This is a genomic window from Pseudomonas sp. Q1-7 (genome assembly GCF_028010285.1).
Taxonomy (GTDB): Bacteria; Pseudomonadota; Gammaproteobacteria; order Pseudomonadales; family Pseudomonadaceae; genus Metapseudomonas.
In genome coordinates, this window is record NZ_CP116304.1 from 2,747,419 (window position 1) to 2,805,089 (window position 57,671).

Annotated in this window: 42 protein-coding genes and 2 pseudogenes (1 of these 44 running past the window's edge); 36 read left to right on the forward strand and 8 right to left on the reverse strand. The window is 66.1% G+C overall.

Translation table 11 applies throughout. The features are described from left to right. Positions 1 to 190: 190 nt before the first annotated feature. On the forward strand, positions 191 to 1,564 hold the full coding sequence (locus PJW05_RS12630) for a glutamine synthetase family protein (protein ID WP_271412036.1): 1,374 nt from the start codon (positions 191 to 193) through the stop codon (positions 1,562 to 1,564). A gap of 126 nt (positions 1,565 to 1,690) precedes the next feature. Here PJW05_RS12630 and PJW05_RS12635 read toward each other — a convergent pair whose 3' ends face one another. Then, positions 1,691 to 3,184 (reverse strand): aldehyde dehydrogenase family protein, encoded by a 1,494-nt coding sequence (locus PJW05_RS12635; RefSeq protein WP_271412037.1) that lies wholly within the window; start codon positions 3,182 to 3,184, stop codon positions 1,691 to 1,693. 454 nt (positions 3,185 to 3,638) lie between these two features. Between PJW05_RS12635 and peaA the strand changes: the two genes are divergently transcribed. The 13 genes and pseudogenes from peaA (at position 3,639) to PJW05_RS12695 (ending at position 19,564) form a co-directional block, all read left to right on the forward strand. Beyond that, positions 3,639 to 5,156 (forward strand): quinohemoprotein amine dehydrogenase subunit alpha, encoded by a 1,518-nt coding sequence (peaA, locus tag PJW05_RS12640; protein WP_271412215.1) that lies wholly within the window; start codon positions 3,639 to 3,641, stop codon positions 5,154 to 5,156. A 73-nt stretch (positions 5,157 to 5,229) separates the two neighbouring features. Beyond that, positions 5,230 to 6,660: a quinohemoprotein amine dehydrogenase maturation protein gene (gene peaB / locus PJW05_RS12645; RefSeq protein WP_271412038.1), complete on the forward strand. Its 1,431-nt coding sequence runs from the start codon at positions 5,230 to 5,232 to the stop codon at positions 6,658 to 6,660. A 1-nt stretch (position 6,661) separates the two neighbouring features. Then, positions 6,662 to 6,985 (forward strand): quinohemoprotein amine dehydrogenase subunit gamma, encoded by a 324-nt coding sequence (gene qhpC, locus PJW05_RS12650; RefSeq protein WP_271412039.1) that lies wholly within the window; start codon positions 6,662 to 6,664, stop codon positions 6,983 to 6,985. Between the two features lie 29 nt (positions 6,986 to 7,014). Next, the gene (peaD, locus tag PJW05_RS12655) at positions 7,015 to 8,139 is read left to right on the forward strand and encodes a quinohemoprotein amine dehydrogenase subunit beta (RefSeq protein WP_271412040.1); all 1,125 of its coding nucleotides are present in this window, start codon (positions 7,015 to 7,017) and stop codon (positions 8,137 to 8,139) included. Between the two features lie 285 nt (positions 8,140 to 8,424). Next, on the forward strand, positions 8,425 to 10,125 hold the full coding sequence (locus PJW05_RS12660) for an AMP-binding protein (RefSeq protein ID WP_271412041.1): 1,701 nt from the start codon (positions 8,425 to 8,427) through the stop codon (positions 10,123 to 10,125). Positions 10,126 to 10,290: 165 nt separating this feature from the next. Further along, positions 10,291 to 11,319, forward strand: a complete 1,029-nt coding sequence (locus tag PJW05_RS12665) for an AraC family transcriptional regulator (RefSeq protein WP_271412042.1) — start codon at positions 10,291 to 10,293, stop codon at positions 11,317 to 11,319. Positions 11,320 to 11,692: 373 nt separating this feature from the next. Continuing rightward, positions 11,693 to 12,634 (forward strand): annotated as a pseudogene (locus tag PJW05_RS26755) (PDC sensor domain-containing protein); the annotation flags it as partial. Between the two features lie 387 nt (positions 12,635 to 13,021). Beyond that, a pseudogene (locus tag PJW05_RS26760) lies at positions 13,022 to 13,540 on the forward strand (methyl-accepting chemotaxis protein); the annotation flags it as partial. A 382-nt stretch (positions 13,541 to 13,922) separates the two neighbouring features. Continuing rightward, complete coding sequence (locus PJW05_RS12675) at positions 13,923 to 15,542, forward strand: acyl-CoA synthetase (RefSeq protein ID WP_271412044.1); 1,620 nt, start codon at positions 13,923 to 13,925, stop codon at positions 15,540 to 15,542. 18 nt (positions 15,543 to 15,560) lie between these two features. Further along, a complete protein-coding gene (locus PJW05_RS12680) occupies positions 15,561 to 16,328 on the forward strand; it encodes a 3-hydroxyacyl-CoA dehydrogenase (protein WP_271412045.1) in 768 nt (255 codons plus the stop codon). A gap of 10 nt (positions 16,329 to 16,338) precedes the next feature. After that, positions 16,339 to 17,523, forward strand: a complete 1,185-nt coding sequence (locus PJW05_RS12685; protein WP_271412046.1) for an acetyl-CoA C-acyltransferase — start codon at positions 16,339 to 16,341, stop codon at positions 17,521 to 17,523. Between the two features lie 10 nt (positions 17,524 to 17,533). Further along, positions 17,534 to 18,661, forward strand: coding sequence for an acyl-CoA dehydrogenase family protein (locus PJW05_RS12690; RefSeq protein WP_271412047.1), 1,128 nt, complete (start codon positions 17,534 to 17,536; stop codon positions 18,659 to 18,661). 132 nt (positions 18,662 to 18,793) lie between these two features. Further along, positions 18,794 to 19,564 (forward strand): enoyl-CoA hydratase-related protein, encoded by a 771-nt coding sequence (locus tag PJW05_RS12695; protein WP_271412048.1) that lies wholly within the window; start codon positions 18,794 to 18,796, stop codon positions 19,562 to 19,564. 139 nt (positions 19,565 to 19,703) lie between these two features. Here PJW05_RS12695 and PJW05_RS12700 read toward each other — a convergent pair whose 3' ends face one another. After that, complete coding sequence (locus tag PJW05_RS12700; RefSeq protein WP_271412049.1) at positions 19,704 to 20,627, reverse strand: LysR family transcriptional regulator; 924 nt, start codon at positions 20,625 to 20,627, stop codon at positions 19,704 to 19,706. Positions 20,628 to 20,779: 152 nt separating this feature from the next. On the opposite strand from PJW05_RS12700, the gene PJW05_RS12705 reads away from it, so the two are divergent. Continuing rightward, the gene (locus tag PJW05_RS12705) at positions 20,780 to 22,009 is read left to right on the forward strand and encodes an acyl-CoA dehydrogenase (protein ID WP_271412050.1); all 1,230 of its coding nucleotides are present in this window, start codon (positions 20,780 to 20,782) and stop codon (positions 22,007 to 22,009) included. A gap of 106 nt (positions 22,010 to 22,115) precedes the next feature. Here PJW05_RS12705 and PJW05_RS12710 read toward each other — a convergent pair whose 3' ends face one another. From PJW05_RS12710 to PJW05_RS12720, 3 genes are all read right to left on the reverse strand, one after another. Then, a complete protein-coding gene (locus PJW05_RS12710; RefSeq protein ID WP_271412051.1) occupies positions 22,116 to 22,292 on the reverse strand; it encodes a hypothetical protein in 177 nt (58 codons plus the stop codon). Continuing rightward, positions 22,285 to 23,295: a TerC family protein gene (locus PJW05_RS12715; RefSeq protein WP_271412052.1), complete on the reverse strand. Its 1,011-nt coding sequence runs from the start codon at positions 23,293 to 23,295 to the stop codon at positions 22,285 to 22,287. Before PJW05_RS12715 ends, PJW05_RS12710 begins: the two co-directional genes overlap by 8 nt. A 402-nt stretch (positions 23,296 to 23,697) precedes the next feature. Continuing rightward, positions 23,698 to 25,065, reverse strand: a complete 1,368-nt coding sequence (locus tag PJW05_RS12720) for a phosphate ABC transporter substrate-binding/OmpA family protein (protein WP_271412053.1) — start codon at positions 25,063 to 25,065, stop codon at positions 23,698 to 23,700. A 275-nt stretch (positions 25,066 to 25,340) separates the two neighbouring features. On the opposite strand from PJW05_RS12720, the gene PJW05_RS12725 reads away from it, so the two are divergent. Beyond that, positions 25,341 to 25,670, forward strand: a complete 330-nt coding sequence (locus tag PJW05_RS12725; protein WP_271412054.1) for a YegP family protein — start codon at positions 25,341 to 25,343, stop codon at positions 25,668 to 25,670. Positions 25,671 to 26,106: 436 nt separating this feature from the next. Continuing rightward, a complete protein-coding gene (locus PJW05_RS12730; RefSeq protein WP_271412055.1) occupies positions 26,107 to 26,976 on the forward strand; it encodes an alpha/beta hydrolase in 870 nt (289 codons plus the stop codon). 81 nt (positions 26,977 to 27,057) lie between these two features. Here the strand turns inward: PJW05_RS12730 and xthA are convergent, their stop codons facing one another. After that, positions 27,058 to 27,870: an exodeoxyribonuclease III gene (xthA, locus tag PJW05_RS12735; RefSeq protein WP_271412056.1), complete on the reverse strand. Its 813-nt coding sequence runs from the start codon at positions 27,868 to 27,870 to the stop codon at positions 27,058 to 27,060. 132 nt (positions 27,871 to 28,002) lie between these two features. Between xthA and PJW05_RS12740 the strand changes: the two genes are divergently transcribed. The 5 genes from PJW05_RS12740 (at position 28,003) to tpx (ending at position 36,258) form a co-directional block, all read left to right on the forward strand. Next, complete coding sequence (locus PJW05_RS12740) at positions 28,003 to 28,656, forward strand: GNAT family N-acetyltransferase (RefSeq protein ID WP_271412057.1); 654 nt, start codon at positions 28,003 to 28,005, stop codon at positions 28,654 to 28,656. A gap of 48 nt (positions 28,657 to 28,704) precedes the next feature. After that, complete coding sequence (locus tag PJW05_RS12745) at positions 28,705 to 30,441, forward strand: autotransporter assembly complex protein TamA (RefSeq protein WP_271412058.1); 1,737 nt, start codon at positions 28,705 to 28,707, stop codon at positions 30,439 to 30,441. Then, complete coding sequence (locus PJW05_RS12750; RefSeq protein ID WP_271412059.1) at positions 30,441 to 34,082, forward strand: translocation/assembly module TamB domain-containing protein; 3,642 nt, start codon at positions 30,441 to 30,443, stop codon at positions 34,080 to 34,082. The genes PJW05_RS12745 and PJW05_RS12750 overlap by 1 nt, the downstream gene beginning before the upstream one ends. 232 nt (positions 34,083 to 34,314) lie before the next feature. After that, the gene (locus PJW05_RS12755) at positions 34,315 to 35,679 is read left to right on the forward strand and encodes an alanine/glycine:cation symporter family protein (protein WP_271412060.1); all 1,365 of its coding nucleotides are present in this window, start codon (positions 34,315 to 34,317) and stop codon (positions 35,677 to 35,679) included. Between the two features lie 81 nt (positions 35,680 to 35,760). Further along, positions 35,761 to 36,258 carry a thiol peroxidase gene (tpx, locus tag PJW05_RS12760; protein WP_271412061.1) on the forward strand — a complete coding sequence of 166 codons (498 nt, stop codon included), beginning with the start codon at positions 35,761 to 35,763 and terminating at the stop codon, positions 36,256 to 36,258. 221 nt (positions 36,259 to 36,479) lie between these two features. Here the strand turns inward: tpx and PJW05_RS12765 are convergent, their stop codons facing one another. Continuing rightward, entirely contained in the window at positions 36,480 to 37,808 is a 1,329-nt protein-coding gene (locus tag PJW05_RS12765; RefSeq protein ID WP_271412062.1) for a TldD/PmbA family protein, read from the reverse strand. Then, positions 37,808 to 39,241: a TldD/PmbA family protein gene (locus PJW05_RS12770; protein ID WP_271412063.1), complete on the reverse strand. Its 1,434-nt coding sequence runs from the start codon at positions 39,239 to 39,241 to the stop codon at positions 37,808 to 37,810. Before PJW05_RS12770 ends, PJW05_RS12765 begins: the two co-directional genes overlap by 1 nt. 168 nt (positions 39,242 to 39,409) lie before the next feature. Here PJW05_RS12770 and PJW05_RS12775 point away from each other — a divergent pair, with 168 nt between their 5' ends. The 14 genes from PJW05_RS12775 to PJW05_RS12840 all read left to right on the forward strand — a co-directional run. Beyond that, a complete protein-coding gene (locus PJW05_RS12775) occupies positions 39,410 to 40,678 on the forward strand; it encodes an MdtA/MuxA family multidrug efflux RND transporter periplasmic adaptor subunit (protein ID WP_271412064.1) in 1,269 nt (422 codons plus the stop codon). Continuing rightward, positions 40,675 to 43,767 carry an MdtB/MuxB family multidrug efflux RND transporter permease subunit gene (locus PJW05_RS12780; protein WP_271412065.1) on the forward strand — a complete coding sequence of 1,031 codons (3,093 nt, stop codon included), beginning with the start codon at positions 40,675 to 40,677 and terminating at the stop codon, positions 43,765 to 43,767. The genes PJW05_RS12775 and PJW05_RS12780 overlap by 4 nt, the downstream gene beginning before the upstream one ends. A gap of 97 nt (positions 43,768 to 43,864) precedes the next feature. Then, on the forward strand, positions 43,865 to 46,972 hold the full coding sequence (locus PJW05_RS12785; protein WP_271412066.1) for a multidrug efflux RND transporter permease subunit: 3,108 nt from the start codon (positions 43,865 to 43,867) through the stop codon (positions 46,970 to 46,972). Between the two features lie 38 nt (positions 46,973 to 47,010). Continuing rightward, positions 47,011 to 48,468 carry an efflux transporter outer membrane subunit gene (locus tag PJW05_RS12790; protein WP_271412216.1) on the forward strand — a complete coding sequence of 486 codons (1,458 nt, stop codon included), beginning with the start codon at positions 47,011 to 47,013 and terminating at the stop codon, positions 48,466 to 48,468. 239 nt (positions 48,469 to 48,707) lie between these two features. Further along, positions 48,708 to 49,451: an SDR family oxidoreductase gene (locus PJW05_RS12795; protein ID WP_271412067.1), complete on the forward strand. Its 744-nt coding sequence runs from the start codon at positions 48,708 to 48,710 to the stop codon at positions 49,449 to 49,451. Positions 49,452 to 49,470: 19 nt separating this feature from the next. Beyond that, the gene (locus tag PJW05_RS12800; RefSeq protein WP_271412068.1) at positions 49,471 to 49,797 is read left to right on the forward strand and encodes a DUF190 domain-containing protein; all 327 of its coding nucleotides are present in this window, start codon (positions 49,471 to 49,473) and stop codon (positions 49,795 to 49,797) included. 48 nt (positions 49,798 to 49,845) lie between these two features. Next, positions 49,846 to 50,061, forward strand: coding sequence for a DUF3820 family protein (locus tag PJW05_RS12805; RefSeq protein ID WP_271412069.1), 216 nt, complete (start codon positions 49,846 to 49,848; stop codon positions 50,059 to 50,061). Positions 50,062 to 50,870: 809 nt separating this feature from the next. Next, complete coding sequence (locus tag PJW05_RS12810; RefSeq protein WP_271412070.1) at positions 50,871 to 52,220, forward strand: outer membrane beta-barrel protein; 1,350 nt, start codon at positions 50,871 to 50,873, stop codon at positions 52,218 to 52,220. A 78-nt stretch (positions 52,221 to 52,298) separates the two neighbouring features. Further along, positions 52,299 to 53,609: an ABC transporter substrate-binding protein gene (locus PJW05_RS12815; protein WP_271412071.1), complete on the forward strand. Its 1,311-nt coding sequence runs from the start codon at positions 52,299 to 52,301 to the stop codon at positions 53,607 to 53,609. A 154-nt stretch (positions 53,610 to 53,763) separates the two neighbouring features. After that, positions 53,764 to 54,486 carry an ABC transporter ATP-binding protein gene (locus PJW05_RS12820; protein WP_271412072.1) on the forward strand — a complete coding sequence of 241 codons (723 nt, stop codon included), beginning with the start codon at positions 53,764 to 53,766 and terminating at the stop codon, positions 54,484 to 54,486. A gap of 4 nt (positions 54,487 to 54,490) precedes the next feature. Further along, entirely contained in the window at positions 54,491 to 55,192 is a 702-nt protein-coding gene (locus PJW05_RS12825; protein WP_271412073.1) for an ABC transporter ATP-binding protein, read from the forward strand. Positions 55,193 to 55,194: 2 nt separating this feature from the next. Next, complete coding sequence (locus tag PJW05_RS12830; protein WP_271412074.1) at positions 55,195 to 56,058, forward strand: branched-chain amino acid ABC transporter permease; 864 nt, start codon at positions 55,195 to 55,197, stop codon at positions 56,056 to 56,058. Next, positions 56,058 to 57,074, forward strand: a complete 1,017-nt coding sequence (locus tag PJW05_RS12835; RefSeq protein WP_271412075.1) for a branched-chain amino acid ABC transporter permease — start codon at positions 56,058 to 56,060, stop codon at positions 57,072 to 57,074. Before PJW05_RS12830 ends, PJW05_RS12835 begins: the two co-directional genes overlap by 1 nt. A 144-nt stretch (positions 57,075 to 57,218) precedes the next feature. Beyond that, positions 57,219 to 57,671, forward strand: partial view of a LysR family transcriptional regulator gene (locus PJW05_RS12840; protein WP_271412076.1) — the beginning only. It continues 477 nt past the right edge of the window; the window shows 453 of its 930 coding nt (coding positions 1-453); it begins with the start codon at positions 57,219 to 57,221; its stop codon lies beyond the right edge, outside the window.

Consider the following 57,671-nt stretch of genomic DNA (forward strand, 5'->3'; position numbering starts at 1 on the left):
AAATCAAGAATATGGGCGGCTGGTGTCGTTGTTCTGCGGGCAGACGCCCGACGTGCGCCACTGCAGGCGAAGCGATTCGGCGCAGGAAGACGTCAAAAATTCTGCGATCTGCACCGTCCCAGTGCTGAAAGTCTTGCGGATTCCAGCGCTGGACTAAGCTTTCGGCAGTCCCCGACCGAAGGTCCGTCCCATGAGCGAACCCCTCCTCAGCTTCGACGAACTCAAGAAGGCCGTTGCCAGCGGCGAGATCGATACGGTGCTGGCCTGCATGGTGGACATGCAGGGGCGATTGGTGGGCAAGCGGTTCCAGGCCGAGTTCTTCGTCGACAGCGCCTTCGAGGAAACCCACTGCTGCAACTACCTGCTGGCCGACGACATCGACATGGAGCCGGTGCCGGGCTACGCCGCCGCCAGCTGGAGCAAGGGTTACGGCGACTTCGTGCTGAAACCGGACATGGGCACCCTGCGTCGGGTGCCCTGGCTGGAATGCACGGCCCTGGTGCTCTGCGATGTGCTCGACCATCACCACCGCGAAGACCTGCCCCACAGCCCGCGGGCCATTCTCCGCAAGCAGGTGGCGCGGCTGGCCGAACGCGGCTATGTCGGCATGTTCGCCTCGGAGCTGGAGTTCTACCTCTTCGACGAGAGCTACGAGGCCATCCACCGGCGCAACTACAGCCATCCGAAGACCGCGTCGCACTACATCGAGGACTACAGCATCCTCCAGACCACCCGCGAGGAGCCGGTGCTGCGCGCCATCCGCAAGCACCTGCAGGCCTGCGGCGTGCCGGTGGAGAATTCGAAAGGGGAGTGGGGACCGGGGCAGGAGGAGATCAACGTCCGCTACGCCGACGCGCTGACCATGGCCGACCGCCATGTACTGATCAAGCACGCCTGCAAGGAGATTGCCCACCAGCAGGGCAAGTCCATCACCTTCATGGCCAAGTGGCGCTACGACCTGGCCGGCTCCAGCTGCCATGTGCACAGCTCGCTGTGGGACAAGCGCGGTAAAAAGCCGCTGTTCTTCGACGGCCGGAACGAGTTCGGCATGTCGAAGCTGATGCGCGGCTGGGTCGCCGGCCAGCTCAGCTACGCCAGCGAGATCACCTATTTCCTCGCGCCCTACATCAACTCCTACAAGCGCTTCCAGGCCGGCACCTTCGCCCCGACGCGAGCGGTATGGAGCCGCGACAACCGCACCGCCGGCTTCCGCCTCTGCGCCGAGGGCAGCAAGTCGGTACGCATCGAGTGCCGCATCGGTGGCGCTGACCTGAATCCCTACCTGGCTTTCGCCGCGTTGATCGCCGCAGGGTTGGCCGGCATCGATGAGCAGCTCGAACTGGGCAAGCCGTTCGAAGGCGATGCCTACATCGACGATCAGTTGCCAGAGGTGGACAAGACCCTGCGCGACGCCACCGCCGCCCTCAAGGGCTCAGTCATGTTGCGCAAGGCCTTCGGCGACGAGGTGGTCGATCACTACGTGCACACCGCCGAGTGGGAGCAGAAGGAATACGACCGGCGCATCACCGACTGGGAGTTGCAGCGCGGTTTCGAGCGCTATTGAGACGGACGGTGCTGTCGCGCCTGACGGCGCTCCGCAGGGTGGACCGGTGTCGCCTGGTCCACCCGAACGCTCCAGCCTCGGCGTGGATGACTTTTTTCATTCACCCAAGACGCCGAGGGGGGCTCCTCAGAGCTTGATCAGCACCGACTTCAGCTCGGTGTAATGTTCGATGGCTGCCGCGCCCATCTCGCGACCGACGCCGGAGAGCTTGTAGCCGCCGAAGGGCAGGGCCGGGTCGAGGGCGCTGTGGCAGTTGACCCACACCGAGCCGGACTTGATGCGCGGCACCATGCGGTGCACCGCCGAGAGGTCGTTGGACCAGATGCTGGCGCCCAGGCCGTAGGGGTTGTCGTTGGCCAGGCGCACCGCCTCGTCGAGGTCGTCGAAGGGCATGGCCACCAGCACCGGGCCGAAGATTTCTTCCTGCACCAGGCGGTGTCTTTGGTCGACGTCGACGATCACCGTCGGCTTGACGAAGTAGCCGGGACCGAAGCCTTCGCCGCCGCAGGCGATGGTGGCGCCCAGTTCGCGGCCCAGTTCGATGTAGCCGGTGACGCGGTCCTGCTGCTTGGCGGAGATCAGCGGGCCCATCTGTACGCTGGGGTCCAGGCCGTTGCCCAGTTTCATGCCGTTGGCGATGCCGGCGATGTCGGCAACCACGTTGTCGAAATGCTTGCGGTGCACGTAGAGACGCGAGCCGGCGCAGCAGACCTGGCCCTGGTTGAAGAAGATCGCGGTGGCGGCGCCGGCGGCGGCTTCCTGCAGGTTGGCGTCGGGCATGACGATGGTCGGCGACTTGCCACCCAGTTCCAGGGTCACGCGGGTCATGTTGTCCATGGCCGCCTTGCCGATCTGTTTGCCGACCTCGGTGGAGCCGGTGAAGGTCAGCTTGTCCACGCCGGGGTGGCGGGTGAGGGCGACGCCGGCATTGAGGCCGGTGCCGGTGACCACGTTGAACACCCCAGCCGGGTAGCCTGCCTCCAGCACCAACTCGGCCAGCTTGAGGGCGGTCAGCGGGGTTTCGTCGGCGGGCTTCAGCACCAGGGTGCAGCCGGTGGCCAGGGCCGGGCCGAGCTTCCAGCAGGCCAGCAACAGGGGGAAGTTCCAGGCGACGATGGCGCCGACCACGCCCACCGCCTCGCGGCGGATGTAGCCGTGGAACTGGTCATTGGGCATCAGCGGCAGGGACGGATCGACCGTGGTCCCTTCGATTTTGGTGGCCCAGCCGGCCATGTAGCGAAGGAAGTCGATGGCCAGTTGCACGTCCATCACCTGGGCCACGGCGGCGCTCTTGCCGTTGTTCAGGCATTCCAGCTCGGCCAGTTCCTGGGCGTCGCGCTCCATCAGGTCGGCCAGGCGCCACAGCAGGTTCTGCCGTTCGCGCGGACGCATGCGGCTCCAGGCCGAGTCGTCGAAGGCCTGGCGGGCCGCCTGCACGGCACGGTCCACGTCATCGGCCGTGGCGGAGGGCACCTCGCCGAGGACTTCACCGGTGGCCGGGTTGCGGAATCTCATGGTGGCGCCGCTGGCGGCGTCCTGCCATTCGGAGCCGACCAGCATCTTCAGCGGGCGATTGAGGAAGGCGCGGGTCTGGGGAAGGACGGGCAGATCGAGGAGCATGGGAAGTGCCTCTGTTCGTTGGAGTTGTTCCCCACTTTCGCAACCGCCATGCCAAGGCCGTTTTTACCTTGTAACCAATTGATTGATAAACATTTTGTGGGGCATTCCGCGGGGTTCTCCCACGCTGCGCTGTTGCAGTTTGAGACGGCCTGAGACGCGTCTGGAACAGTGGCGCCGTCTACCTTTGTCAGGGAACTCCGGCCCAGTCTCAGCCTGGAACAGTCTGTCGCGAAATTAGACGGCGGGGCCCTTGGCCAACATCCCCCTCAGGTCGGAGTTTTTAGAATAAGCCGTTGTAATAAAAGGACTTTCATCGGCATGGCACACATTATGTATTTGCCGTGACAGCTGCACCCGCTCCGCCGTGGGGTGCAAACCATAAGAACAACACCGTGGAGGTCTGACCTTGAAGACGACTCGACTCCGGCAGCACGCGGGCACCCTGGCACTGGCCATGGCGTCCCTGGTGTTCGCCCAGGCCCAGGCAGCGGAGGAGGGGCCGGCCCTCCTCAAGTCCAAGTGCATGGGTTGCCACATCCCCGAGGGCAACGATTCCTACAGCCGCATCAGCCACCAGCGCAAGACGCCCGAAGGCTGGCTGATGAGCATCGCGCGCATGCAGGTGATGCATGGCCTCTCGATCAGCGATGACGATCGCCGCACCCTGGTCAAGTACCTCGCCGACACGCAGGGCCTGGCGCCCAGCGAGACGGACGGCGTGCGCTACGCCATGGAGCGCCGGCTGAACACCGTCGAGCAGTTCGACGATCAACTGAGCCAGATGTGCGGCCGCTGCCACTCCGGTGCCCGTGTCGCCCTGCAGCGCCGTCCCGCCAAGGAGTGGGAGCACCTGGTGAACTTCCACCTCGGCCAGTGGCCGTCCCTCGAATACCAGGCCCAGTCCCGCGACCGCGACTGGCTGGAGATCGCCCTCAAGGACACCGTGCCGGACCTGGCCAAGCGCTTCCCCCTGGAAAACCAGGCCTGGGCCGATTGGCAGAAGGCCAAGCCGAAGGCAGGCAGCTTGCCGGGGCAGTGGAGCTTCAGCGGCCATATGCTCGCCAAGGGGGATGTGCGCGGCGTGATGACGGTGACGGCCGGCGCTGGCGATACCTTCACGGTCGAGGTGAAGGGCCAGTACGCCGACGGCACGCCGTTCAACGGCAGCGGCTCGGCGATCCTCTACAACGGCTATGAGTGGCGCGGCAACCTGAAGGTCGGCGACACCAGCATGCGCCAGGTCTTCGCCGCCCTGAACGGTGAGATGAAGGGGCGCATGTTCGAGGCCGAGCACGACGAGCGTGGCCTGGACTTCAGTGCCGCGAAGGACGGCAACGCCAAGCTGCTGGCGGTGCAGCCGGGCCACCTCAAGGCCGGCAGCGAGGCCGAGCTGACCCTGGTGGGCAGCGGCCTGTCCGGCACGCCGGACTTCGGCTCGGGTGTGGACGTGGTGAAGGTGCTGGAAGTGTCCCCCAAGCAGATCCGCGTCAAGGTCAAAGCCGCTGCCGATGCGGCGCCGGGCATGCGCCACGTGGCCCTGGGTGAACTCAAGGGCGTTGACCTGGCCGTCTACAAGGACATCAGCGAGGTGAAGGTGGTGCCGGAGTTCTCCATCGCCCGCGTCGGCGAGAACGGTGGCTCCACGCCCAAGGTACAGGGCCGCTTCGAGGCCGAGGCCTGGGGCAAGGGCGCCGACGGTCAGCCCTACCGCATCGGTTACCTGCCGGCGAAGTGGTCGGTCGAGCCTTTCGACGAGCGCGCCAGGGAAGACGAGGACGTGAAGTACGCCGGCGTGATGCAGAAGGACGGCGTGTTCGTGCCCGGCGGCGCCGGTCCGAACCCGGAACGCAAGATGATGACCAACAACGCCGGTAACCTGAAGGTGATCGCCGAGTTGGAGGAGGGCGGCCACAAAGGCGAAGGCCACCTGATCGTCACCGTACAGCGCTGGAACAACCCGCCGCTGCCATGACGCCACGGCTCGGGCGGGGCGTCGCTCCGCCCGGCTTCGCAACGACGATTGGGATGAATTCCGGGAGGTCGCCATGGGCGCAATCTTGAATCTGGTCGAACGCAACCTGCACGAAGTGCGGGTGGATGCCGACCGCATGCTGTTCCATATCCCGAGCAGCTCGCTGTTCGCCGCCGACGAAGTCACCGGCGGCATCATCGACGCCCTGCGCCAGCAGAGCTGCTCGTCCGAGGACCTGGTGCAACGCCTGGCCGGGCGTTTCGCCGGTCAGGACATCAATGAAACGCTGCGCGAGCTGATCGCGCTGGAAGTGGTCAGCGACGGTTCGCCGCTGACGCCGGAAATCGGCCTGAAGAAGGTCGAGCGCACGGCGCTGAATACCGTGGTGCTGAACGTCAATACCGGCTGCAACCTGAGTTGTACCTACTGCTACAAGGAAGACCTGGACAAACCCGCCGCCGGCAAGAAGATGGGCGCGGAAACCGCCGAGGCCTCGGTGGAAATGCTGCTCAAGGAATCGCCTGACGAAGAGCGCTACAGCGTGGTGTTCTTCGGCGGCGAACCGCTGTCCAACCGGCCGCTGATCGAGCACATGGTGGACTACTGCGAGCGGCGCTTCGCCGAAGCCGGCAAGCAGGTGGAGTTCATCATGACCACCAATGCCACGCTGCTCACCGAAGAGATCATCGACTACCTCAACGCGCATCGTTTCGGGCTGTCGGTGAGCATCGACGGGCCGAAGACGGTGCATGACCGCAACCGCATCACCGTGGGCGGGCAGGGCACCTACGACGTGGTGCGGCGCAAGGTGGACCTGCTGCTGTCGCGCTACCGCAGCCGCCCGGTGGGCGCACGGGTGACCCTGACCCGCGGCATCACCGATGTCGAGACCATCTGGAACCACCTGTTCAACGAGCTGGGATTCGCCGAGGTCGGCTTCGCCCCGGTCACTTCCGGGGACATGGCCGACTTCAACCTGACCGGCGAGGAGCTGGTGGAGGTTTTCGCCAATATGAAGGCCCTCGGCCGGCGCTACCTGGACGCCGCCCTGGAGCACCGCAACATCGGTTTCTCCAACCTGCACCAGTTGATCACCGACATCCACGAAGGCCACAAGAAGGCGCTGCCCTGCGGCGCTGGCCTGAAGATGCTGGCGGTGGACCACAAGGGTGAGCTGAACCTCTGCCACCGTTTCACCGGTTCCAGCCTGCCGACCTTCGGCAACGTGCACAGCGGGGTGAAGCAGGCCGAGCTGAACGACTTCCTCTCCCAGCGCCTGGACCGCAGCGGCACCGGCTGCGACAGCTGCCGCATCCGCAACCTGTGTTCCGGCGGCTGCTACCACGAGAGTTACGCCCGCTACGGCGACCCCACTCACCCGACCTATCACTACTGCGAGCTGATGCGCGACTGGGTGGACTTCGGCATCGAGGTCTACAGCCGCATCATGGCCGTCAATCCGGCCTTCATCAGCAGCTACATCTCTCCGCGGAAGGCGCACTGACATGAAACATCTGAAGCCGCTCAACAACAAAGCGCAACTGCTCGAAAAAGCCGCAGCCGAAGATCGCATCGAGGACGTCATGGCCATGAGCGCGGTGGCCGGCTGCACCGCCACCACTGACCCGGGCTGGGAAGTGGACGCCTTCGGCGGGGTGGCCTCCCTCTGCCAGCCGATGGAAGCCGACCTTTACGGCTGCTCCGACCCGTGCTGGTGGCCGGCCCAGGTGCCCGACATGATGAGCACCTACCCGGACTGGAACGCCCAGGCGACCAATTCCCAGGAGGATTGGCGCAACCTCGGCACCGTATTCCCCAAAGACAAATGACCGGCGACAAGAACAAGAGGGATAAGCGCATGAAACTGAACACCATCGCCAGCCTGGCGACCGCCGTCGCCGGACTCGCACTGGGTGCCCAGGCCTGGGCCGCCAGCGAAGCCGGCCCGGCGCTGAAGGCCGGTCATGAATACATGATCGCCACCAACTACCCGAACAACCTCCACGTGGTCGACCTGGCCACCGACCGCCTGTACAAGACCTGCCGCCTGCCCGACGCCTTCGGCCCCGGCACGGCGATGATGGCGCCGGACAACAAGACCGCGTTCATCCTCAACAACCACTTCGGCGATCTCTACGGCGTCGACCTGGACGACTGCAAGACGGTGTTCCACGCCAAGCTGTCGCAGAAGCCGGGGGAGAAGGCGCGCTCGATGTTCTCCTTTGCCTTGAGCCCGGACGGCAAGGAGCTCTACACCACGGTCAACCCCACCGAGATGCTCAATGATCACTACGTGGTCAAGCAGCCGCGCCTGGAGGTCTACGATACCAGCGCGGGCCTGGACGCCAAGCCGGTGCGCAGCTTCCCCATGCCGCGCCAGGTCTACCTGATGCGCGCGGCGGACGACGGCACCCTCTACGTGGCCGGGCCGGACATCTACAAGATGGATGTGAAGACCGGCAAGTACGAGGTGGCGGTACCGGGCCGCAACTGGCAGCGGCCGCTCTACAGCGCACCGGATGTGCTCTACTTCTGGCCGCACCAGACCAGCTACCACGAGTTCTCGATGCTCTACACCACGGCCAAGTTCAAGGATGACAAGCAGGACCTGGCCACTGCTGACTTCGTCTATGGCTACGTCAGCATCGACCTGAAGACCGGCAAAAGCACCGTGCAGGACTTCGCGCCGTTGACCGAGCTGTACTTCACCGGCCTGCGTTCGCCGAAGGACCCGAACCTGATGTTCGGCGTGCTCAATCGCCTGGCCAAGTACGACATCAAGGAGCAGAAGCTGATCAAGGCGGCCAACCTGGATCATTCCTACTACTGCGTCGCCTTCAATACCCAGGGCAGCAAGCTGTACCTGGCCGGCACCTTCAACGACATCGCGGTGTTCGACCCGGACAGCCTGGAGAAGATCGGCAACATCAAGCTGCCGGGCGGCGACATGGCGATCACCACGACTCAGGTGTTCGTGAGGTAAGGGCAGGGCCTTTGCAGGTTCTTCTTGCGGGGGCGACTTCAGTCGCCAAGGGCAGCGCAGCTGCCCCCTTCCACCTGAATGGCAGGACTGCGTCCTGCATGGCGAATGAATTCGCCCCCACAGGAAAAGCGGCCCCAGCATCAGGAAGCGCTGAACCCGACTTCGACCAATGGGTCACTAGACAGGAAAACAGGCTTTATTTACCTTTACGTTTACGTAAAGGTAAATAAAGCCGATTACGTCATTCACAGCTGTATCCCAGTACAACGACAAGAAGGGAAAGCCATGACTCAGCAGAGCTACACCCGGGGGCGGCAGGACAAGGACCTGCTCGCCATGACCATCGGCGCGGCATTCGATGCCACGGTTGCCCAGTTCCCCGAGCGCGAAGCGCTGGTGGTGAAGCACCAGAACCTGCGCTACAGCTGGAAGAGTCTGGCCGAGGCGGTGGACCGCCACGCCCGCGCCTTGCTTGCCCTGGGGCTGAACAGCGGCGACCGTCTCGGCATCTGGGCGCCCAACTGCGCCGAGTGGTGCATCACCCAGTTCGCCAGCGCCAAGATCGGCGCCATCCTGGTCAACATCAACCCGGCCTACCGCAGCAGTGAACTGGAGTACGCGCTCAAGCAGTCCGGCTGCCGCTGGGTAATCTGCGCCGACGCCTTCAAGACCTCCGACTACCACGCCATGCTGCTGGGCCTGGTTCCCGAACTGGCCAGCGCCGAGCCGGGCCAGCTCGCCAGCGAGACGCTGCCGGAACTGCGCGGGGTGGTCAGCCTGGCTTCGAACCCGCCGGCCGGCTTCCTGCCCTGGGCCCGCTTGCAGGAGAAGGCGGGGGAGGTGAGTGAAGAGGCCCTCGCCGAACGCCAGGCCAGCCTGCAGTTCGACGACCCCATCAACATCCAGTACACCTCCGGCACCACCGGCTTCCCCAAGGGGGCCACCCTCAGCCACTACAACATCCTCAACAACGGCTACATGGTCGCCGAGAGCCTGGGCCTCACCGAACAGGACCGCCTGGTGATCCCGGTGCCGCTGTACCACTGCTTCGGCATGGTAATGGGCAACCTGGGCTGCATGACCCACGGTTCCACCATGATCTACCCGGGCGATGCCTTCGACCCGCTGACCACCCTGCGTGCGGTGTCCGAGGAGAAGGCCACCGCCCTCTACGGCGTGCCCACCATGTTCATCGCCGAGCTGGATCACCCGCAGCGCGCCGAGTTCGACCTCTCCAGCCTGCGCACCGGCATCATGGCCGGCGCCACCTGCCCGATCGAAGTGATGCGCCGGGTGATCAACGAGATGCACATGAGCGAAGTGCAGATCGCCTACGGCATGACCGAGACCAGCCCGGTGTCCCTGCAGACCGGCCCGGAAGACGAGCTGGAACTGCGTGTGACCACCGTCGGCCGCACCCAGCCGCACCTGGAAAGCAAAATCGTCGACGCCGAGGGCCGCATCGTCCCGCGCGGCACCATCGGCGAACTCTGCACCCGTGGCTACAGCGTGATGCTGGGCTACTGGAACAACCCCCAGGCCACTGCGGACTCCATCGACCCGGGGCGCTGGATGCACACCGGCGACCTCGCCTCCATGGACGACAACGGCTACGTGTGCATCGTCGGCCGCAGCAAGGACATGATCATCCGTGGCGGCGAGAACATTTACCCGCGCGAGCTGGAGGAGTTCTTCTTCACCCACCCGGCGGTGGCCGACGTGCAGGTGATCGGCATCCCCTGCAGCAAGTACGGCGAGGAAATCGTCGCCTGGATCAAGTTCCACCCCGGCCACACCGCGACCGAGGACGAACTGCGCGCCTGGGCCAAGGAGCGCATCGCCCACTTCAAGGTGCCGCGCCATTTCCGCTTCGTGGATGCCTTCCCCATGACCGTGACCGGCAAGATCCAGAAGTTCCGTATGCGCGAAATCAGCATCGAGGAACTGACCCCGCCCAAGGACGACAAGGTGAAGGCGATCCGCTGAGGCACCAGGGTAGGGCTCTTCGCTCTTCTGTGGGGGCGAATTCATTCGCCAAGGGCAGCGCAGCTGCCCCATGGGAAGCAAAAGGGCAGGGCTGCGCCCTGCTTGGCGAATGAGTTCGCCCCTACAATGGCCGTTTCATCCGACGTCGCTACCCCAAGGGAGCCCATGACAGGCCCGTCCACCGAGAAAGGCACCATCTCCGTCCACCTGGTCCACGAAGCCCTGCTGGAACTGCGCCAGCGGGGCTTCGACGATTCAGGGCTGCTGCGTCAGGCCGGCATTTCCGCCGAACTGCTGGCCAAGCCCTATGGGCGGGTGTCGTCGCAGGCCTATGGCCAACTCTGGCTGCTGGTCGCCCAGGCGATGGACGATGAGTTCTTCGGCATGAATCCGCGGCGGATGAAGTCCGGCAGCTTCGCCTACCTGACCCGCCAGGCGGTCAAGGAGCCCACGCTGGGGGCTGCCCTTGACGTGACCCTGGGCTTTCTCGACCTGGTGTTCGACGGTTTCTCGCCTCGCCTGGCGCGACACGGCGGGCTTGCGGAAATCACCCTGGACGAGGCCGACGGCCAGCACGCTCGGGCCTTCGGTTACTTCACCCTGTGGCTCATGGTCCACGGCCTGATGTGCTGGCTGGCCGGACGGCGCATCCCCATTCTCGGGGTCGACCTGCGCTGTGCGGCGCCGGACTACATCGAAGACTACCGGGTGATGTTCAGCACCAACCTGCGGTTCTCCCGCCCGCAGAGCCGCCTGCTGTTCAACCCCGAGTGCCTGGAGCTGCCGGTGCGCCGCAGCTCCCGCGACCTCAAACGTTTCCTCGGCGGCCTGCCGGCGAACATCCTGGTGCGCTACCGCGATCCGCAGAGCCTGGCGGCACGCGTCCGCGCCTACCTGCGCAGCCTCAAGCCCGAGCGCTGGCCCGACCTGGATGCGCTGTCCGGGCATTTCTACATGGCGCCTTCCACCCTGCGCCGCAAACTGTCCCAGGAAGGGCAGACCTACCAGGGCCTGAAGGACCAGGTGCGGCGCGACTTGGCCATCGCCCGTCTGGACAGCGGCGAGGGCAACTTCACCGAGCTGGCTTTCGAGCTGGGCTTTGCCGACACCAGCGCCTTCTACAAGGCCTTCAAGAAGTGGACCGGCTCCACGCCCGGCCAATACCGCACGCTGATCCATCCCGACTCAAGTTGAGACGGGTTTGCGCCGTTTTATAGAAGGGCGCGCGACGTACGCGCCCGAACACCGACTGAAGCACACAGGACCCAGACCCATGTCCCTCAACCGACTCTCCATCCAGTGGAAGATCACCCTGCTGGCCGGCCTCTGCCTGCTGGCCATCGTCGCCGTGCTGATTGGCGTCTCGCTCTACCGAATGGGGGCCTCCACCGAGCTGGTCAAGGCCAACAGCGCGCAGATGCTCGAAGCCTCCGCCCGCGAGCGCATGGAGGGAGAGGGCAAAGTGCAGGCGCTGACGATCCAGCGCTACTTCCTGTCGGCGTACCAGGATGGCCTCAACTTCACCCGCCAAGTGGTGCAGCAGCGCAGTCAGGCACAGTCGCTGGGCATGGACAACCAGGCCCTGCGCGCCAGCCTGCACCAGCAGGTCAAGGAAGCGCTGCAGGCCAACCCGCAGCTGCTCAGCCTCTACCTGGTGTTCGAGGCCAACGCCCTGGACGGCAATGACGCCCTGTTCGTCAATCGCGCGGAGCTGGGCAGCAATGAGATGGGTCGCTTCTCCACCTACTGGGCCCAGCGCGGCGGCGAGCTGACCAGCCTGGCGCCCACCGAGGCGATGATCAGCGACGCCACCCCGATGCTCGACGGCAGCCCCTTCAACACCTGGTTCAACTGCCCGAAGCAGACCCGCAAGCCGTGCCTGCTGAACCCCTACTTCGACGATGCCTCGGGGCAGAAGACCCTGATCACCACGCTCACCTACCCGGTGTTCGAGAACGGCCAGGTGATCGGCGTGGCGGGCATGGACATCAGCCTGAGCAACCTCCAGGAGCTCGCCAGCGGTGGCAGCGCCGGCCTCTACGACGGCCAGGGCGCCATCAGCATCCTCAGCCCGGCGGGCCTGCTCGCCGGCCACAGCAAGGACGCCGGTCAGCTCGGCCAGGGCCTGGCCAAGGTACAGCCGGCGGCGGCCAGCGAGCTGCTCCAGCTGCAGCGTCAGGGTCGGGCCCATGAGCGCCAGGCCGATGGCAACCTGCAGGTGCTGGCTCCGCTGCAGCCGATTCCGGATTCCAAGCCCTGGGCGGTGCTGCTGGACGTGCCAATGCAGGTCCTGCTCAAGCCTGCCCGCGAACTGCAACAGGACCTGGACGCGCGCAACGCCCAGGGCACCTGGCTGGAGCTGTTGTTCGGCCTCGCCGCTGCCGTGGTCGGCCTGCTGCTGGTGTGGCTGACCGCCCGTGGCGTGACCCGGCCGATCCTCGGCGTGGCGGGCATGCTCAAGGACATCGCCAGCGGCGAAGGCGACCTGACCCGCCGCCTGGACTATGCCCGCCAGGACGAACTGGGCGAGCTCGCCGGCTGGTTCAACCGTTTCCTCGACAAGCTGCAGCCGGTGATCGCCGACGTGAAGCGCTCCGTGCAGGACGCCCGTGGCACCGCTGACCAATCCGCCGCCATTGCCAGCCAGACCAGCGCCGGCATGCAGCAGCAGTACCGCGAAGTGGACCAGGTGGCCACCGCCTCCAACGAGATGAGCGCCACCGCCCAGGACGTGGCCCGCAGCGCCGCCCAGGCTGCCGAAGCCGCGCGCGGTGCCGACCACGCCACCCGCGAGGGCCTCGGTGTGATCGGCCGCACCACCAGCGCCATCGAACAACTGGCCAGCGAGATGAGCGCGGCGATGGATGAGGTCCAGGCCCTCGCCAGCAGCAGCGAGCAGATCGGTTCAGTGCTGGAAGTGATCCGCGCCATCGCCGAGCAGACCAACCTGCTGGCGCTCAATGCCGCCATCGAAGCGGCCCGCGCCGGCGAGGCCGGACGCGGCTTCGCCGTGGTGGCGGACGAGGTGCGCAACCTGGCCAAACGCACCCAGGATTCAGTGGAAGAAATCCGCCAGGTGATCGAAGGCCTGCAGCACGGCACCCGCGAGGTGGTCGGCTCGATGCACAGCAGCCACCGCCAGGCCCAGGGCAGCGTGGAACAGGTGGAACAGGCGGTCGCGGCGCTGCAGCGCATCGGCGACGCGGTGACGGTGATCACCGACATGAACCTGCAGATCGCCTCGGCCGCCGAGGAACAGAGCGCGGTGGCCGAGGAAATCAATCGCAACGTGGCGGCGATTCGCGACGTCACCGAATCCCTCTCCGGCCAGGCCGAGGAATCGGCCCAGGTCAGCCAGGCCCTGAACCGCCTGGCCAACCACCAGCAGGGGTTGATGGACCAGTTCCGCGCCTGAGGCGCGGAACCTCCGACACGAACCCTGTAGGGGCGAATTCATTCGCCAAGCAGCCCGCAGGGCTGCCCCGGGCGACCGACTGCGCAGGGTGGATGACGCTGTTTTCATCCTCCGGCGGCGTCATGCCGGCCTGCCGACGGCAAGCCGTCCGTAGCCGCGATCTCATTCGCGATTGCCAGCCCCCAGCGTCCCTCACCCCAGCCCTCTCCCATAGGGAGAGGGCGCTATCTGTGCCACCGCCATTGCGCACGGCGCACCGTACGGCCAACTCCCTCCCTGTCAAAACCGCTCACCCAGGTTGATGCCTTTCGACATTGCCGCCTTGCCCGGTCGGCGCGACCATCCCGGTACTCCAACAAAAACAACCTGGGAGGCCCACCCGATGCGCGATTACTTCAGCGCCGCCCGCGCGTTCGATTACGCCAGCGCCGCGTCCACCACCCTGGCCGGGGAACTCGATGCGCTCAATGCCTGTATCGAATGCTGCGACCGCCATGCCGGCAGTGGGCGCGTCGCCCTGGTCTGGGAGGGGCGCAACGGCGAGCGTGCCACCTGGACCTTCGATCAGCTCAAGGAAGCCTCCGCGCGCTTCGCCAACCATCTGGCCAGCCGTGGCATCGGCGCCGGCGACTGCGTCTCGGGCCTGCTGCCGCGCACCCCGGAACTGCTCATCATCGTCCTCGGCACCTGGCGCGTCGGCGCCGTGTACCAGCCGCTGTTCACCGCCTTCGGCCCGAAGGCCATCGAGCACAGGGTGCAGGGCGCCGGTTCGAAGCTGGTGGTCACCGATCTCGCCAACCGGCCCAAGCTGGACGAGGTGGACGGCGCGCCGCCGGTGCTGACCCTGGGCGACGATTTCTGGACTGAACTCGAACGCCAGCCGGCCGACTTCGAGCCCGTGCTGCGCAAGGCCTCCGACCCCTTCCTGCTGATGTTCACCTCCGGCACCACCGGCCTGGCCAAACCGCTGGCGGTGCCGCTCAAGGCCATCGTTGCCTTCGTCAGCTACCTGCGTGATGCGGTGGACCTGCGTCCCGACGACAAATTCTGGAACCTGGCCGATCCGGGCTGGGCCTACGGCCTCTACTACGCGGTCACCGGCCCGCTGGCCATGGGGCATGCCACCACCTTCTTCGAGGGCGGTTTCACGGTGGAGAGTACCTGCCGGATCATCCGCGAATACGGCATCACCAACCTCGCCGGCTCGCCCACCGCCTACCGCCTGCTGCTGGCCGCCCGCGACGAAGTGGAGGCCGCCATCAAGGGTCGGCTGCGCGCCGTCAGCAGCGCCGGCGAACCCCTGACGCCGGAAGTCATCCGCTGGTTCGGCGAAGGCCTCGGCTGCACCATCCACGACCATTACGGCCAGACCGAACTGGGCATGGTGCTGTGCAACCACCACGCCCTGGAACACCCGGTGCGCCTCGGCGCCGCCGGTTTCGCCATGCCCGGCCACCGCGTGGTGGTGCTGGACGAGCAGCAGCGCGAGCTGCCCGCCGGCCAGCCCGGCATCCTCGCCCTGGACATGCCGCGCTCGCCGCTGTTCTGGTTCCCCGGCTATCAGGGCCTGGAAACCCGCGCCTTCGTCGGCGACTACTATCTGAGTGGCGATACCGTTGAATTGAACGAGGACGGCAGCATCAGCTTCGTCGGCCGCGCCGATGACGTGATCACCACCTCCGGCTACCGGGTCGGTCCCTTCGATGTGGAGAGCGCGCTGATCGAGCACCCGGCGGTGATCGAGGCGGCGGTGATCGGCAAGCCCGACCCGGAGCGTACCGAACTGGTCAAGGCCTTCGTCGTGCTGCAGGCCGGCCACGAGGCCGACGATGTCCTGGCCGAGGCGCTGCAGCAATACGTGCGCAAGCGCCTGTCCGCCCATGCCTATCCGCGCGAGATCGAGTTCGTCGCGGAACTGCCCAAGACCCCGAGCGGCAAGATCCAGCGTTTCCTCCTGCGCAACCAGGAAATCGCCAAGGCCCAGGCGGCCGCCGCTCACTGATCCCGAGGAGTCAACAACGTGCGTATCGAGAATTCCGTTTTCCTGGTCACCGGCGGCAGTTCCGGCCTCGGCCTGGCCACCGCCCGCGAGCTGGTGGGGCAGGGCGGCAAGGTGGTGCTGGTGGACATCAACGCCGAAGCCGGCGCAGCCAGTGCCGGGGAACTGGGCGCCAACGCCCGCTTCGTCAAGGCCGACATCACCCGTGAAGAGGATGGCCGCGCGGCGGTGGCCGCCGCCCTGGACGCCTTCGGCGGCCTGCACGGGCTGGTCAATTGCGCCGGCGTGGCACCGGCCGAGAAGGTCGTCGGCCGCAATGGCGCCCACGGCCTGGAAAGCTTCGCCCGGACGATCAACATCAATCTGGTGGGCAGCTTCAACATGCTGCGTCTGGCCGCCGAAGCCATGGCCCAGGGGCAGCCCAACGACGAGGGCGAGCGCGGCGTGATCATCAACACCGCCTCGGTGGCGGCTTTCGATGGACAGATCGGCCAGGCCGCCTATTCCGCCTCCAAGAGCGGCGTGGTCGGCATGACCTTGCCCATCGCCCGTGAACTGGCGCGCTCCGGCATCCGCGTGATGTGCATCGCCCCCGGCATTTTCGAGACGCCGATGATGGCTGGCATGCCCCAGGAAGTCCGCGACTCCCTCGGCGCCGCCGTGCCCTTCCCGCCGCGCCTCGGCCGTCCCACCGAATACGCCGCGCTGGTGCGCCATATCGTCGAGAACACCATGCTCAATGGTGAAGTGATCCGCCTCGACGGCGCCATCCGCATGGCCGCCAAGTAAGGAGAACGCCATGAACAATGATCCCATCGTAATCGTCAGCGCCGCCCGCACGCCCATGGGCGGCTTCCTCGGCGACTTCAAGGACCTGAGCGCCGCCCAGCTCGGTGCCGCCGTCAACCGGGCCGCGCTGGAGCGCGCCGGGCTCGCCGCCGACGCGGTGGACGAAGTCCTCATGGGCTGCGTGCTGCAGGCGGGCCAGGGCCAGGCCCCGGCGCGCCAGTCCGCCCTTGGCGCCGGGCTGCCCCAGGGCGTGGTCTGCTCCACGGTGAACAAGATGTGCGGCTCCGGCATGAAGACCGTGATGCTCGGCCATGACCTGCTGCTGGCCAGTAGCGCCGATGTGGTGCTGGCCGGCGGCATGGAAAGCATGTCCAACGCGCCCTACCTGCTGGAGCGTGCTCGTTCCGGCTACCGCATGGGCCACGGCAAGGTGCTCGACCACATGTTCCTCGACGGCCTGGAAGACGCCTACGACAAAGGCCGCCTGATGGGCACCTTCGCCGAGGACTGCGCCCAGGCCTACGGCTTCACTCGCGAACAGCAGGACGCCTTCGCCATCGCCTCCCTGACCCGTGCGCAGAAGGCCATGACCGAGGGCCGATTCACTGCCGAGATCGTGCCGGTGGAGGCGAAATCCGGCCGCGACCTGGTGACGGTGAGCCAGGACGAACAACCGCCCAAGGCGCGCCTGGACAAGATTCCGACCCTGAAACCGGCCTTCCGCGAAGGTGGCACCGTCACCGCCGCCAACTCCAGTTCCATCTCCGACGGCGCCGCATCGCTGCTGCTGATGCGCCTGTCCGAGGCCGAGAAACGCGGCCTGACGCCGCTGGCGCGCATCGCTGGCCACGCCTCCTTCGCCGGGGCGCCGAACCTCTTCACCACCGCGCCGGTGGGGTCCATCCAGCGCCTGTTGGCGCGTACCGGCTGGAGCCTGGGCGAGGTGGACCTGTTCGAGATCAACGAAGCCTTCGCGGTGGTGCCGATGGTGGCCATGCGCGACCTGGACATTTCCCACGACACGCTCAACGTCCACGGCGGCGCCTGCGCCCTGGGCCACCCCATCGGCGCTTCCGGCGCGCGGGTGCTGGTGACCCTGCTCAATGCGCTGACTCAGTACGACCTCAAGCGCGGCGTGGCGTCGGTGTGCATCGGCGGCGGCGAGGCGACCGCGGTCGCCATCGAGCGCCTGTAAGGAGAGCCTGATGATCCCCAACGAAGACGAAATCCAGATCCGCGACATGGCGCGGCAGTTCGCCCAGGAACGGCTGAAACCCTTTGCCGAGTCCTGGGACCGCGAGCACCGTTTCCCCGCCGAGGCCATCCGCGAGATGGCCCAGCTGGGCTTTCTCGGCATGCTGGTGCCGGAAGCGTGGGGCGGTGCGGCCACCGGTCACCTGGCCTACGCCATGGCGCTGGAGGAGATCGCCGCTGGCGATGGCGCCTGCTCCACCATCATGAGCGTGCACAACTCGGTGGGCTGCATGCCCATCCTCAAATACGGCAGCGAGGAGCAGAAGCAGCGCTTCCTGCGCTCGCTGGCCGAAGGCAGCATGATCGGCGCCTTCGCCCTCACCGAGCCCCAGGCCGGCTCCGACGCCAGCGACCTGCGCACCCGCGCCCGCCGCGACGGCGACCATTACGTGCTGAACGGTGCCAAGCAGTTCATCACCTCCGGCAGCCACGCGGGCATGGTGATCGTCTTCGCCGTCACCGATCCGCAAGCCGGCAAGAAGGGCATCAGCGCCTTCATCGTCCCCACCGACACCCCCGGCTATCAGGTGGTGCGGGTGGAGGACAAGCTCGGCCAGCATGCGTCGGACACCTGCCAGATCCAGTTGGACGAGGTGCGCATCCCGGCGTCCCTGCGCCTGGGTGAGGAGGGCGAGGGCTATCGCATTGCCCTGTCCAACCTCGAAGGCGGGCGCATCGGCATTGCCGCACAGTCGGTCGGCATGGCCCGCGCGGCCTTCGAGGCGGCGCGGGACTACGCCCACGAGCGCAAGACCTTCGGCAAACCGATCATCGAGCACCAGGCGGTGGCCTTCCGCCTGGCCGACATGGCCACCCAGATCGCCGTGGCGCGGCAGATGGTCCACCACGCCGCCAGCCTGCGGGAAGCCGGCATGCCCTGCCTGACCGAAGCCTCCATGGCCAAGCTGTTCGCCTCGGAAATGGCCGAGAAGGTCTGTTCGGCGGCCATCCAGACCCTGGGCGGCTACGGCTACCTCAAGGACTTCCCGGTGGAGCGCATCTACCGCGACGTGCGTGTGTGCCAGATCTATGAGGGCACCAGTGACGTGCAGCGCATGGTGATCGCGCGCAGCCTTTGAGCCCTGGGGCCGCTGCGCGGCCCTTTCGCGAATGAATTCGCCCCCACAAGGGAAGTGCCGTTCCTCTGTGGGGGCGATTTCAATCGCTATGCAGGTCGTAGACCTGCCCCATCCCTCGCAAAGGAACCTCCCATGACCTACCAGACCCTGCTGGTGGAGCAGGCCGGCGCCGTCGGCCTGGTCACCCTCAATCGCCCCGACGCGCTGAATGCCATCAACAGCCAGCTGATCGACGAGCTGAACCAGGCGCTCGACACCTTCGAGCGCGACGCCGCCATCGGCTGCGTGCTGATCACCGGTTCCACCAAGGCCTTCGCTGCCGGCGCCGATGTGAAGGAAATGGCGCCGCTGTGTTTCCCCGGCACCTACCTGGACGACTTCCTCGGCCGCTGGGATCGGGTCGCCCAGCGGCGCAAGCCGATCATCGCCGCCGTCGCCGGCCACGCCCTGGGCGGTGGCTTCGAGCTGGCGCTGATGTGCGACTTCATCATCGCCGCCGACAATGCACGGTTCGGCCTGCCGGAAGTGAAGCTGGGGGTGATCCCCGGTGCCGGCGGCGTGCAGCGCCTGACCCGTCTGGTGGGGCGCGCCAAGGCCATGGAGATGCTGCTCAGCGGCCGCAGCATGGACGCCGCCGAGGCCGAGCGCAGCGGCGTGGTGGCGCGGGTGGTGCCGGTGGGTGAATTGCTGGAGCAGGCCCTGGACAGCGCCAAGCGCATCGCCGCGCAATCGCGCACGGCGGTGATGATGCTCAAGGAGTGCGTCAACCGGGTGGACGAAGGCTCACTCGGGGAGGGCCTGCGCTTCGAGCGGCGGATGTTCCAGGCCGTGTTCGCCACCCCGGACCAGAAGGAAGGCATGGGTGCCTTCATCGACAAGCGCAAGCCGGCGTTCGGGCGCTGAAGTTGCCGCTGTGGCTTTTCACTGTGGGAGCGAATTCATTCGCGAAAGGGCTGCGCAGCAGCCCCGGTTAAAGAACGGCAACCCTTCGGGCTGCAATCGCGATTGAAATCGCTCCCACAATGCCAATTGCCGATGGCAATCACGCCCTTTCCTTCTGCTCCTGCGCCGTCACCTGCTGGCAGATCTCGATGATCTGCTCGCGCATCCAGCGGTTGGCCGGGTCCTGGTCGGTGCTCTCGTGCCAGTAGAGGTGGGTTTCCAGGGAGGGCACATCGTTCACCGGCAGGTCCACGTAGTGCAGGTCCTGGCGGCGGGCGAAGCGTTCGGGAACGGTGATGGCCAGATCGGTGCCATGCAGCACCGTGGAAGCCATCAGGTAGTGCTGCGAGCGCAGGGTGACCTTGCGCTGGATGCCCATCTTGCCCAGTGACAGGTCCACGTAGCCGAGGCCGCTGCGGCGGCTGGAGATGTGGATGTGGGACAGCGACAGGTATTCGTCCAGGCTGATCTTGTCCTTGGCCAGCGGGTGGCCGCGGCGCATGGCACAGACGTAGCGGTCCTCCATCAGCTTCACGTGGCGCACCTGGGGGTCGGTGTTGAGTGGTGCGTCCACGGCGAAGTCCAGGCGGCCGGCGGCCAGTTCCTTGGTGGTTTCCCGGCGCTTGGCCAGGAAGCTCTCGATCTGCACGGTCGGCGCCAGGCGGCGCAGGCGCTGGAACAGCGGCGGCAGGATCACCGTCTCGGTGAGGTCGGTCATGCTGATGCGGTAGGTCTTGTTCGCCTGGGCCGGGTTGAAGGTGCGGCTTTCCTGCACCGAAACGCGCAGCAGCTGCAGGGCATTGCGAACCGGACCAATGATGTTCTGCGCCATGGGCGTGGGCACCATGCCCTGGGCCGTGCGCACGAACAGCGGGTCGTTGAAGGTTTCGCGCAGTCGGGCGAGGGCGTTGGAAACGGCGGGCTGGGTGATGCCGACGATCTGGCCGGCGCGGGTCAGGTTGGCCTCGGTGTAGATGGCGTCGAAGACGATGAAGAGGTTGAGGTCTACCTTGTTCAGATTCATGCCGGACGTGCTCCTCGGAGTTGTTCTTATCAACGGGCCATATATCGGTGATGAATGTTCATAGATGCCGAAAATAGACTAGGGAAATCTTACGCCCTGTTCTAGCATCCTTACCAGACCTCACTCACAGACCCCGCAAAAGGTAGCCCCGCATGGATTTCGCCTATTCCCCGAAGGTCCAGGAACTGCGTGAACGCGTCACCGCATTCATGGACGCCCATGTCTATCCGGCCGAGCCGGTATTCGAGCAGCAGGTTGCCGAGGGCGACCGCTGGCAGCCCACTGCGATCATGGAAGAACTCAAGGCCAAGGCGAAGGCCGAGGGGCTGTGGAACCTGTTCCTGCCGGAGTCCGAGTACGGCGCCGGCCTGACCAACATGGAATACGCCCCGCTGGCGGAGATCATGGGCCGCTCCCTGCTGGGTCCGGAGCCCTTCAACTGCTCCGCGCCGGATACCGGCAACATGGAAGTGCTGGTGCGCTACGGCAACGAAGCACAGAAGCGCCAGTGGCTGGAGCCGCTGCTGCGCGGCGAGATCCGCTCCGCCTTCGCCATGACCGAGCCGGGCGTGGCTTCGTCCGACGCCACCAATATGGAAGCCCGTGCCGAACGCCAGGGTGACGAGTGGGTGATCAACGGCCGCAAGTGGTGGACCTCCGGCGCCTGCGATCCGCGCTGCAAGGTGATGATCTTCATGGGCCTGTCCAACCCCGATGCGCCGCGCCACCAGCAGCACTCGATGATCCTGGTGCCCACCGACGCGCCCGGCGTGAAGATTCTCCGCCCGCTGCCGGTGTTCGGTTACGACGACGCGCCCCACGGCCACGCGGAAGTGGTCTTCGAAAATGTCCGCGTACCTTACGAGAACGTGCTGCTGGGCGAGGGCCGTGGCTTCGAAATCGCCCAGGGCCGCCTCGGCCCGGGTCGAATCCACCACTGCATGCGCTCCATCGGCATGGCCGAGCGTGCCCTGGAACTGATGTGCAAGCGCGCCGTCAGCCGCACCGCCTTCGGCCGGCCGCTGGCGCGCCTGGGCGGTAACGTCGACAAGATCGCCGACTCGCGCATGGAAATCGACATGGCCCGCCTGCTGACGCTGAAGGCCGCGTACATGATGGACACCGTGGGCAACAAGGTGGCCAAGAGCGAGATCGCCCAGATCAAGGTGGTGGCGCCCAATGTCGCCCTGCGGGTGATCGACCGTGCCATCCAGATCCACGGCGGCGCCGGCGTCTCCAACGACTTCCCGCTGGCCTACATGTACGCCATGCAGCGCACCCTGCGCCTGGCCGACGGCCCGGACGAAGTGCACCGCGCGGCCATCGGCAAGTACGAGATCGGCAAGTACGTGCCCCGGGAAATGCTGCGCAGCAGTCATTGATTGCCCGCAATGAAGAAGGCCCGCATCGCGCGGGCCTTTTTCATGGTGTCATTCGCGGGTCTCGGACCACACAGGCCTGCGGCCTGCTTCGCGAATGAATTCGCTCCTACAGTTCGTCTGGCTCCGTGCCACGGGCCTTCAACCAGCTCATCCGCAGGTGCAGTTGCGCGGCGAAGGCCCGGGCGGCCAGCTCCTCCTGAAAGGTCAGGCTGCGTTGGCCCAGGCGCACGCGCCAATGGGTCCGGCCGCCTTTCTCGAAGGGCTCGATGCGTACATCAGCCATGCTTTTCCAGGTCTCCCGAGCGTTGGGCCGGGCGGTCGCGGGTCTTCAACAGGGACAGGAGCACGCCGCCAGCAAGCAGGCCGAAGGTTACGCCAAGGGACAGCAGCGGGGGAATCTTGCCAATGAAACCGTGCAGGAAAATCTTGCCGCCGATGAAAACCAGGACCAGCGCCAGGGCGTACTTCAGGTAGACGAAGCGGTGCATCAGTGCCGCCAGGGCGAAGTACAGGGCGCGCAGACCGAGGATGGCGAAGATGTTCGAGGTGTAGACGATGAAGGGGTCCTGGGTGATGGCGAAGATCGCCGGGACGCTGTCCACCGCGAACACCAGGTCGGCCAGCTCGATCAGCACCAGGGCGAGGAACAGCGGGGTGGCGTAGAGCACGGCCTTGCTCTCGCCAGCCTGCTTCAGGCGCACGAAGAAGTGCGAGCCGTGCAGGTCATCGGTCACCCGGATGTGGCGGCGGATGAACTTCAATACCGGATTATTGGCGAGGTCAGGGTGCGCTTCCTGCCGGGCGAACAGCATCTTCACGCCGGTGAACAGCAGGAAGGCGCCGAACACGTAGAGAATCCAGTCGAATTCCTTCACCAGGGCGCTGCCCAGCCCGATCATGAGGGCGCGCAGCACCACCACGCCGAGGATGCCCCAGAACAGTACGCGGTGCTGGTAGCGGCGGGGGATGGCGAAGAAGCCGAAGATCATCGCCATGACGAACACGTTGTCCATGGACAACGACTGTTCCACCAGGAAGCCCGTGTAGAACTCCAGGGCGCTCTGGGCGCCCAGCTCGAACCATACCCAGACACCGAACAACACGCCGACGCTGAAGTAGCCGCCATAGAGCAGCAGGCTTTCGCGCATCTCGATTTCGTGCTGGTCACGGTGTAGCACCCCGAGGTCGAAGACCAGCAGGGCGAGGACGATGCCGAGGAAGACGAGCCACAACCACGTGGCGGTGCCGAGGAAGTCGGCGGTGAGAAATGCCTGTAGAGCTGCCATGAGCCCCTCCTTCTGTCGATGAAAAAACGTGACTCCGACATGGCGGCTGGCAAGCCGTCAGAGGGGCCCGGCGTCACAAGGAGAAGCCTAGCCGTTGACCGGGAGATGGCGGTACGGGGGCGCTGTAACAAATCTTTGCCTTGCGGGCTGCAGGAGAGGCGCCGGGTTTGGCCGTTATCGCGACCGGACCGTACCGAATCCGGCCAGTCGCCTGACTTCTTGATCCTGTGGGAGCAAAGGGCAGCGCATCTGCCCCATCTGGCGAACCTGCGGTCCGCTTGGGCGGTCCGTAGGATGTGGTTGAGCGAAGCGATACCCATCGGCTCCAGGGAACCGCATGGGTATCGCACAGGCTCAACTAACCCTGCGGGTGTCGTCCGCGCTTGGTGGATCTAGCTCGCCTCAATACACCCACACTTCCACGCGGCGATTACGAATCCGTCCCTCGGTGGCGGTATTGGCCGCCACCGGCAACTCATCACCCAGGCCGGTCACATCCCGCAGGCTCACGCCACCCTTGGCCAGCTCGCGGCGCACGGCCATGGCGCGCAACTTGGACAGCAACTCGGCGCGTTGCGGGTCCGCCTTGGGGTCGCCAAAGCCCACCAGCACCACCTTCTGCTGCAGCTTGTCGTTCTGCTTCAGGTAATCCAGCACCCGCTGCACATCGCGCAGGGCCTTGTTGTCGAGGCTGGCGTTGCCTTCCTGGAAGCGGAAGTTCACCGACAGACGCTGGGCGCTGCCAGCCAGGGCGCGATAGCTTTCCGGCATGTCCTGCTGAGCCTGCACCTTGATCGCCTGAACCTGCTGGGCGACGAAACCGCTGCTGGCCACCAGTGCCTGGCCCCCCGGGCTCTGGGCGAACTGGACCAGGGCCTTGGCCCAGCGATTCTGCTCACCTGGCTTGATATAGAAGAAGAGGCGGCGCGACAGCGGGTAGTCCTCGGTGGCGATCAGTTCGGCATCCGGGGGCATGGCCTGGGAGTCGCCATCCGCGATGGCCAGGGGGCGCGCCTGGTTGACGGACGCCAGGCCGACGAAGCCGATGCCCTGCGGATCGGCGCTGACGGCGGCAGACAGCTTGTCGTTCGACTCGAAGCGCTGGGCGCCCGCGGCCAGGCTCTTGCCCTGACGGGCGAGCACCAGCTCCTTGAAGGTGTCGTAGGTACCCGACTGGTCATCACGGGCGTAGAGGTGGATCGCGCCACCCTTGCCGCCAAGCTCTTCCCAGGTTTTCACCTCGCCGGCGAACACGGCGGCGAGTTGTACGGTGGTCAGCATGCGCAGCGGATTGGCCGGATGCAGGATGATGGCCAGGCCATCGATGGCGACGACTTGCTCGGCGTACTGGCTGCGCAGATCGCCGAAGACGGAAAGATCCTGGGCCTCCGCATCCTTGATCGGGCGCGAAGAGGCGGCCAGGTCCGCGCTGCCGTCCTTGAGGGCAGTGAAACCGGTCGATGAACCGTGGGCCGCCAGCTCCACCTGTACCTCTCTACCCTGGGCGTCGTGGGCGAGGATGTGCACCTCGTTCTCGCGATCCCCCGGCGTCTGGTGGACGGCGCGCAGGCCTTGTTCTTCCAGCATTCCTTTGACCAGTGCCGGTCCCAGCTTGGCGCCCAGGGTGTTGGAGCCCTGGATGCGCAGGATGGTCTCCGGTTGGGCGGCGAATACAGACCAGGGAAAGGCATAGCAGACGAAACCGAGCAGCAACATGCTGAGGGCACGGCCCCAGAGGTCCTTGTCGCTGGCGGTCAGGGCGCGCGGCATGGGCAGACACCTTGTTCGAGGGGGGGGGAGGAGCCGCGAGATTAAGTCAGCAGGGTGACGGAGATATGACAGAAAAGGCTCTGCCTCGGGCATCGCCTCTCCGCTCGAGACCTTTCGTGGAGCGCGGAGTGAGCATTCCCTACAACCCAATAAGGCGGGGCCTATAACCCCGGCCCGCCCGGCGAAGTAGGGTAGCCCGCTGCTGAAAACACCCCTCGCCGGGTTTTTCAGCCAGCGCTTGTGCGCATTCCCTGAATTTGTGAAGGAGTGTTGTGATGAGTGGTTGGTTCGAGCTGCGTAAGAACACGTCGGGCACCTGGCGCCTGCGTTTGAAGGCGGCCGACGCGCAAACCCTGCTGGATACCGGCGTCTATGAAGACCGCGCCGCTGCGGAAGAGGCCATGGCCCTGTTCCGCGAGAACTGCGTAAAGGAGGAGCGCTACGTGAGGCGCATTGATACGGGCGGCAAGAACTACTTCAAGCTGCGGGCGGCCAACAAGGACATCATTGCCCGCAGCCACCTCTACGATTCCGAGCCCACACTGGAACAGGCCATCGCAACCATCATGCGGGTCGGCGCGACCCAGCAGGTGAAGGAAGCCTGAGTCAGGCGTTGAAGGAAGAAAGGCCCATCAGCGATGGGCCTTTTTTGCGGGCGTAAACTCCGCTTCTTCGGCTGATTGATTCGCTGGCGCTCTTTCTGCGGGCCAGACTTCGGCTGTTACTCCCGGCGGTCATTACGCCTTGCCTGAACTTCGCTCGACGAACTTTTCGTACAAGGCACTCAGTAAGTGCCATTCAAGTCTGTCATTTTCTCTTCCTGGTTGTTGTAACTATCGATAATGCGCCATTGGTATCGAATAAATGCCTTTATTCTGATGTGCTCTTTATATCTGGGCGTAGATGGTTGGATGGCTGATCGTGTCTGGGGTAAGGTGAGGCATCTTGGATCCGGTCGAATGGCCGGTCTTTTATCTTTCAACTGATCTTCTTGGGAGGGCAGAGTTGCTGCTGGTGTCAATGAATATGGAGGCGGTTTAAATGAATAGGTTGATTTTTACTTTTCTGGCATTTCTTTCTTCAGTTGTATCGGTGAACGCCGGTGATGAGACTTATGTGAAGGGCGCGAGGCTTGATGACTATATGCGCTTGCAGTCAAAAAACTCTCCGCATGCCAGATATTATTATGGGGAAGACAAGGGTAATAATTTTCTTGATCTTTATGTGCCGGCTGAAATTGATGAGAAAAAGTCTGCCGTGGTTGTCATCCATGGCGGGTGCTGGGATTCAGAATATGAAGGTTTTGCGCAGGCGGGCGATGTTGTAGATTATTTTCTCGGCAAGGGGTACGTCGTTTTTAACCTGGAGTATACCGCGGCGGATATCGGTGGTGGATACCCCAAAACATATGATGATGTCTCTAATGCCTTGCTGAAGGTAAGTTCTGTTCTGGAAGATAAGAAGCTGTCCAATTCAGGGATTTCACTGATTGGGCACTCTGCGGGTGGTCATCTGGCCGTATGGGCTGCTTCGGGAGGTACTGAGTCTCACACGGAAGAGTATCTGGAGAAGGTAAAGATAAAGCAGGCTGTCGGGTTGGGAGCTATATTGGATCTTGGTTTGGCTGAAGAAGCTTGTCCTAATATAGCTAGGTTTGGTGGAGTGGGTAGAATTGCGGGTGCCAATATGGCTTTGACTTCTCCGATTTTGATGGGCAACAACTCCCCCGTTAAGTTGGTGAATGGATCAAAAGATAGTATTGCGCCGCCTAAGTACGCAGAGGCGTATTCTCGCAAGAGGAACAGTGGCTCTGTAAGTTATCGGGTTGTTCCGGATGCTACCCACTACGATCTGATGACTTCAAAGTCAGGTGTTCTTGATATCGTTTTGGATATGATGCGTTCGAAGTGATAAGAATCAAAGCCTGAGTCAGGCGTTGAAGGAAGAAAGGCCCATCAATGATGGGCCTTTTCGTGCGCATTCAGCAGCAGATCACGCCAGTTCCAGCCAGATCGGCGCGTGGTCCGATGGTTTTTCCATGCCCCGCAGGTCGTAATCGATGCCGGCGTCCTTGAGGCGCGCCTGCAGCGGCTGACTGGCGAGGATGACGTCGATGCGCAGGCCGCGCTTGGGGTTGTCCTCGAAGCCGCGGCTGCGGTAGTCGAACCAGCTGAAGCGGTCGCTCACCTCGGGGTTGAGGTGACGGAAGCTGTCCACCAGGCCCCAGCTCTTCAGGCGGTCCAGCCACTCGCGCTCTTCCGGCAGGAAGCTGCACTTGCCGGTCTTCAGCCAGCGCTTGCGGTTCTCTTCGCCGATGCCGATGTCGCAGTCTTCCGGCGAGATGTTGATGTCGCCCATCACCACCAGCGGCTGGCTCGGCTGGAACTGCTGTTCGAGCAGTACCTGCAGGTCGGCATAGAAGCGCGCCTTGGCGGGGAACTTCACCGGATGGTCGCGGCTTTCGCCCTGGGGGAAGTAACCGTTCATCACGGTGACCGGGTTGCCCTGGGCGTCGGCGAAGGTGCCGTAGATGAAGCGGCGCTGGGCCTCTTCGTCGTCATTGGGAAACCCCTTGAACAGCGACAGCGGTTCCTGGCGGGAGAGCAGGGCGACACCGTAGTGGCCCTTCTGGCCGTGGTAGTGGACGTGGTAGCCGAGCTGGCGGATTTCGGCTTCCGGGAACTGTTCGTCGGCGACCTTGGTTTCCTGCAGGCCGATGACGTCCGGCTGGTGCTTGGCGATCAGCGCTTCGAGCTGGTGGGGACGCGCCCGCAGGCCATTGATATTGAAAGAAACGATCTTCATCGCGAAGGCATCCTGGCAAAAACGCGATGCTAGCCCAAGGCGTCGACCCCGGCCAGTCGCATGGCCGCGCCGTGGAACTGGTGCTAATTTCCCTCTTGGCCCGACAAACCCATAACAAATGAGGTGCCGTGAATGCCCGGTTACGTTCCCACCGCGCCGGTTCAGGTGCGCATGCTGGATGGCGGTTACAGCCGTGAAGCCCGGTCGCTGCTGTATCACGCGTACCGTCACGAGCCCACCTTTGCCTACCTGTTCGAGGCCGAGCGTCCGGGCTATGACCAGCGGGTGCGCGCCACGGTGCGCGAGCTGGTCCAACAGCACTTTCTTGAAGACCTGCCGGCCATTGGGCTGCTGATAGAGGAGCGGCTGGTGGGGGTGGCGCTGATCGCGCCGCCGCAGCGCCGCCTGGACATCACCGAAAGCTGGGGCTGGCGTTTGCGCATGTTGCTCACCACCGGTTTCCGCTGCACGCGCCGTTACCTGGATTACCACGACGCGGTGCTCGCCTGCCTGCCGCCGGGCCCCTACCACGTGCTGCCGTTGCTGGGCATCCACCCGGAGTTCCAGGGCCGCCATCTCGGCGAAAAACTGCTGGAAGCCCTGCACAACTGGTGCGCCGAAGACGACGGTTCACAGGGCGTGGTGCTCGACACCGGCAACGCCCGCTACCTGGACTTCTATAAACTGCAGGGCTACGAGGAAGTGGGGGAAGTGGCCCTGGGGCCGGTGGTGGAGCATGTGTTCTTCCATCCGAACCCGCGTCCACTCATGCAAGCCAGCGGCTGACAGGCTTTTCCGACGGCGTCGACAAGTCGCCGTGATAGGATGCCGCGCATGAAATTCTGCCAAGGATTGCGCGGGCCGCTGCTTCTGCTGACGGGCCTGCTGTGTACGAGTGGCCAGGCATTGGCCGACGCTAAGCTGGACGTGAAGGTCGACCCTGCGAACGCGGCGTTGAAGGCCAATATCGAGGCCTACATCGGCGCGCTCGGTGATCGTGACGAAGAGGCCCTGCGACGTTTCCGCCGCTCCGCCGAGGAGCAGGCGCGCCAGGCCGCGCGGGCGCTCGGCTATTACCAGACCGAGATCGACAGCCGCGTCGGCACTGGCAAGAACCCTTCCCTACACCTGCTGGTGGTGCCCGGCGAGCCGGTGCGCCTGCGCAGCGTTGTGGTGCGGATCGATGGCGAAGCCGGCGCCCTCGGGGCCTTTCGCGTGCCGGAAAGCCAGGCGTTGAAGCAGGGTGCCCAGCTCAACCACGGGGTCTACGAGGATGCCAAGAAGCTGATCCAGAACCAGGCGCTGCGCTATGGCTTCTTCGACGGACATTTCACCCGCCAGCGCCTGGACATCGACCCGCGCGCCGGCGTCGCCGATATCGAGCTGGTCTACGAAAGCGGTCCGCGCTACAGCCTGGGTGCGGTGAGCTTCGAAGGCGACACCCCGTTCGATCCGGACCTGCTGGCGCGCCTGGTGCCGTTTCCGGCCAATACCCCCTACGACTCCGACCAGGTCGCCAAGCTCAATCAGAATCTCCAGGCCAGCGGCTATTTCGATGAGGTTCGGGTGGACGCCAGTCCGGTGAAAGGCGGTGGCCGGGTGATTCCGGTCAAGGTCAGTCTGGCGGCGGTCAAGCCTCGCACCGTGGGCCTGGGTGTCGGCTTTTCCACCGACGTGGGGCCCCGCGCCCGCGCCAACTGGACCCGGCACTGGATCAACCCGCAGGGGCATCGTCTCGGCGCCGAGACTGAAGTGTCCTCGGTGCGGCAGAACGTCGGCGCCTGGTACGAGATCCCCCTGGACCCTCCGCTCACCGACACTCTGCGTTTCTCCACCGGCCTGCAGCGGGAAAACCTGGTGGACGTGGACAGCCGCCTCTTCACCCTTGGTGGCCAGTGGCAGTCGAAGCTGCCCAATGATTGGCTGCGCGTGATCTCCCTGCGCTGGGAGCAGGAAACCTTCGATTTCGGCGACGGCAGCGATGACGGACGCAGCAGCTTCCTCATGCCCGGCATCAGCTATGGCGTGACCCGCAGCGACAGCAAGCTCGACCCCAATCGCGGTTATTCGCTGCAGTTCGACGTGCGCGGCGCCAAGGAGGGCATCCTCTCCGACGCCGATTTCACCTATGCCAGCGCCCTGGCCAAGGGGCTCTACACCCTGCCGGGCGGCCACCGGCTGCTGGGTCGGGTGCAGGCCGGGGGCATCGCCACCACCGACTTCGAGGCGATCCCGCCGTCCCTGCGATTCTTCGCCGGTGGCGACCAGAGCGTGAGGGGCTACGACTACCAGACGCTGTCGCCGGAAGACAGCAACGGCAAGAAGGTCGGTGGCCGCTACCTGCTGGTGGGCAGCGCCGAATACCAGTTCCCGATCACCGAGAAGTGGCGCCTGGCCGCCTTCGTCGACCGTGGCAACGCCATGGATTCCCTCAATGCCGCCATGAAGACCGGCGCCGGCCTCGGTGTGCGCTGGGTTTCCCCGGTCGGGCCGATCCGCCTCGACCTGGCTCGTGCCCTGGATGATCCGGGCGGCTTCCGCATTCACTTCTCCATGGGGCCGGAACTGTGATGCGCGCGCTCAAGTGGGGCCTTGCCGGGCTGGGTGCGGTCGTCGCGGGTTGCGGGGCGATCGTGGTGTTCCTGCTGTTCACGGAAACCGGCGGCCGCTGGGCGTTGAACCAGGTGCCGGGTCTGGAAGTGGAGGCTTACAGCGGTACGCTCGGCGGGCGCTGGAGCGCCACCCGACTGGCCTGGCAGCAGGATGGCACGGCGCTGAAGCTGGAGGCGCCGTTGCTGGACTGGTCGCCCGCCTGCCTGCTGCGCGCGACCCTGTGTATCGAAGAACTGGCTGCCGAGGGTGTTGCCCTCGACTTGCCGCCCAGCGAAGCCGGCGAGGCGGCTGGCCCCATCAGCCTGCCAGAGCTGCGTCTGCCGCTGGCCCTGCAGATCGGTCAGGTACGCATCGGCCGATTCGTTCTGGATGGCGACGAGCAACTGCAGCAACTGGACCTGGCGGCCCACTGGCAGGCCGACGGCCTTCAACTGGAGCGCCTGAACCTGCGCCGCGACGACCTGGTTCTGGCGCTGCAGGGCAGGCTGCGCCCCGACGGCGGCTGGCCGCTGAGCCTGCAGGGCAGGCTGCAACTGCCCGCGCCGGGATCGGCGCCTTGGACGCTGGCGCTCCAGGCCGATGGCGATCTGCAGGATGTACTCACGCTGCAGGCCGACAGCAGCGGCTACCTGGCCGGGCGCCTGGAAGGCGAATTGCGACCGCTGGCGGAAAATCTGCCGGCCAGCGCCACCTTGCGGCTCGATGGCTTCAAGGCCAGCCCCGGACTGCCGGATACCCTCACCCTCAACCAGGTGACACTCACCGCCACGGGCGACCTCAAGGCGGGGTATGCCGTGCAAGGCCAGGCCAGTCTGCCCGGCGAAGGCGGCGCGGTGGCGCTGGAGCTCGCCGCCCGCGTGGACGCCGAGGGCGCGGCTATCCAGCAGCTGCAACTGACCGGCGCGCCCCAGCAGACCCTCACCCTGCAGGGTCGCGTCGACTGGCAGCAGGCATTGGCCCTCGACAGTCGCCTGCAATGGCGCGACTTCCCCTGGCAGCGGTTGTTCCCTCAGGAGCAACCGTCACCGGTGGAGTTGCACCAGCTGGATGCCGAGATGCGCTATGCGGAGGAACGCTACGAGGGCCGTTTCGATGCCCGCCTCAAGGGGCCGGCCGGCGATTTCAGTCTGGGCAGCCCGGTGGCCGGCGACCTGGCCAGCGTCACCCTCGCCGATCTTCAGCTGAAGGCCGGCCAGGGCAGGGCACAGGGGCAGGTGAAGATCGATTTCGCCCATGGCGTCGGCTGGGACAGCCAACTGGCCCTCAGCGAACTGGACCCTTCGTTCTGGCTGGCCGAACTGCCGGGCAGGCTCGCCGGTCGGCTGCAGAGCCGCGGAGCCTGGCGTGACCAGCGCCTGGAGCTGAACGCCGACCTCGATCTCAAGGGCCAACTGCGTGGCCAGCCGGCGATGCTCCAGGCCAAGGCCGCGGGCGCGGGCGAACACTGGGACCTGAACCACCTGCAGGTACGCCTCGGGGACAACCGCATCGAAGGCCAGGCGCGCCTGGACCAGCGGCTCAGCGGCCGGCTCGACCTCGCCTTGAACCGCCTCGGCCAGCTCTGGCCGAAGCTCTTCGGCAAGCTCCAGGGGCGTCTCGACCTCGCCGGCACCTTGCAGGCTCCCCAAGGCAAGCTGGCGCTGACCGGCGAGCGCATGGGGCAGGGCGATAACCGTCTCGACCGTCTCAAGCTGGATGCCCAGTTGGATGCTGCCCAGCGCGGACGTGTGCAGTTGCAGGTGGACGGCCTGGCTTCCGGCGACAACGCGTTCGGCACGCTGGCGGCGGAAGGGGCGGGCGACCGCACTCGCCAACAACTGCAGCTCACCCTCAAGGGGCCCATGCTGGACCTGCTGCTGGCGCTGGACGGCAAGCGGGACGGCGGCAACTGGCGCGGCCGGCTGGCGCGCGGCGAAGTCCAGGCCGGCGGCCAGGACTGGCGCCTGGAGGCGCCGGCACGACTGGAGCGGCTGGCCGACGGCAAGCTGAATTTCGGCGCCCATTGCTGGCGTGCCGGCGCGGCCAGCCTCTGTGGCGGCGAGCAACGCCTGATGCCGGAACCCAAGCTGGACTACCGCCTGCGTGACTTCCCCTTGGCCAGCCTGGCCCGCTGGCTGCCGGAGGACTTCGCCTGGCACGGCCAGCTCAATGGCGACCTCAAGCTCGACCTTCTGGCCAGCGGTCCCAACGGCCGCATTACCCTGGATGCCGGCAGCGGCGTGCTGCGCTTGAAGGAAGAGGACCGCTGGGTCGACTTCCCCTATCAGCGCCTGTTGCTCGACAGCACCCTGCGTCCGCAGCGCATCGACAGTCAGCTGGGTTTCCAGGGCGAGGGCCTCGGCCAGCTGCAGCTGGACGCCCGCATCGACCCGCGCCCGGCGAGCAAGCCGCTGTCCGGGCAGTTCCGCCTGGATGGCCTGGATCTCGCCGTGCTGCGTCCCTTCGTGCCCAAGGTGGAGCGACTGGAAGGCCGTCTGCAGGGCGCCGGTACGCTGAGTGGCACCCTGCAGGCACCCTATGTGCTGGGCAACCTGCGCCTGAGCGATGGCCGCCTCGGCGGCGGCGACCTGCCCCTGAGTTTCGACGCCCTGGGCCTGGACGCGCGCATCGCCGGCGAACGTGTGGAACTGAGCGGGCAATGGCGCAGCGGCGAGCAGGGTCAGGGCAGCCTGTCCGGTACCCTGGCCTGGGCTCCCGGCCTGGACCTCGACCTGGCGCTGCGCGGTTCGCGCCTGCCCGTGGTGGTGGAGCCTTACGCCAACCTGGAGGTGGAACCGGACCTGCGCATCGGCCTCGTCGGCGACCGCCTGGAGGTTACCGGCAAGGTGTCGGTGCCGCGCGGCAAGATCAAGGTTCGGGAACTGCCGCCCCAGGCCGTCAAGGTCTCCCCCGATGCCCGCCTGGTGGGAGAGCAGGAAGCGGAAAAGGCGCCGCTGCAGATGGCCATGGACGTCGAGGTCGAGGTTGGCCAGGAGCGCCTGCAGTTCAGTGGCTTCGGCCTGACCGCGGACCTCCAGGGCCATCTCAAGGTGGGCGACAACCTCACCGGGCGAGGTGAACTGGTGCTGAAGAAAGGCCGCTACCGGGCCTACGGCCAGCGCCTCGACCTGCGTCGCGCGCGCCTGCTGTTCGCCGGCCCGCTGGACCAGCCTTACCTGGACGTGGAAGCCGTACGCAAGGTGGGCGATGTCACCGCAGGCCTGCGCCTGAATGGTCGCGCCGACGAGCCCACCACCGAAGTCTTCTCCAATCCGGCCATGAGTCAGGAGCAGGCACTGTCGTACCTGATCCTCGGCCGGCCGCTGAACAGCGAAGGCGATGGTAACGCCGTGGGGCGTGCGGCGCTGGCGATGGGGCTGTCCGGCAGCGCGCCGGTGGCCAGCGAGCTGGCCCAGCGCCTCGGGCTCAAGGACCTGCAACTGGACGACGATGGCGCCGTGGGTCAGATCACCGAGCGGCTGAGCATTCGTTACGGCCTCGGCGTGGTGGACGCCACCAGCGTCGTAGCGCTGCGCTATGAACTGACCAAACGCCTGTACCTGGAGGCAGCCAGTGGTCTGGCCAGCTCCCTGGATCTCTTCTACAAGCGCGATTTCTAGAGTAGGAATCTACCGATTCAGCTAGCGAAGTGCTCCGAGTGTCGTGCTAGCATCCGCGCCGCTGTCTGGCTCGGGCCTTTCCTGGCCCCTGTCCGTATGCCCATGCAATCCGAAGGGGGGCGCTACCCGCCGCCCCCGGTCGTGGAGCGATTCCGGCGCTTACCTGTGCCGGGGTCCCGAACCCGGAGCCGGCCACCGCCGGCTCCCGCTAACAAGAAGAAAGGAGCCTTCCATGGAATCCATCAACAATCTGGTGAATCAGATCAACGGCCTCGTCTGGGGACCGCCCATGCTGGTCGCCATCCTCGGTACCGGCCTGTTCCTCATGGCCTTCCTGCGCTTCATGCCGCTGCTGCGAATCGGCACCGGTTTCCGCCTGCTCTGGCAGGGACGTGCCAAGGGTGACGACGAAAGCGGCGAGATCAGCCCCTTCCAGGCCCTCATGACCTGTCTCGCCGCGACCGTCGGCACGGGCAACATCGCCGGCGTGGCCACGGCCATCTTCCTCGGCGGCCCGGGTGCGCTGTTCTGGATGTGGTGCACCGCCCTGGTGGGCATGGCCACCAAGTACGCCGAAGTGGTGCTGGCGGTGCACTACCGCGAGAAGGACGAGCGCAACGAACACGTCGGCGGTCCGATGTACGCCATCAAGAATGGCCTGGGCAAGAAGTGGCTCTGGCTGGGCTCCGCGTTCGCCCTCTTCGGTGGCCTGGCCGGCTTCGGCATCGGCAACATGGTCCAGGTCAACAGCATGGCCCATGCCCTGGAGTCCACCTTCAGCATTCCCTTCTGGGTCACCGGTGTTGCCACCATGGTGGTCACCGGTCTGGTGATCCTCGGTGGCATTCGCCGCATCGGCAAGGTGGCCGAGGCCCTGGTGCCTTTCATGTGCGTCGCTTACATCGTCGCCTCGGTGACCGTGCTGATCATCAATGTCGACGCCATCCCCGGCGCCTTCCAGTTGATCTTCACCCATGCCTTCAGCCCGGCGGCGGCCACCGGCGGCTTCGCCGGCGCGGCGGTGATGGCGGCGATCCGCTTCGGCGTGGCCCGTGGCATCTTCTCCAACGAGGCGGGTCTTGGCACCGCCGGTATCGCCCAGGCCGCCGGCACCACCAACAGCCCGGTGCGTTCGGGCCTGATCGGCATGCTCGGGACCTTCATCGATACCCTGATCATCTGCACCATGACCGGCCTGGTGATCATCTGCTCCGGTGCCTGGACCAGCGGCCAGAGCGGCGCGGCCCTGTCCGCCGCGGCCTTCGAATCGGCCCTGCCGGGGTTCGGCGCCGTCGTCCTCAGCCTCGCCCTGGTGGTCTTCGCCTACACCACCATCCTCGGTTGGAGCTATTACGGCGAACGCTGCTGGGAGTTCCTGGTGGGCACCAAGGCGATCCTGCCGTTCCGAATCGTGTGGGTGCTGGCCATTCCCTTCGGCGCCGTGGCGCAGCTGGATTTCGCCTGGCTGCTGGCCGACACCCTCAACGGCCTGATGGCCCTGCCGAACCTGCTCGCGCTGCTGCTGCTCAGCCCGGTCGTGCTGAAGCTGACCCGCGAGTACTTCGCCAGGGCGGCGAAGCAGGCGGAAATGTCCTGACCTCTAGGTCAGGACTTTTGCCGCCGAGCGTGCTTAACTTGACGTCTTCGTACAACCCCACCTGAAACAAGGATCGATGCAATGGCTCAAGTAACCCTCAAGGGCAACCCGATCAACGTCGACGGCCAGCTGCCGCAGAAAGGCCAGCAGGCCCCGGCCTTCAGCCTGGTCGGCGGCGATTTGTCCGACGTGACCCTGGCCAGCCTGAGCGGCAAGCGCAAGGTGCTGAACATTTTCCCGAGCGTCGACACCCCGACCTGCGCCACCTCCGTGCGCAAGTTCAACGTCGAGGCCAGCAAGCTGGCCAACACCGTGGTCCTGTGCATCTCCGCCGACCTGCCGTTCGCCCAGAAGCGCTTCTGCGGCGCCGAAGGCCTGGAGAACGTGGTGAACCTGTCCACCCTGCGCGGTGCCAGCTTCCTCAAGGACTACGGCGTCGCCATCGCCAGCGGCCCCCTGGCCGGCCTCGCCGCCCGCGCCGTGGTGGTGCTGGACGAGAACGACAAGGTGCTGCACAGCGAGCTGGTGGGTGAAATCGCCGACGAGCCGAACTACGCGGCGGCCATCGCCGCCCTGTAAGGGATCGGCGAAACGAAGAAGGGAGGCCTCGGACCTCCCTTTTTTGTGCGTGCGGATCGGGCAGGCTGTATGGGTTTCGCTCCGCTCGCGGAACGCCGCCCGACCCATCCTGCGGCGCTGTGCCATCCGTTCGGTCTTGCTCCCACAGGGTTCGGGTGCCTCGGCGGAGGCTCTTGTGGGGGCGAATTCATTCGCCAAGGACAGCGTAGCTGTCCCAGCAACTAAAGCGTCAGTTTCAGGCTCCTCACCAGTGCCCCCGGCAGCAGTGCCGACCAGGTCTGGCGTTCGCCGTAGGTGCTGCTGGACAGGCGCAACTGGCGTTCCACGGTGAGGGCTTCGAGCTGGTCGCCGAGCAGGCTGAACAGGCTGTCGTCGAAGCGCATGGTGTCCACCGGCGCCCGGATCTGGCCGTCTTCCACCCAGAAGGTGGCGAAGCGGGTCATGCCGGTCATCCGCGCGGCGGGCAGGTCGGACCAGTTCAGGTACCAGAGGTTGCCGATGTAGAGGCCCGTGCCCAGCCTTTGCAGCGCATCGGCCTGGGGCAGGGCACCGCCGCCCATGACCAGCGACTGGGGCGCTTCATTGGCCTCGGCGCAGTTGGCGGTGAGGCCGTATTCGCGGGCGCTGCGGGGGTAGACCAGTTGCCCCGCCAGCTGCCCGTTGCGCACCAGCGCCGTATCGCTGCGTGGCGCGCCTTCGGGGCCGAAGGCCGGGGCGAGGGCGCCGGCCACCTGTTCGTCCAGGTTCAGCAAGGGGCTGAGACGCGCGCCACCGCCCTGCAGGCGTTGCAGCGGGCTCTCCTTGTTGGCCAGGGCGCGGGCAGAGAAACCGGTCGAGGCGAGCATGCCCAGCACTTCGTCGAGGGCCGCCGGCGCCAGGTAGGCGCGATAGGCGCCCGGCTGCAGGTGGCGCACCGGCTTGCCCAGGTGGTCGAGCTGCTGGCGGGCCAGGGCGAAGCGATGGGCGAATTCGGCGGCATCCCAGCGGGCGCCGGCATAATCGGCCTTCACCGCCTGGTGGTTGGCGTGGAACAGGCTCCAGTCGAAGTTGAAGCAGGGCGCGGTGTGCCAGCCGAAGGCACCGAAGCTGTTGGCGAACCCCCGGTACAGCGGGCCGGCGGCATAGATGCCGACCAGATCGAGGCCGCTGGCGGCGTTGTCGATGGCCGCCAGCACGCCGGCGCCATCGGGCAGGCTGGCCGGGTCCACCGAGCGGCGGTGCCAGGCCGAGCGTTCCACCTGCAGGTAAGGGTCCGGCGGCAGTTGGCCGATGACCAGGCGTAACTGCACCAGGCCGTCGGCCAGGCGCTGGCGGTCGCTCTCCTGGTCGCCGGAGAGGGTGACGGCAATTTCCGCGCTGCGTTCGTCGCGGATCAGTCGCAGGCGGCCACTGGCCTGGGTCACGTGGCCGGCCTGGCGCACCCGGGCGCGGTTGAAGCGGATGAACTCGGAGTCTTCGGCGCTGTACCACAGGCTGAAGTCCTCGCCGGCCTGCAGGCTGGCGCCCAGGCTCTCGGCCAGGGCGGTGAAGCGGGATTCTGCGTCGGCCATCACTGGGCTCCTCCAAAGACTTCCACCTGTCTGAAGACGCATGCGGGCGAGGCGTGGCCCACGCGCACCACCTGGTTGGGCTCGCCCTTGCCGCACCAGGGCGTACCGTGGACCTCGACGGTGCTGGCATCGCCGACGGCCACCAGGTTGCGCCAGAACGGCGCGGAAACGCCCCGGTAGTTGGGGTTCTTCACCACGCCCTTGAGTTCGCCGTTCTCGATCAGTCGGCCCCATTCGCAGCCGAACTGGAACTTGTTGCGGGCATCGTCGATGGACCAGGACCGGTTGGTGCTCATCAGTACGCCGTGCTCGATGCCGCCGATGAGCTGATCGAGGCTGCGGTCGCCGGGCTCCAGATTGAGGTTGGCCATACGGTCGATGGGCGCGCGGTTCCAACTGCCCGCCCGACTGTTGGCCACGCCCGGCAGGCCGCTGCGTTGCTGCGAGAGCGCACCGCCCAGGGGGCGCAGCAGCAGCCCGTCCTTGATGAGCATTTCCTTGCGCGCAGGCATGCCGTCGTCATCGAAGCTGTAGCTGGCCAGTTCCTCGGGAATGCCGGGGTCGAAACTCACATTCAGCAGCGGCGAGCCGTACTGGTAGCGACCGAAGTCTTCCAGGCCGATGAAGCTGGTGCCGGCGTAGTTGCGCTCGTCGCCGAGGATGCGGTCCAGCTCCAGCGGATGGCCGATGGATTCGTGGATCTGCAGCAGCATCTGGTCCGGCATCAGCAGCAGGTCGGTGAGGCCGCTCGGCGTATTCGGCGCCAGCAGCAGTTGCAGCGCCTCGTCCGCCACCCGCGCCGCCGCGCCGGCGAAGCCCAGGCGCTGGAGCACCTCGGCGCCGCCCTGTTGGCCGCTGTGATAGCCGCCGAAACTGCGGCTCTGGCTGTCGTGGCCGTCGAAGACGGTGACGCTGATGCCGGGGTAAGTGAATCGCAGGTCCTGCCACTGCTCGGCACCGGCGCTGTTGAGGTAGAGCTGCTCGTGACGCTCGCTGCCGATGTACAGGGTCCAGTTGACCAGGCGCGGGTCGGCGGGAAGGGTGGCCGACTCTTCGGCCAGCAGTTCGAAGCGTTCGGCGAGGCCGGGGAAGGGCTGCTCCAGGCCGGGCGACTGGTAGCGGGCCTTGGACTGGGGAGGCGTCAGGCGGCTGTGATCCACCAGGGCGTAGCGAGCAATCCGGCGGGCCAGTTCCTCCGCCCGTTCCAGGGCCCGTTGCAGACCAGCGAGGCTGAGGTCGGTGGTGGCGGCATAGGCTTCCACCCCGGCCAGCCGCGCGCTGAGCATGGCACCCATATCCTGGCCGAGGCTGGGCGGCTCGGCCACGCCACGGCGCAGCCGGGCGTGCTCGGTGCGCTGGCGGACGATGCGCAACGCGTGGAACTCCGCCTGGGTGTGCAGCGCGGCGAAGTGCTGGCGGCAACTTGCGAACACGGAACGCTCCTGGCCCGGCGACATCAAACGGGACCGCGACGAAAGGGCGGCTATCGGTCAGTAAGGATAGTGTGTCGCGTAAGCCCTTGGTAAATAGCCGGTAAATAGACTTTGCCTTCTGCTTTCAACTGCTTATCGTTCACGCTCTCGCACATTTCGACCTGAACCATGTCCCCGATTACTGAGCAAACCCGCAATTCCCGTTCCCTCCGCAACTGGCTGGCCATCGCCGTCGGACTGTTGGCCCTGCTGCTGCTGATTTGGTGGTTCTGGCCTGATAGCGCCGCCAAGCCGAACCAGCAGGGCGGTCGCGGAGGCCCCGGGCGTCCGGGCTTCGGTGCCTTCTCCGGCCCGGTGCCAGTGCGCGTGGCCACCATCACCCAGGCGGATTTTCCGGTCTATCTCAAGGCCCTCGGCACCGTGACTGCGCTGAACACGGTGAACGTGCGTGGCCGCGTCGACGGTGAACTGGTCAAGCTGCAGTTCGAGGAAGGCCAGCAGGTCAAGGCCGGCGACCTGCTGGCGGTGATCGACCCGCGCCCCTATCAGGTGGCCCTGCAACAGGCCGAAGGCACCCTGGCGCAGAACCGCGCTCAGTTGAAGAACGCCGAGATCGACCTGGCCCGCTACCGTGGCTTGTACGCCGAGGACAGCATCGCCAAGCAGACCCTGGATACCCAGGAAGCCCTGGTGGCGCAGTATCGCGGGACCATCAAGAGCAACGAGGCGGCGGTTGCCGAGGCCCGGCTCAACCTCGGCTTCACCCAGGTGCGCGCGCCCATCGCGGGTCGCCTCGGTCTGCGCCAGGTCGACCTGGGCAACCTGGTCAGCAGCGGTGACACCACCCCGCTGGTGGTGATCACCCAGACCAAGCCCATCAGCGTCGCCTTCACCCTGCCCGAAGGCCAGTTGCCGGCGGTGGTCAGCCGTTACCGCGCCGGCGAGCCCCTGGTGGTAGAGGCCTGGGACCGTAGCGACAAGGTCAGGCAGGCCGAAGGCGTGCTGCAAAGCCTGGACAACCAGATCGACACGACCACCGGCACGCTCAAGCTCAAGGCGCGCTTCGCCAACGACGACGAAATCCTGTTCCCCAACCAGTTCGTCAACGTGCGCCTGCGCGCCGAGCTGTTGCCGCAAGCCGTGCTGATTCCGTCGGCGGCCGTTCAGTTCGGCAGCCAGGGCAGCTTCGCCTACGTGATGGACGGCGAGAAGAAGGTCAAGGTGCGCAAGCTGGAAACCGGCCCGGACGATGGCGAACGCACCGTGGTCAGGAGCGGCCTGCAGCCCGGCGAGCGGGTGGTGCTGGAAGGCACCGACCGCCTGCGCGACGGCAGCGAGGTGGAAGTGGTGCACGACGCCGACGAGGTGCCCGCGCAGCCCACTGAGCAATTGCAGGGCGTCCGTCCCGAAGGCCGCGACAAGAAAGGCGGCGTATGAACCTCTCCCGCCTGTTCATCCTGCGGCCGGTCGCCACCACCCTGAGCATGCTGGCGATTCTCCTCGCCGGCCTGATCGCCTACCGCCTGCTGCCGGTTGCGGCGCTGCCGGAAGTGGATTACCCGACTATCCGCGTCCTCACCCTCTATCCGGGCGCCAGCCCGGACGTGATGACCAGCGCCGTCACCGCGCCGCTGGAGCGCCAGTTCGGGCAGATGCCGGGGCTGACGCAGATGTCCTCCACCAGCTCCGGCGGCGCGTCGGTGATCACCCTGCGCTTCAGCCTGGAGGTTCAGCTGGACGTCGCCGAGCAGGAAGTCCAGGCGGCCATCAACGCCGCCAGCAACCTGCTGCCCAACGACCTGCCGGCGCCGCCGGTGTACAACAAGGTCAACCCGGCCGATACGCCGGTGCTGACCCTCGCCATCAGCTCGAAGACCATGCCGCTGCCCAAGCTGCATAACCTGGTGGATACGCGCATGGCGCAGAAGCTGGCGCAGATCAACGGCGTCGGCATGGTCAGCATCGCCGGTGGCCAGCGCCAGGCCGTACGCATCCGCGTCAACCCCGAGGCCCTGGCGGCCAACGGCCTGAACCTGTCCGACGTGCGCAGCCTGGTGGGCGCCTCCAACGTCAACCAGCCCAAGGGCAACTTCGACGGCCCGACCCGCGTCTCGATGCTGGACGCCAATGACCAGCTCAAGTCCGCCGAGGAATACGCCAACCTCATCCTCGCCTACAACAACGGCGCCGCCCTGCGCCTGAAGGATGTCGCCGAGATCGTCGACGGCGCCGAAAACGAGCGCCTGGCCGCCTGGGCCAACCAGAACGAGGCGGTGCTGCTGAACATCCAGCGCCAGCCCGGCGCCAACGTGATCGAAGTGGTGGACCGCATCCAGGCGCTGCTGCCGGCGATCACCGCCAACCTGCCGGCGGGCCTCGACGTGGTGGTGCTCACCGACCGCACCCAGACCATCCGCGCCGCCATCACCGACGTGCGCCACGAACTGTTCCTCGCCATCGCCCTGGTGGTGATGGTGACCTTCCTGTTCCTGCGTCGCCTCAGTGCCACCCTCATTCCGTCCATCGCCGTGCCGCTGTCCCTGGTGGGCACCTTCGCGGTGATGTACCTGGCCGGCTTCTCCATCAACAACCTGACGCTGATGGCGCTGACCATCGCCACCGGCTTCGTGGTGGACGATGCCATCGTCATGCTGGAGAACATCGCCCGCCACCTGGAAGAAGGCGAGACACCGCTCAACGCTGCCCTGAAAGGTGCGAAGCAGATCGGCTTCACCCTGATCTCGCTGACCTTCTCGCTGATCGCCGTACTGATCCCGCTGCTGTTCATGGCCGATGTGGTGGGCCGGTTGTTCCGCGAGTTCGCCATCACCCTGGCGGTGGCCATCCTGATTTCCCTGGTGGTGTCGCTGACCCTGACGCCGATGATGTGCGCGCGCCTGCTCAAGCGCGAAGGCAAAGCACAGCAGGGCGGCTTCTACACGGCCAGCGGCGCCTTCATCGACGGCATGATCGAGCGCTACGGCCGTGGCCTGACCTGGACCCTCAGGCACCAGGGCCTGACCCTGCTGGTGGCGATCGGCACCCTGGCGCTCACCGTGGTGCTCTACCTCGCCGTGCCCAAGGGCTTCTTCCCGGTGCAGGACACCGGCGTCATCCAGGGCATCACCGAAGCGCCGCAATCGGTCTCGTTCCGCTCCATGAGCGAGCGCCAGCAGAAGGTCGCCGCGCTGATCCTCAAGGACCCGGCGGTGGCCAGCCTGACCTCCTACATCGGCGTCGACGGCGACAACGTCACCCTCAACAGCGGCCGCATGCTGATCAACCTGAAGCCCCACGGCGAGCGCGACGTCACCGCCAGCGAAGTGATCCAGCGCCTGCAGCCCGAGTTGGAGCGGCAGAGCGATATCCGCCTTTACCTGCAACCGGTGCAGGACCTGACCATCGAAGACCGGGTCAGCCGCACCCAGTTCCAGTTCAGCCTGGAATCCCCCGACGCCGACCTGCTCAACGCGTGGACAGTGAAGTTGGTGGACGCCCTGCGCCAGCGGCCGGAACTCGCCGATGTGGCCAGCGACCTGCAGGACAAGGGCCTGCAGGTCTACCTGAATATCGACCGCGACATGGCCGGGCGCCTGGGCGTGGAAATTTCCGCCATCACCGACGCCCTCTACGACGCCTTCGGCCAGCGGCAGATCTCCACCATCTTCACCCAGGCCAGCCAGTACCGCGTGGTGCTGGAATCCGCCGCCGGCGAGGTGATCGGGCCGCAGGCCCTGCAGCAGATCCACGTCGCCAACCGCGATGGGGCGCAGGTCCCGCTGTCGGCCCTGGCCCGCGTCGAGGAGCGCCAGACGCAGTTGGCGATCAACCATATCGGCCAGTTCCCGGCGGTGACCCTGTCCTTCAACCTCGCGCCCGGCGTGGCCCTGGGCGAGGCGGTGGAGGTGATCCAGCGGACACAGCAGGAAATCGGCATGCCCGAAGGCGTGCAGACTCGCTTCCAGGGCGCGGCGGCGGCCTTCCAGGCGTCGCTGTCCAGCACCCTGCTGTTGATCCTCGCCGCCGTGGTGACCATGTACATCGTCCTGGGCGTGCTCTACGAGAGCTACATCCACCCGGTGACCATCCTCTCCACGCTGCCCTCGGCCGGCGTCGGCGCCTTGCTGGCACTGCTGCTCACGGGCAATGACCTGGGCCTGATCGCCATCATCGGCATCATCCTGCTGATCGGCATCGTCAAGAAGAACGCGATCATGATGATCGACTTCGCCCTGGAGGCCGAACGCAAGCAGGGCATGGCCCCCGAAGCGGCCATCTACCAGGCGGCGCTGCTGCGTTTCCGGCCGATCCTGATGACCACCCTGGCGGCCCTGTTCGGCGCCATCCCGCTGATGCTCGCCACCGGCTCCGGCGCCGAACTGCGCCAGCCGCTCGGTCTGGTGATGGTCGGCGGCCTGCTGCTGTCCCAGGTGCTGACGCTGTTCACCACGCCGGTGATCTACCTGGCCTTCGATCGCCTGTCGCGCCGCTTCACCGGCCGCAGCGCGGCGGGGGTGGCGGTATGAGCCGCGTTCGCGCCCGCTGGCTGCTTGTCTCTCCGCTCCCGCTCGCGGGAGAGGAACCGGGGGAGAGGGGGCTCATGCCCCGCTCGGACGCTCAGCCATGAACCTCTCCGCCCCCTTCATCCACCGCCCGGTGGCCACCATGCTGCTGAGCCTGGCGATCCTCCTGCTGGGCAGCGTCAGCTTCGGCCTGCTGCCGGTGTCGCCGCTGCCGCAGATGGATTTCCCGGTGATCACCGTGCAGGCCAGCCTGCCCGGCGCCAGCCCGGAAATCATGGCCTCCAGCGTCACCACGCCGCTGGAGCGGTCGCTCGGCACCATCGCCGGCATCAACCAGATGACCAGCCGCACCAGCCAGGGCTCGACGCGGATCATCGTGCAGTTCGACCTGGACCGTGACATCAACGGCGCGGCCCGCGACGTGCAGGCGGCCATCAACGCCTCGCGCAACCTGCTGCCCAGCGGCATGCGCAGCATGCCCACCTACAAGAAGGTCAACCCGTCCCAGGCGCCGATCATGGTGCTGTCGCTGACCTCCGACGTGCTGGAGAAGGGCCAGCTCTACGACCTGGCCTCCACCATCCTGGCCCAGAGCCTGTCCCAGGTCAGGGGCGTGGGCGAAGTGCAGATCGGCGGCAGTTCCCTGCCGGCGGTGCGGGTTGAGCTGGAGCCACAACTGCTGACCCAGTACGGTCTGGCCCTGGACGACGTGCGCAGCACCATCGCCGCCGCCAACCAGCGCCGGCCCAAGGGCGCGGTGGAAGATGCCGGACGCCACTGGCAGGTGGGCGCCAACGACCAGTTGGAGAAGGCCGCCGACTACGCGCCGCTGATCCTCCGCTACCAGGACGGCGCGGCCCTGCGCCTGGGCGATGTGGCCAAGGTCCGCGACGCGGTGGAAGACCGCTACAACAGTGGCTTCTTCAACGATGATTCGGCGGTGCTGCTGGTAATCAACCGCCAGGCCGGCGCCAACATCATCGAGACCATCGAGCGCATCAAGCAGCAGCTGCCGGCGTTGCAGGCGGTGCTGCCGGCCAGCGTCAAGCTGGACCTGGCCATGGACCGCTCGCCGGTGATCCGCGCGACCCTGCACGAGGCCGAGCGCACCCTGCTGATCGCGGTATCCCTGGTGATACTGGTGGTCTACCTGTTCCTCGGCAACCTGCGTGCCTCGCTGATCCCGGCGCTGGCGGTGCCGGTGTCGCTGGTGGGCACCTTCGCCGTGATGTACCTGATGGGTTTCTCCCTCAACGTACTCTCGCTGATGGCGCTGATCCTCGCCGCCGGGCTGGTGGTGGACGACGCCATCGTGGTGCTGGAGAACATCTCGCGGCACATCAACGACGGCATGGCGCCGTTCAAGGCGGCCCTGCAGGGCACCCGCGAGGTGGGCTTCACCCTGCTGTCGATGAACCTCTCGCTGGTGGCGGTGTTCGTGTCGATCCTCTTCATGGGCGGCATCATCGACCGGCTGTTCCGCGAATTTTCCCTGACCCTGGCGGTGGCCATCCTGGTCTCGCTGCTGGTGTCCCTGACCCTGACGCCCATGCTTTGCGCGCGCTGGCTCAAGCCCCATGTGCCGGACCGGGACAGCCGCCTGCAACGCTGGAGCGAGACCCTGCACACGCGCATGGTCGGCGCCTACGACCGCACCCTGGGGCTGGCCCTGCGCCATCCGCGCCTGACCCTGGCCAGCCTGCTGCTGACCATCGCCTGCAACATCGCCCTCTACGTGCTGGTGCCCAAGACCTTCCTGCCGCAGCAGGACACTGGCCAGTTGATCGGCTTCATCCGGGGCGACGACGGCCTGTCCTTCACCGTGATGCAGCCGAAGATGGAAACCTTCCGCCGCGCCGTGCTGGCCGATCCGGCGGTGGAGAGCGTGGCCGGCTTCATCGGCGGCGGTGGCGGCATCAACAACGCCTTCATGATCGTGCGCCTGAAGCCCATCGCCGAACGCAAGGTTTCGGCGCAGAAAGTCATCGAACGGCTGCGCGCCAACCTGCCCAAGGTGCCCGGCGGCCGGCTGATGCTGATGGCCGACCAGGACCTGCAGTTCGGCGGCGGTCGCGAGCAGCGCAGCTCCCAGTACGAGTACGTGCTGCAGAGCGGCGAGCTGTCCGACCTGCGCACCTGGCTGCCGAAGGTCACCGCCGCGCTCAAGGCGCTGCCGGAACTCACCGCCATCGACGCCAACGAGGGGGAGGGCGCCCAGCAGATCACCCTGCAGGTGGACCGCGACACCGCCAAGCGCCTGGGCGTGGACATGGCCATGGTCAGCTCGGCGCTGAACAACGCCTACAGCCAGCGGCAGATCTCCACCATCTACGACACCCTGAACCAGTACCAGGTGGTGATGGAGGTCAACCCGAAATACGCCCAGGACCCGGAAACCCTCAAGCAGGTGCAACTGATCACCGCCGACGGCCAGCGCGTGCCGCTGTCCAGCTTCGCCCGTTACGAGCGCAGCCTGGAGGAAGACCGGGTCAGCCACGAAGGGCAGTTCGCCTCGGAGAGCATCTCCTTCGACCTGGCTCCCGGCGTCAGCCTGGACACGGCCACCGTCGCCATCGAGAAGGCGGTGGCCGCCATCGGCCTGCCCAGCTCGGTGATCGCCCGGATGGGCGGCAGCGCCGACGCCTTCCAGAGCACCCAGCAGAACCAGCCGTGGATGATCCTCGCCGCCCTGGTGCTGGTGTACCTGGTGCTGGGCATCCTCTACGAGAGCTACATCCACCCGCTGACCATCCTCTCCACGCTGCCCTCGGCGGGTGTCGGCGCGCTGCTGGCGATCCTCCTCACCGGCGGCGAGTTCAGCCTGATTTCGCTGCTCGGCCTGTTCCTGCTGATCGGCGTGGTGAAGAAGAACGCCATCATGATGATCGACCTGGCCCTGCAACTGGAGCGCAACGACGGCCTGTCCCCGGCGGAATCCATCCGCCAGGCCTGCCTGCTGCGCCTGCGGCCGATCCTGATGACCACCATCGCCGCCATCCTCGGTGCCGTGCCGCTGCTGATCGGCGGCGCGGAGGGCGCGGAAATGCGCCAGCCGCTGGGCGTGGCCATCATCGGCGGCCTGGTGCTGAGCCAATTGCTGACCCTCTATACCACCCCCGTGGTCTACCTCTACCTCGACCGCCTGCGCCACCGCTTCAACCGCTGGCGTGGCGTGCGCACCGACGCTGCCCTGGAAACACCGCTATGAACACCGCTGCCACCTCCCTGAAACCCCTGCGCCGTGCCATGGCCATGGCCTTCGCCGGCCTGCTGTTGTCCGGCTGCGCCATCGGCCCGGACTACCAGCGTCCGGAGCAGAGCGTGCCCGCGCAGTTCAAGCACGCCGAAGGCTGGTCCCTGGCCAGCCCGGCCGACCTGGAGCACCGTGGCCGCTGGTGGGAGCTTTACAACGACGCCACCCTCAACGGCCTGCAGCAGCGCCTGGAGGCTTCGAACCAGACCCTCGCCCAGTCCGTCGCCCAGTACCGTCAGGCCCAGGCGCTGGCCCGTGGCGCGCGGGCCTCGTTTTTCCCCTCGGTGACCGCCAATGCCGGCAAGACCCGTTCCGGGCAGGGCGGTGGCGACAGCACCGTGCGCCTGGCCGACGGCTCCACCGTCACCAGCTCAGGCGGCGGCGGCGTGTCCAAGAGCTACGACGTCAGCCTCGGGGTGAACTGGGAAATCGACCTCTGGGGCAAGCTGCGCCGGCAACTGGAATCCGACACCGCGAGCCTGCAGGCCAGCGCCGCCGACCTCGCCGCCGCACGCCTCAGCCTGCAATCGGAACTGGCGCAGAACTACCTGCAATTGCGGGTGCTGGATGCACAGAAACGCCTGCTGGAGGCCACCATCGCCGCCTACCAGCGCGCCCTGACCCTGACCCAGAACCAGTACAAGGCCGGTATCGTCACCCGCGCCGACGTGGCCCAGGCCACCACTCAGCTGAAAAGTACCCAGGCCCAGGTGATCGACCTCAAGTACCAGCGCGCGCAGCTGGAGAACGCCCTCGCCGTACTGGTCGGCGTGCCGCCGGCGGAGTTCAGCCTGGCCGAGGTGGACAGCGTACCGGCGTTGCCGCACGTGCCGGCGCTGCTGCCCTCGCAACTGCTGGAACGCCGCCCCGACGTGGCCTCCGCCGAGCGCAACGTGATGGCGGCCAACGCCCGGATCGGTGTCGCCAAGTCCGCCTACTTCCCCAGCCTCAGCCTGAGCGCCGCCGGCGGCTACCGCAGCGGCAGCCTGCATGACTGGATCACCACGCCCAACCGCTTCTGGTCCATCGGCCCGGAATTCGCCATGACCCTGTTCGACGGCGGCCTGATCCGTTCCCAGGTGGACCAGGCCGAGGCCAGCTACGACCAGACCGTTGCCGTGTACCGCCAGACCGTGCTCGACAGCTTCCGCGAAGCCGAGGACTACCTGGTCCAGCTCGACGTGCTGGCCGAGGAGAGCGGTGTGCAGCAGGAAGCCCTGGACGCCGCCCGCGAAGCCCTGCGCCTGATCACCAACCAGTACCGCGCCGGCACCGTCGACTACAACAGCGTGGTCACCAACCAGGCCACCGCGCTGAACAACGAGCGCACGCTGTTGACCCTGATGGGCAGCCGCCTGACCACCAGCGTCCAGCTCATCGCCGCCCTGGGCGGGGGATGGGAACAGACGCAACTGGAGCGGGCGGAGTCGGATGGCGAGGCGCTGCCTTAAGGCCGCGTCGCGTGGTGTTCGCCGCGGCCAACGCCGAGGGCGAACCCTTCGGCCTTTCCACGGCGGCGATCTACGCCCGCTGGCAGGCCCTGCACGCCGCGCGCTGAGCGTTCCGGGCCCCTGGCGGGCCGGGCGCCGCTGATGACCGGTCCCGCACGGGGCGCCATCTGCGGCTATACCACTGGAAAGGCCCACAAGCGGCACCAGCCGTGGTTTTCGGGCCATTCCGGGAGAACCGCATGTCGGAAACCGCCAGAACCGCAATCGTCACCGGGGCGTCCCGGGGTATCGGCGCGGCCATAGCCCGGCGCCTGGCCGCCGAAGGTATCCAGGTGGTGGTCAATTACGCCTCCCGGCCGGAATCCGCCGAGCAGGTGGTGGAAGACATCCGGCGGGCCGGGGGCAAGGCCTACCCGGTGCTGGCCGACGTCAGCGACCCTGTGGCGGTCGCCGTGCTGTTCGACCAGACCGAAATGGAGTTCGGCGCCATCGATATCCTGGTGAACAACGCCGGGGTGATCCAGCCCGGCCTGGTGCCGCTCGCCGATACCGAGATGGCGCTCTACGACCGGCTCTTCGCCATCAACACCCGCGGCACCTTCAACACCCTCAAGCTGGCGGCGTCACGCCTGCGCAGCGGTGGGCGCATCGTCAACCTGTCCAGCAGCGTGGTGGGGCTGAGCCTGCCGGGCTACGCCATCTACGCCGCGTCCAAGGCGGCGGTGGAAACCATGAGCGCGATCTTCGCCCGCGAGCTGCGCGGGCGGAACATTTCGGTCAATTGCGTGGCGCCTGGGCCGACGGCCACCAACCTGTTCCTGGAAGGCAAACCGCCGGAACTGGTGGCGCGCCTGGTCAAGCAGGCGCCCCTGGAACGCCTGGGCAACCCCGAGGATATCGCCAACCTGGTCGCCTTCCTGGTGGGGCCCGAAGGCGCCTGGGTGAACGGGCAGACCCTCAGGGTGAACGGAGGCATCGTCTGACCTCGCGAAGGAGGCTGATATGAAGGGCTGCCAGCTCACGCTCTACACCCAGCAGAACCGGCGCCACCAGGGCAAGATGCTGGCGGACTGGATCGTCGGCCTGGCCATGGAAATGGGCCTGCGCGGCGCCACCCTGGTTTCCGGGATCGAAGGCTTCGGCCATACCCGGCACATCCATTCCCATCACTTCTTCGAGATGGCTGACCAGCCGATGCTGATTCTCCTGGCCCTGACCGAGGCGGAGTGCGATGCCCTGCTCAAGCGCCTGGCAGATGAGGCCGTGCCGCTGTTCTACGTCCGGGTTCCCGCCGAGTTCGGGCTGCTGGGCGCGCCGGTGGATGGTTGAGGCCGGCCTCTGCGACAATCTCCGCTTCGCCACCCGCAAGGCCGTCCGATGAAGCCCGAAGACCTGCTGCTCCTGGTCACCCGCGAAATGCCCTACGGCAAATACAAGGGCCGCCTGATCGCCGACCTGCCCGGACACTACCTGAACTGGTTCGCCCGTGAAGGCTTTCCCAAGGGCGAGATCGGTCGGTTGCTGATGCTGATGCAGGAGATCGACCACAACGGCCTGAAGCCGCTGCTCGAGCCGTTGCGCCACCGGCGCTGAACGCCGCGACGGGTGATGGTGCAGCGGCGGCCCTTGCTCCCGTTGGGTTTCACCTACGCGGGAGCGGACTGGGGGCTGGACGTAGGATGGGTAGAGGTACGAAACCCATCGTCTCGTGGCGTTGGGTTTCGCTGCGCTCTACGCCAACCTACGCGGGAGCGGGCTGGGGGCTGGACGTAGGATGGGTAGAGGTACGAAACCCATCGTTTCGGGGTGTTGGGTTTCGCTGCGCTCTACACCAACCTACGCGGGAGCGGGCTGGGAGCTGAACGTAGGATGGGTAGAGGTACGAAACCCATCGCGTCGTGGCGTTGGGTTTCGCTGCGCTCTACACCAACCTACGCGGGAGCGGGCTGGGAGCGGGACGTAGGATGGGTAGAGGTCCGAAACCCATCGTGTCGCGGCGTTGGGTTTCGCTGCGCTCTACACCAACCCACGCGGGAGCGGGCTGGGAGCTGAACGTAGGATGGGTAGAGGCACGAAACCCATCGTTTCACGGTGTTGGGTTTCGCTGCGCTCTACACCAACCTGCGCGGGAGCGGACTGGGGGCTGGACGTAGTCCCGCCTCCCACTTGCCGCAATTCTGTCCGATAACCGCCCAGCCTGCCGCACCCCCTTCCGGCCGCAACCGCTCTAGCTTCGGGGGCGTCGCCATTGTTCGCGAAGTGCGAACACTCATATCGCCGAAACCGCAATTGTTGGAGGGGTAGGGCACTTGTAGCTTGCAACCCAGCCGGACGGCCCGAACCGCACTGCCAGCGCGCTCCGTCACGGCATCAGGCTGACTAATAACAACAAGGTAGCTGCCATGATCCGTAGCAAGCATTTCTCCGCATCCCCTCTGTTCGCCCCGGTCCTGGCGGCCGTCGCACTGTTCCCCAGCATCGCCCAGGCCGCCGAGCCGGGGCCGTCCGGTTCGCTGTTCCGCAGCGCCTTCGGCGACGGCCTGGAAAAGGACCATGGCATCAAGGTCCATGGCTGGGCCCAGGCGGGCTGGATCTACAACGACAACGGCAGCGATGACGTGAGCAAGCAGGCCTTCTTCAACAACGACGAAGGCTTCAACCTCAACCAGTTCGCCCTGTCCATCGAGAAGGCCCCCAAGGGCAATGTGGTCGGTCGCGTCGGCCCGTTCCCCGGTCCCATGCCGCAGGAAGCCGACTGGGGTTTCAACGTCACCGCGCTGTACGGCAAGGATGCGCGCTTCTTCAAGACCTACGGTTTCGACGAAGACCTGGGCGTCAACCGCAGCGCCGATGCCAACGATGAAAACTTCAACATCGCCCAGGCCTACCTGGACTTCTACATCCCGGTGCTCGGCGGCTCCAACCTGATGCTCGGCGTGTTCCACACCCCGCTGGAGAACGAGATCGGCTTTGCCCTGCCGAGCCCCGCGCCGACCGACTTCTACAGCCACACCTATTCCTTCATGCACGGCCCGGCCAAGCACACCGGCGCGCTCTATTCCTTCAAGCTGCCCCAGGAAGAGGGCGGCAGCATGCTCGGTTTCGAACTGGGCCTGGTGCAGGGCTGGAACAATATGCAGGACCCCAACGGCGACCCGGACGTCATCGCCAACCTGCGTTGGCGCTCAGCGGACTTCCGCACCTGGGTGGACTGGGAAAACATCTACGGCAACGGCGCTGGTGACAGCTTCGCCGAGTGCGCCTGCGGCTCGCCCATCCCCGCCGGCACCGATGACCAGGACCTGACGCGCTACGCCTCCTACCTGACGGTTTCCCATGTGCTCGATGCGCGCAACCGCATCGCCGTGGAGTTCAACTACGGCCAGCAGGAAGACGCCGCCTTCGCCGCCTTCGCGGACAAGGGCAATGCCCACTGGTATGGCGCCGACGTCAACTGGTACCACCGCCTGGCCGACGACCTGATGTGGAACAGCCGCGCCGAATGGTTCTACAGCGACGCGCCGGTGCACGTGGTGATGGCCAACATCGACCCGCAGACCGGCATCCCCGATCCGAGCTGGGGCAGCTTCTACGGCTTCACCACCAACCTGGCCTGGACCCCGGTGCCGAACCTGCGCCTGCGCCCCGAGCTGCGCTACGACATCCACAGCGGCAGCGGTCGCGATGCCTTCGGTGGCGGACGCGAGGACAGCCAGCTGATCGGCTCCTTCGACGTCACCGTCTTCTTCTGATCCGGCTCCAAACCACTGCCCTCCCGGCCGGGCCCGTGCGCCCGCGCCGGGCTTCATCTCCACGTCGAGGTACGCGTCATGGACAACAACAAGAAACTCCTCGGTGCCGGGCTGTCCCGGCGTGATTTCCTGCGGGCCAGCGGCGTCGTGGCTGGCGGCTCGCTGCTCGCAGGTCTTTCTTCCGGGCCGCTGTTCGCCGCGGAAAAGGTCATCCGCATCGGCTACGTCAGCCCGCAGACCGGCCCGCTGGCGCCCTTCGCCGCGGCGGATGCCTACATCATCGAGAGCCTCGCCTCGGTGCTGAAGAACAGCATCACCGTCGGCGGCCAGCGCTGCCGCCTGGAAGTGATAGTCAAGGACAGCCAGTCCAACCCCAACCGCGCCGCCGAAGTGGCCAACGAGCTGATCCTGTCCGACGGCGTGGACCTGATGCTGGTGTCCTCCACCCCGGAAACCACCAACCCGGTGTCGGACCAGTGCGAGATCAACGAGGTCCCCTGCATCTCCACCGTGGCGCCCTGGCAGCCCTGGTTCTTCACCCGGGGCGGCAAGCCGGACGAAGGTTTCCAGTGGACCTACCACTTCTTCTGGGGCCTGGAAGACGTGATCGCCACCTACACCGCCATGTGGGGCGGCATGGGCAGCAACAAGGTGATCGGTGGCCTGTTCCCCAACGACGGCGACGGCAACGCCTGGGGCGACGGCAAGCTGGGCTTCCCGCCGGTGCTGGCGCAGAAGGGCTTCCAACTGGTGGACCCGGGGCGCTTCCAGAGTCTGACCGACGATTTCTCCGCGCAGATCTCCGCGTTCAAGAAGGCCGAAGCGGAAATCGTCACGGGTGTGGTCATCCCGCCGGACCTCACCACCTTCTGGACCCAGGCACGCCAGCAGGGCTTCCAGCCCAAGGCGATGTCGGTGGGCAAGGCGCTGCTGTTCCCCTCGGCGGTGGAGGCCCTGGGCAAGGCTGGGCACAACCTGTCCACGGAAATCTGGTGGAGCCCCAGCCACCCGTTCAGCTCGTCCCTCAACGGCCTGACCGCCGGGCAACTGGCCGCGCGCTACACCCAGGCCACCGGCAAGCAGTGGACCCAGCCCCTGGGCTTCGTCCACGCGCTGTTCGAGCTGGCGGTGGACATCCTCCAGCGCACCGAGGAAGTGGGTAACCCCGAGGCCACCCGCGATGCCTTGCTGAAGACCGAGCTGAACACCGTGGTCGGCCCGGTGAGCTGGAAGAACGGTCCGGTGAAGAACGTCGCCAAGACCCCGTTGGTGTCCGGCCAGTGGCGCCTCGGCGGGCCTTTCACCTACGACCTGGTGATCACCAGCAACCAGACCGCGCCGCAGATTCCCCTGGGTGGGGAGATGCAGGCGATCACTTACGGCGGTTGAGTTCGCGCGTGGGGTTAATTAACCCCCTCTCCCCAGCCCTCTCCCCGAGGGGAGAGGGGGCCGTTCGTAGTCAGTAGCCCGGGGGAAATCCGGGAGTCTCGGCACAGTGCCCCCGGATTGCATCCGGGCTACAGATTCATACAGGTAACGACACATGCAACAACTCCTCGTACTGGAGCAGGTGCACAAGCGCTACGGCTCGGTGACGGTGACCGACGATTTCAGCCTGGACCTGGCGCCGGGTGAGGCATTGGGCATCATCGGCCCCAACGGCGCCGGCAAGAGCACCCTGTTCAACCTGATCGCCGGCGGTGTGGCGCCCGACGCCGGGCGCATCCGTTTCCAGGGTGAAGACGTCACCCGCGAACCGGTGTTCAAGCGCTGCCAGCGCGGCATCGGCCGTTCCCATCAGATCCCTCATCCCTTCGTGAAGATGACGGTGTTCGAGAACCTGCTGGTGGGCGCCACCTTCGGCGCCGGCCAGAAGGAAAAGGACGGCCATGCCTGGTGCGCGCACATCCTCGAACTCACCGGGCTGATGAAGAAAGCCAACGCCCTGGCCGGCTCCCTGACCCTGCTGGAGCGCAAGCGCCTGGAAATGGCCCGCGCCCTGGCGACCCGTCCGCAGTTGCTGTTGCTGGACGAGATCGCCGGCGGCCTCACCGAACCCGAGTGCCACGAACTGGTGAGCACCATCCAGGGCATCCACCGCTCCGGTACCTCGATCATCTGGATCGAACACATCGTCCACGCCCTGCTGGCGGTGGTCAGCCGCCTGGCGGTGATCAATTTCGGCCGCAAGCTGGACGAGGGCGAGCCTCAGGCGGTGATGGCCAACCCCAAGGTGCAGGAAATCTACATGGGCATCGGGAGCTGAGGTCATGCTGACGATCCGCAAGCTGCGCGCCGGCTACGGCGACTTCCAGGCGTTGTTCGACCTCGACCTGGACCTGGCCGAGGGCGAGACCCTGGCCATCATCGGCGCCAATGGCGCCGGCAAATCCACCTTCCTGCGCTCCCTCGCCGGGCTGATCCGCAACGACCCCGGCGCCATCCGCTACAAGGGCCAGTCCATCGGCGACCTGCCGGCCAACCGTGTGCTGGAGCGTGGCATCGCCCTGGTGCCGGAAGGGCGCAAGCTGTTTCCCTCCCTCAGCGTCGAGGAAAACCTGCTGATCGGCGCCTACAGCAAGCGCCCGGGGCCGTGGAACCTGGCGCGCATCTATGGCCTCTTCCCGGTCCTGGAAACGCTGCGCAAGCGCCCCGGTACCGCGCTGTCCGGCGGCCAGCAGCAGATGGTCGCCATCGGCCGCGCGCTGATGTCGAGCCCGAGCCTGCTGCTCTGCGACGAGATCAGCCTGGGCCTGGCGCCCACCACCATCAAGGACATCTATGCCGCGCTGCCCTCGATCAAGGCCGACGGCACGGCGGTGATCCTGGTCGAACAGGACATCAACCAGGCCCTGGCGGTGGCGGACCGCTTCTACTGCTTCCAGGAAGGGCGCATTTCTCTCTCCGGCAAACCGGGCGAGGTGGGTAAGGAACAGATCAAGGCGGCCTATTTCGGCCTGGCGGAGGCATGATGATGGAATGGCTCAATACCCTGGTGCAGGGCGTGCTGCTCGGCGGTCTCTACGCCATGTTCGCGGTGGGCCTGTCGCTGATGTTCGGCATCATGCGCCTGGTCAATATTGCCCACGGCGACTTCATCGTCCTCGCGTCCTACCTGGCGCTGGTGGTGGTCCAGACCCTCGGGCTGTCGCCCCTGGCCAGTCTGGCGGTGGTGGTACCGGTGATGTTCCTGGTCGGCTACGGCCTGCAACGGCAACTGCTCAACAGGACCCTGGGCAACGACATCCTGCCGCCGCTGCTGGTGACCTTCGGCTTGTCGATCATCTTGCAGAACGTCCTTCTGGAGTTCTTCAGCGCCGACAGCCAGAAGCTCTCCCAGGGCGACCTGGAAGTGGCCAGCGTCGCCGTGGGCGGCCTCAGCCTCGGCGTGATGCCGCTGATGGTGTTCGGCACCGCGCTGCTGGTCATCGGCGGCCTGCAGTTGCTGTTCTACAAGACGCGCCTGGGGCGTGCCTTCCGCGCCACCTCGGATGACCAGCACACCGCCCAGCTGATGGGCATCGACAACCGTCACATCTTCGGCCTGGCCATGGCGCTGGCGATGGCGGTGGTGTCCATCGCCGGGGTGTTCCTCGCGGTGCGCACCAGCTTCGACCCCAGCGTCGGTCCGGCGCGGCTGCTCTACGGCTTCGAAGCGGTGATCATCGGCGGCCTCGGCAGCCTCTGGGGCACGCTCGCCGGTGGCGTGATCCTTGGCGTCGCCCAGGCGGTGGGCGCGCACATCGATCCGGGCTGGCAAATCCTCGCCGGCCACCTGGTGTTCCTGCTGATCCTGGTTTTCCGCCCGCGTGGCCTGTTTCCCCGGAGTGTCGACTGATGAATGCGATGAACAATGCCTACCTCGTCCAGCGCAGCACCCGCAGCAGCCAGGTGGGCCTGGCGCTGCTGGGCGTGCTGGTGCTGGTCCTGGCGTCCTTGCCGTTCTGGGCCGACCGCGCGGTGCTGCGCCTGGTGGTGGAGTTCGCCTACTACCTGGCCCTGGCGCAGATGTGGAACCTGCTGGCGGGCTACGCCGGCATGGTTTCCGTGGGCCAGCAGGCCTTCGTCGGCCTCGGCGGCTACCTGCTTTTCGTGCTGGCCTCGCAACTGGGCGTGCCGCCGTTGGCCGCGGTGTTCCTTTCCGGGTTGGTGGTGGCCGCGCTGGCGGTGCCCACGGCGCTGGTGCTGTTCCGCCTGCGCGGCGCCTACTTCGCCATCGGCACCTGGGTGGTGGCCGAAGTGTTCCGCCTGGGCCTGGCCCAGGTCGGCAGCCTGGGCGGCGGTTCCGGTCAGAGCCTGCCGGCGTCCATCGTCCGGCAGATCGGCGGCAGCCGCGACGGCCGCGAAATGCTGCTGTACTTCAGCGCCCTGGCCATCGCCGTCGCGGCGGTGCTGGTGGTCTACCTGCTGCTGCGCTCGCGCCAGGGCCTGGCGCTGACTGCCATCCGCGACTCCGAGCCGGCTTCCGGCAGCCTCGGCATCAACGTGTTTCGCACCAAGCTGATGGTCTATGTGCTGGCCGCCGGTTGCACGGGTGTGGTGGGCGCGCTGATCTTCCTGCAGAAGCTGCGGATCTCCCCGGACGCCGCCTTCAGCGTGCAGGACTGGACGGCGGCGGTGATCTTCATCGTCATCATCGGCGGTATCGGCACCCTGGAAGGCCCGCTGATCGGCACCCTGATCTACTTCGTCCTGCGCAGCTGCTTCGCCGAGTTCGGCGCGCTGTACATGATCATCCTCGGCAGCGTGGCGGTGCTGATGATGCTCAAGGCGCCCCAGGGCGTCTGGGGCCTGGTGAGCGAACGATTCGGCTGGCAGCTGTTTCCGATGCAGCGGAGGTTGAGTTCGATGTAGGTTGGTGTAGAGCGCAGCGAAACCCAACATTTGGGGCGAATCGTTGGGTCTCGTTCCTCGACACCAACCTACGGCAGAACTGTGTTCTGCATGGCGAATGAATTCGCCCCTACAGTTGAATCATCGCCAGAACCGGAAACACACATGGACCGCCTGCTCAGCATCGAAGCCTTCGTCCGCGTCGCGGAAACCGGCAACTTCGCCCGCGCCGCCCAGCAACTGGGGGTGACCCGCTCGGTGGTCAGCCACCGCATCCAGCAGTTGGAGGACTACATCAGCGCGCCGCTGTTCCACCGCAGCACCCGCCATGTGCGGCTCTCGGAAGTGGGGGAGACCTACTACAAGGAATGCGCGGACATGGTGGCCAGCTTCAACAGCCTCACCGAGCAGATGCGCGACCTGCGCGCCAAACCCACCGGCAAGCTGCGCATCCAGATGCTGCCGGGCTTCGCCATCGGCCATTTTGGCTGCCTGCTGGCGGAATTCACCGAGCTGTACCCGGATATCGAGGTGGACGTGATCGTCAACGACCGGGTGGTGGACCCCATCGAGGAAGGTTTCGACGTGGCCTTCCAGATGTTCCCGCCGCTCGCCGAA

Bases quoted from the DNA above. Each gene is read 5' to 3' on its own strand.
- PJW05_RS12630 (WP_271412036.1), top strand. From the start codon at position 191: ATGAGCGAACCCCTCCTCAGCTTCGACGAACTCAAGAAGGCCGTTGCC.
- PJW05_RS12635 (WP_271412037.1), bottom strand. From the start codon at position 3,184: ATGCTCCTCGATCTGCCCGTCCTTCCCCAGACCCGCGCCTTCCTCAAT.
- peaA (WP_271412215.1), top strand. From the start codon at position 3,639: ATGGCGTCCCTGGTGTTCGCCCAGGCCCAGGCAGCGGAGGAGGGGCCG.
- peaB (WP_271412038.1), top strand. From the start codon at position 5,230: ATGGGCGCAATCTTGAATCTGGTCGAACGCAACCTGCACGAAGTGCGG.
- qhpC (WP_271412039.1), top strand. From the start codon at position 6,662: ATGAAACATCTGAAGCCGCTCAACAACAAAGCGCAACTGCTCGAAAAA.
- peaD (WP_271412040.1), top strand. From the start codon at position 7,015: ATGAAACTGAACACCATCGCCAGCCTGGCGACCGCCGTCGCCGGACTC.
- PJW05_RS12660 (WP_271412041.1), top strand. From the start codon at position 8,425: ATGACTCAGCAGAGCTACACCCGGGGGCGGCAGGACAAGGACCTGCTC.
- PJW05_RS12665 (WP_271412042.1), top strand. From the start codon at position 10,291: ATGACAGGCCCGTCCACCGAGAAAGGCACCATCTCCGTCCACCTGGTC.
- PJW05_RS12675 (WP_271412044.1), top strand. From the start codon at position 13,923: ATGCGCGATTACTTCAGCGCCGCCCGCGCGTTCGATTACGCCAGCGCC.
- PJW05_RS12685 (WP_271412046.1), top strand. From the start codon at position 16,339: ATGAACAATGATCCCATCGTAATCGTCAGCGCCGCCCGCACGCCCATG.
- PJW05_RS12690 (WP_271412047.1), top strand. From the start codon at position 17,534: ATGATCCCCAACGAAGACGAAATCCAGATCCGCGACATGGCGCGGCAG.
- PJW05_RS12695 (WP_271412048.1), top strand. From the start codon at position 18,794: ATGACCTACCAGACCCTGCTGGTGGAGCAGGCCGGCGCCGTCGGCCTG.
- PJW05_RS12700 (WP_271412049.1), bottom strand. From the start codon at position 20,627: ATGAATCTGAACAAGGTAGACCTCAACCTCTTCATCGTCTTCGACGCC.
- PJW05_RS12705 (WP_271412050.1), top strand. From the start codon at position 20,780: ATGGATTTCGCCTATTCCCCGAAGGTCCAGGAACTGCGTGAACGCGTC.
- PJW05_RS12710 (WP_271412051.1), bottom strand. From the start codon at position 22,292: ATGGCTGATGTACGCATCGAGCCCTTCGAGAAAGGCGGCCGGACCCAT.
- PJW05_RS12715 (WP_271412052.1), bottom strand. From the start codon at position 23,295: ATGGCAGCTCTACAGGCATTTCTCACCGCCGACTTCCTCGGCACCGCC.
- PJW05_RS12720 (WP_271412053.1), bottom strand. From the start codon at position 25,065: ATGCCGCGCGCCCTGACCGCCAGCGACAAGGACCTCTGGGGCCGTGCC.
- PJW05_RS12725 (WP_271412054.1), top strand. From the start codon at position 25,341: ATGAGTGGTTGGTTCGAGCTGCGTAAGAACACGTCGGGCACCTGGCGC.
- PJW05_RS12730 (WP_271412055.1), top strand. From the start codon at position 26,107: ATGAATAGGTTGATTTTTACTTTTCTGGCATTTCTTTCTTCAGTTGTA.
- xthA (WP_271412056.1), bottom strand. From the start codon at position 27,870: ATGAAGATCGTTTCTTTCAATATCAATGGCCTGCGGGCGCGTCCCCAC.
- PJW05_RS12740 (WP_271412057.1), top strand. From the start codon at position 28,003: ATGCCCGGTTACGTTCCCACCGCGCCGGTTCAGGTGCGCATGCTGGAT.
- PJW05_RS12745 (WP_271412058.1), top strand. From the start codon at position 28,705: ATGAAATTCTGCCAAGGATTGCGCGGGCCGCTGCTTCTGCTGACGGGC.
- PJW05_RS12750 (WP_271412059.1), top strand. From the start codon at position 30,441: ATGCGCGCGCTCAAGTGGGGCCTTGCCGGGCTGGGTGCGGTCGTCGCG.
- PJW05_RS12755 (WP_271412060.1), top strand. From the start codon at position 34,315: ATGGAATCCATCAACAATCTGGTGAATCAGATCAACGGCCTCGTCTGG.
- tpx (WP_271412061.1), top strand. From the start codon at position 35,761: ATGGCTCAAGTAACCCTCAAGGGCAACCCGATCAACGTCGACGGCCAG.
- PJW05_RS12765 (WP_271412062.1), bottom strand. From the start codon at position 37,808: ATGGCCGACGCAGAATCCCGCTTCACCGCCCTGGCCGAGAGCCTGGGC.
- PJW05_RS12775 (WP_271412064.1), top strand. From the start codon at position 39,410: ATGTCCCCGATTACTGAGCAAACCCGCAATTCCCGTTCCCTCCGCAAC.
- PJW05_RS12780 (WP_271412065.1), top strand. From the start codon at position 40,675: ATGAACCTCTCCCGCCTGTTCATCCTGCGGCCGGTCGCCACCACCCTG.
- PJW05_RS12785 (WP_271412066.1), top strand. From the start codon at position 43,865: ATGAACCTCTCCGCCCCCTTCATCCACCGCCCGGTGGCCACCATGCTG.
- PJW05_RS12790 (WP_271412216.1), top strand. From the start codon at position 47,011: ATGGCCATGGCCTTCGCCGGCCTGCTGTTGTCCGGCTGCGCCATCGGC.
- PJW05_RS12795 (WP_271412067.1), top strand. From the start codon at position 48,708: ATGTCGGAAACCGCCAGAACCGCAATCGTCACCGGGGCGTCCCGGGGT.
- PJW05_RS12800 (WP_271412068.1), top strand. From the start codon at position 49,471: ATGAAGGGCTGCCAGCTCACGCTCTACACCCAGCAGAACCGGCGCCAC.
- PJW05_RS12805 (WP_271412069.1), top strand. From the start codon at position 49,846: ATGAAGCCCGAAGACCTGCTGCTCCTGGTCACCCGCGAAATGCCCTAC.
- PJW05_RS12810 (WP_271412070.1), top strand. From the start codon at position 50,871: ATGATCCGTAGCAAGCATTTCTCCGCATCCCCTCTGTTCGCCCCGGTC.
- PJW05_RS12815 (WP_271412071.1), top strand. From the start codon at position 52,299: ATGGACAACAACAAGAAACTCCTCGGTGCCGGGCTGTCCCGGCGTGAT.
- PJW05_RS12820 (WP_271412072.1), top strand. From the start codon at position 53,764: ATGCAACAACTCCTCGTACTGGAGCAGGTGCACAAGCGCTACGGCTCG.
- PJW05_RS12825 (WP_271412073.1), top strand. From the start codon at position 54,491: ATGCTGACGATCCGCAAGCTGCGCGCCGGCTACGGCGACTTCCAGGCG.
- PJW05_RS12830 (WP_271412074.1), top strand. From the start codon at position 55,195: ATGGAATGGCTCAATACCCTGGTGCAGGGCGTGCTGCTCGGCGGTCTC.
- PJW05_RS12835 (WP_271412075.1), top strand. From the start codon at position 56,058: ATGAATGCGATGAACAATGCCTACCTCGTCCAGCGCAGCACCCGCAGC.